Below are 57,671 nucleotides of genomic sequence, written 5' to 3' on the forward strand. Positions count from 1 at the left end.
TACCTAAGCGAAGAGAGAATTGGTGGAGCTACGCGGGATCGAACCGCGGACCTCTTGCATGCCATGCAAGCGCTCTCCCAGCTGAGCTATAGCCCCACAACCTTTGCTCTTTCAGGGAGCATCCCCGTCAGTGCGAGGCGCATTTTAGGGACCCCCCCCAAATGAGTCAATAGCGTTTTTTAGGAATTCGCTCTGTTTGCTACAAATTCCACCGCCTTGTTGATCCTTTCGACGGAACGCGCCTGTCCAATCAACAAAAGCGTCAGATCCAGGCTTGGAGACTGGCCTGCACCGGTGACCGCCACACGCAATGGCATACCCACCTTACCCATACCCACTTCAAGTTCTTCAGCCGTTTGCTTGAGGCACTCCTGGATTGCCTCGGCATTCCACTCGGTCAAGGCTGCCAGCTTTTCACCCACTCGCTGCAAAGGTGCCTGGGCAACCGGGCGCAGGTGCTTTTTCGCAGCGGCTTCATCAAACTGCTCAAAGTCTTCGTAGTAGTAGCGGCTGGAGGCAGCCAGTTCCTTCAGGGTCTGGCAGCGCTCCGCCATCACAGGAAGCAACTCTTCCAGGGACGGGCCTTTAGCCACATCGATCTGCTGATCGGCAAAGTGCCATGCCAAATGCTTGGCCACCTCGGCCGCTGGCTCACTCTTCATATAGTGCTGGTTCAACCAAAGCAACTTATCGGTGTTAAAAGCCGACGCAGATTTGTTGATCGCCTTAAGAGAAAACAGCTGGATCATCTCCTCCATGGAGAAGATCTCCTGATCACCGTGGGACCAGCCCAAACGCACCAGGTAGTTCAACAGGGCTTGTGGCAGAAAACCATCATCCCGGTACTGCATCACGCTCACCGCACCGTGGCGCTTGGACAGCTTGGCACCGTCATCCCCCAGAATCATGGATACGTGGGCAAACTCAGGAACCGGTGCGCCCAACGCGTTATAGATGTTAATTTGGCGAGGTGTATTGTTGATGTGATCTTCACCCCGTACGACCTGGGTGATCCCCATATCCCAGTCATCCACAACCACGCAGAAGTTATAGGTCGGAGAGCCATCGGTGCGGCGAATGATCAGATCATCCAACTCGCTGTTACCGATCTCAATACGGCCACGCACGTGGTCATCAAAGGCGACACTGCCCTCGGCCGGGTTACGGAAGCGGATCACATAAGGAGCATCTTCATCATGCTCACCGTGAGCATCGCGGCAATGGCCGTCATAACGGGCCTTTTCCCCGTTAGCCATCTGCTGTTCACGCAGGGCATCGACACGCTCCTTAGAGCAGTAACACTTATAGGCTTTGCCTTCCGCCAACAGTTGGTCGACCAGTTGGTTATAACGATCGAAACGTTTAGTCTGGAAGTAGGGACCCTCTTCCCAGTTCAAGCCCAGCCACTCCATCCCTTCCAGGATCGCGTCGATCGCTTCCTGAGTGGAGCGTTCCAGATCCGTATCTTCGATACGCAGGACAAATTCACCACCTTGATTACGGGCATAGAGCCAGGAGTACAGAGCAGTGCGGGCGCCGCCGACGTGCAAAAAGCCGGTCGGGCTCGGGGCGAAACGGGTTTTTACGGTCATATCCTTCTCGATATACAGAAACTTGTACGTATGGCCTTGGCCAGTTAAGCACGCTAGTTTAGCAGCCAACGCCGCCACGACCAAAAGCAATCCACATTCGCGCCTTTCCTCTATCGGCGGGTGTTCTACGCTAATGGAAGTTACACCACATTTGGAAGCTTCCCCATGCCAACCCACATCTCACAATCTGCGCCGATGGAAAGCATTGCCTCCTATCTCAAGCGCGTGCATGGCTACGACCAAGCCCGGGCAGAGCGCGAAGCGCGGCAAGTTCTCAATGACTTCGAAGCGATGCGTCGTAAAGGTTACATCAGTGGCTGGTACTTTGATGATCAGGGCCATCTTGAACTGATCCCATCAGAGGACGTCCTGGGAAGACTGAATGAGAACTAGCCTTGGACAACTCAGAGTGCTTCCTAAACGCGCATTGACTGAAGCTAAGCCCCTCACAAACCACTAAGGCGATAAAGTGATATACGATTCCTTACTTGTGGGATTCAAATAAGCTGGCATAGTAGAGAGAGTCCCGCAGTTTAAAAGTCGACTCAAGCACCTATGGATCTCCGTCAGCTACGTAATTTTGTCATGGTGGCCGAACACGCCAGTTTCACGCGTGCCGCCAAAGTGTTGGGTGTAGCCCAACCCGCCGTCAGTACCGCTATTAAGAAATTGGAAAATGATCTGGGCTTAGTCTTGCTGCATCGCCAAGACAAACGGGTGCAGCTTACTGCTGAGGGTAAAGAACTTTTGCCGCACGCCCAAGCCATTCTGCAACGCGTTGAGCAAGCGACTCAGGCAATGGCACGACTTCGAGATCTCGACCGAGGAGAGGTCAGAATCGCACTGCCGGGCATGGTCGGATCCTACTATTTTCCAGCCCTCTTGATGGCGTTCCATCATCGCTATCCGGACCTGAAACTCTCCCTTTGCGAAGCGGGAACCCAGGAGATCCGAGGCATGCTGGAACGGGATGAAGTCGATATCGGTATTATCATCGACCCGGGAGAGCAAACCGGGTTGGATACCCTGCCACTCACCCGCCCCGAAATGATCGCGGCCGTCGGGCTTGAGCACCCCTTGGCTCAACAAGACACCATCGACTGGGATGAGTTTTTCCAGCATGAACTGGTCATGTTCAAGAGTGGCTACTACCACAGAGAGATCGTCAATGATTTAGCTCAGGCCAGGGGCTTTAAACCGGACATCGCCTTTGAAACCAACCTGATTGAACTGATCCGCAGTATCGTTCGCCAAGGGTTTGCCATCACCACTGTTTTGGATATGGTGGTCGAAGGTGATCCGGAGATCAAAGCCCTGCACTTCAGCGAGCCGTTATTCCTCGACCTCCATGTTGGCTGGAAGAGTGGCCGTGCTCTGACCCAGGCCGATAGAACCTTCCTGGACTTCCTGCTGGAACAAAATCCCTAGCCTAACGCTGCGCTGGATAGCAAAAAGCCTTCACATCCTGTGAAGGCTTTTTGTCTTTCTCAGGAGTCAAACCCCGAAGAAATTCAGCATCAACTGGAGGATCACCGCATTAGAAATATCGACAAAGAAGGCATTGGCTAATGGGATCACCATAAAGGCCATCGGAGCCGCACCATAGCGCCCTACCACGGCATTCATATTAGCCATCGCATTGGGCAACGCCCCCAATCCCATTCCAAGATAGCCCGCACAGATCACCGCACTGTCGTAGCTACGCCCCAACATGGGAAACATCACCAACACCACCAACAACACCATCACGGTGACCTGTACTAAGACCGTCAGCAACATGGGCAAAGCCAAATCAACCAGGCTCCAAAGCTGCATCCCCATGAGCGACATCGCCAGAAACAGACCCAAGGTGATCTCCCCCATCAGAGAGAGAGACTGGCCCTCGGTAGGCGCCTCCAGCCTGGGTAGCAATCGCGGCAAAACGTTGGTCAAGACCAAACCGGATAACATGCAGGCAAGGAATTCAGGAACCATCACCCCCTGACTTTCCGCCCAGCCCGACACATGGGTTCCCAGGATCATCCCTGCACTGATGTACATCAACACGACAAACATTCCCTGGCTGTCGATTTGACGGCCGCCTCGCCCCTCTCCCTGGGTCCTAAGAATGGGTTCACCAGCCTCTAAGCCATTCTTCTCAATAAGCCGTTGTGCAAGCGGGCCTCCTACGAGCCCACCCAGTATGAGCCCCATGGTGGCACTGCCAATACCAATCTCCAGCGCATTACTGATCCCCGCTTGCTCTTCAAACACCGACGACCAGGCTACCGAAGTACCATGGCCACCAAACAGTGAGACAGAGCCAAGCAGTAACCCATTGATCGTGGGCAAGCCAGTGACCTTGGCCATTACCAGACCCGTCACGTTTTGCAGCAGCACGCCGGCAACACAGATGAACATCAAAACCAGAAGAGGTCGCCCGCCTTTCGCCAACATCTCCAGGCGAGCGGACAAGCCCACAGACGTGAAGAACGCCAGTAACAGGACATCCCGCAGCGCCATATCGAACTGAACTTCAAAGCCCCACACCTGATAAGCCAGGAGCGATAAGAGGGAGGCGGTGATCCCACCGGTCACAGGCTGTGGGATGTTGTAACGCCGCAGCACCCCGATGTAACTGTTGAGAAAACGGCCAATAAGGAGCACCAGGATGGCGGCCAAAACCGTCTCTCGTAACGACAATTCCATAGTAAGAACCTTTTTTGTCCACCGTTACCACAACACGCGAGGTGATAGGGCAAAACAAGGTGGAAGGGAGGAACCAACAACCGGGCAACTAACAACGCCCTATGGATGCATTCTAGTGCAAGAACCCAAAGGGGCCGGTCGGAAGCTCATAAAGGACACGAAAGGAACTGCCTAATGATTTGTTTTGCCCAATAAAAGACCTAAAAACACCCGTCCACCGCTTTAACCGATGGAGGTATCTGTCTGTCATCACAAAAAAACTAACGGGCTTACACCGCATCGGGTTGGAACTGAGGAGCCGCCAGGGTAAAAGCTTCCAATTGCCGGCAATGCCCAACAATGGCACCGATACGCACATAATCGTCGAGATCAATGCCGTGCATCTGCGCCTGGTCATATTCCGGCACCAAGCACAGATCCGCCAGCGTCAGACGGTCACCAAAGCAATAGCGTCCTCCCGTCTGTTCTAGCTGTACCTCCAGACTATCAAACACTCGGCGCAACCAATGCTGATACCAATGCCGTCGAGCAGAGCCTCCTTGCTGCATACGCTGTTCAAGGTAACGCATCACCCGCATGTTATGCAGGGGTTGGCATTCACAGGCGAGGCTTTGTGCCAGGGCACGTACCTTGGCCCTATCCACTGCACCTTCGGGCAATAAAGGAGACTCGGGGTAAGCCTCGTCGAGATATTCGATGATCGCCAGGGATTGGTTGAGTACCAGATCCCCGTCCACCAGAGTCGGCACCAATTGATTCGGACTGAGTACGCCATAACCCGGCAGTTGGTGATCACCACCATCACGCTCCAGATTGACAGCGACATACTCGAATGGCAGCCGCTTGTGGTGACACGCGATGCGCACCCGAAAAGCCGACGTGGAGCGCCAATATCCGTACAATTTGAGCATGTTTCAAAGGGTCCCAACAGTGGCCTGTCTTAACATCCCAATATAGACCCCTAACGACAAAGCATTATTAATTCAATACGCTTAACGAACAAAAATCAACAATAAAGAGAAAGGGGCCTGCTACGCGCCCAATATTAAGCATATCTCTCTAGTTAAATCACCCCTCGTCGGATCTGATCCTCCTCAATTGATTCAAACAGAGCTTTGAAGTTGCCCTCACCGAAGCCCTCATTACCTTTGCGCTGGATGATCTCGAAAAACACCGGCCCAATGACTGTTTGAGTAAAAATCTGCAGCAGAATACCATCCTTACCTGGGGCGCCATCCACCAGGATCCTCAACTCTCGCATCGCTTCAAGATCTTCACCATGACCTGGCACCCGGCTATCAACCTTGTCGTAGTAGGTGTCTGGTGTTGGCATAAACGCCACCCCTCCCTGACGCAGCGCCCTTACTGTCCGATAGATATCATCGGTGGCCAGTGCGATATGCTGGATCCCTTCACCTCGGTATGCCCTCAGGTACTCCTCAATCTGGCTCTTATCGTCAGAGGACTCATTGATCGGGATGCGGATCTTACCGCAAGGGCCTGTCATCGCACGGCTCACCAGCCCAGTTAATTTCCCTTCAATATCGAAATAACGGATCTCGCGAAAATTGCCTATTCGCTCATAAAACCCGGCCCACTTATCCATATTTCCCTGAAATACATTGTGAGTGAGATGATCTATTTCATAGAGCCCAATATTGGCATCAGTCAAACGTTGGTCGGCATCGGGATAGAAGTTGAAATCAACATCATAGATGGAACGCTCATCATAACGGTCAACAAAATACAAAGCTGAGTCACCTATCCCCTTGATAGCCGGGATATTCAACTCCATTGGGCCAATCTTACCCTCAAACGCCTCCGCACCATTTGCCAAGGCATGCGCTATCGCCAGCCCAGCATCTTTGACCCGCCATGCCATACCACACACGCTGGGGCCGTGCTCTCGGGCAAACGCCGCAGCCTGGGAATGAGGCTCGGCATTCACGATGAAGTTGATCTCCCCCTGGCGGAATAACCAGGCAACCTTGCTACGATGCCTGGCGATCTCGGCAAACCCAAGCGCTCGAAACAGGTGTTTCAGCGCCTGGATCCCGGCGTCATCCGGTGCCGCATACTCGACAAACTCGAATCCATCCGTCCCCAGGGGGTTCCAACTCTCTGTGATATTGCTCTGCGCCGCCATATGATCTCCCAGCCTCCAAGCTTTCGCCATCAAGTAACATTCTGTTTACCTTAGTAGGGGGGAGCCGATAAAGGTGTAAAGGGCAATCAAGCAGGGGGAATGGATGTCAGACTGCCTTTACAGCCTGACACATACAGTTTTAAATCATAAAGTTAAGCTCGCTGCTTACCAATGCGGTATTCCCGCAACTTGTTGGCAATGGCCGTATGGGACACACCCAGTTTGCGAGCCAGTTGACGGGTCGAGGGGTAGGCGGGATAGAGGCGACGCAGCAGGCCAGCCTCAAACTGCTTCACCGCAGCGTCCAGGGTGCCCTCGAACTCCTGATCAAAGTAGCCGAAGCTTTCACTCCAGGCGGGCAGGTTAAGCTGTTCCGGGGTCAATTCCCCTCGCTCTTCGGCCATGGATACGGCCCGAAAGATCGCATTCTTTAGCTGACGAACATTACCCGGCCAGGCATAGTTTCGAATCACATCACGAGTAGCAGCCCCCAGTTGTCGCGCCGGGCTGCCCAACTGCTGACTGTAGTGTTCCAAGAACAACTCGGCCAAAGGAATGATATCCGCCTTGCGCTCACGCAACGGCGGCAAGATCAGATTCAACACATTGATGCGGTAATAGAGATCCTCACGAAACCCGCCTTTCTGACACAGCTCAGACAGGTCCTTCTGGCTGGCACAAATGATCCGAAGATCCACCTTGATCTCGGTATCATCCCCAACGCGGCGAAAACACCCGTCCTGGATCAGCCTCAACAATTTCACCTGTAATGTCGGCGACATGTCTGCCACCTCATCGAGGAATACGGTACCGCCATTGGCCTGTTCAATAACGCCCCGTTTCACCACATCACCAGGACTGGCTGCCAGACCAAACAGCTCACTTTCTGCCACGGCATCAGGCAGTGACGCACAGTTAATCACCACAAAGGCTTTGTCGTGCCTCAAACTGGCATCGTGGCACGCCCGAGCCAACTGCTCTTTCCCTGTCCCCGTCTCCCCTAAAATCAATAAAGGTGCCTCGAGTTGGGCCATCCGCTGGGCATCCGCCAACAGCGCCTTCATTCTGCTGCTCTCGGCAATCAGGGTATCAAAGCCGCTGCGTTGCTCGCGCAGTGCGTTGAACTGCTTGCCGACTCGGGCAGGAGACTTAAGCTGCACCATGGCACCGGCCAGGATCTTCGTGCCCTCTTCATCGGGCAGATCGATGGGCAGCATCTCAGCCAGGTACTGATTGTCCCCAATGGTGATGCGGGTCGCCTGAGGCAACACCTCATCACCCGCCAGCCACCGGGTAAAGGAGAAACCGTGAATATAGTTGGCCGCGGGATGATCTTGAACTTCATCCAGACTGGCACCCAATACCGCCAGGGTCGAGTCATTCGCCGTGGATATGTGTCCCTTGAGATCCACCGAGAAAACCGGATCCGGCAGAGTACGCAGCAAAGCCTCCAAAGCATAGTGCTCACGCTCTGAGGGCATATAGGGAACGGTACGTACATCGGTGACATTGGGGATCTTACGCAGCGTCGGCATCAGCGCCTGCAGCTGTTCAAACCCCGGCGCCGGGATCTGCAGGTACACGAAACCTTCGCTCGCAGCGTCGATGGCGTTAATATTAATTTCAAATTTTTCGAGGACTTCGAGGATCTCGCGGGCAAGCCCCATCCTGTCCTGGCAACTGACTCGGATACGCATCAGCCCTCCCTGTTGTAATAGGCGTGTCATCCAGGCGTTCCCACCAGTCAATCGCCCTGGCAGCCCGGAGTCTTACGGGAATGGTTAGCATGATCATACTGTAAAAGAAGCTGTACGTTATAGTCCCTTGCGAGAAAAAACCCACCGTTGCGGGTGGGTTTTCATTCAGGAAAAATTCGGACAGGGCTAGCGCTGCAAAGCATCCGTTCTGGCGGCCATGATCAGATCGTTCTTATGTAACCCTCCGATAGCATGGGTCCACCAGGTAACGGTGACCTTTCCCCATTCCAGCAAAATCGACGGGTGGTGAAACTCGGCTTCCGCCAACTCAGCCACCCTATCGGCAAAGGCCCAGGCCAGCTTGAAGTTTCTGAAACGGTATTGCCGCTCCAACTGCATCACGCCATCCCGAACCGGCAGGGACCAATCCGGTAACTGAGTCATCAAGGAAGCCAACGCCTCCTCGCTGATCTTCGGTACTCCTGCCTGGCAGGCCTCGCAATGTTGCTGTTTCAAGTCACTCATGGCAATCCGTTCCTCCTCAACTCGCATCTTGCTTGGGTGAAAACTTGGGCTCAAACAACCCAAGCCGACGAGCCTTATGAGCCAATGCCAGCAGATCCTGTTCCGCCAACTCATAGAGTTGGTCGATCGCCTCTAAGACATAATAGATCGGCTGCATGATATCGATACGATAGGGCGTGCGCATGGCATCCAGGAGATCCATTGGGCGCAACTCCGGTTGCTCGGACAGGGCATATCGAGTTTCCCCGGGACTCGACAAGATCCCACCACCGTAGATCCGCACGCCATCAACGCTGGAAACCAGACCGAACTCAACGGTAAACCAGTACAGGCGGGCCAAAAAGACCCGCTCCCAGGGCAAGGCGGTTAGCCCCAATTTGCCGTAGGTGTGGGTAAAATGCGCAAATGCAGGGTTGGTCAGCAGGGGACAATGACCGAATATCTCATGGAAGAGATCGGGCTCCTGAAGGTAATCAAACTCCTCCTGGCGCCTGATAAAGGTGGCGACCGGAAATCGCCGACTCGCCAACAGTTCAAAGAAACGTTCGAACGAGATCAGGGCTGGTACTTGAGCCGTCTGCCAGCCGGTGCTGTCAACCAGGATCGCATCCACTTCAGCCAATTGTGGGATCCGATCTGCCGGCAGCCCCAGCCTATCCAGTCCGGCCAGGTACTCATCACAAGCCTTACCCTGAATGCAGGCGCGCTGCCTAGCGCAAAGCGCCGCCCAGATCTTATGCTCCTGCTCGGAGTAGCTGATCACTCCGCCAGGCCCCGGCATACGAGCGGTATAATGACTCTCTTTCATTCTGCCCCCTCATCGCCCCGCTGGCCTACTGCGAGTCATTCATCGAGCGCCGCCCGTCACCCAGCGAAGCCAAAACGGCCATAGTCGCACCGCAATGCCCCTTGTCTCGACATGCCCTCCAAGCGAATGGGCTCGCTAAAGCACCAGCCGAAAACTCAAATCGCCGCTCACCCCTGAATGAGCTGCAGCGCGGAGTGCCCAGGTGGTTCCCACGGTTTGCCAGCTGCCCAAGGCTCAAGAACTGGCGCCCGACACCCTGTGGCCTCCTTCACACATAAAGCCTCTCGCTTTACCTTATCTCCGAACCGAACCAGAGGGGGGACCTCGACACCAATCCACTAACGATTGCGTGTAAATTCCTCGTTACGAGATCTGACTTCACGGGCATAACGTAAGGCATCCGCCGATACCCGGGTTAACTGTGCCAACAGTTTGCCCTGCACTTTCACCAGAGAGGGGCGGTGACGGGCCTGGTACGGCAATGGACGACATTCGGCACAGGCCGCATAGCCCAATCGGGCGGTTAGCAGGCCCGCTCCCAACCCCTGAGCGACTCGAGCCGATAGCTTGCCGGTCAGCTCGGCCGATAACATCTGGGTACCCAGATCCACGGCCAACTCACTGCCCCCGGCATAGAGGAGATTCACCAGGATCCCCCGTACCAAACGGATCCGGCCCCAGTAGCCCGGCTCAATGCCGTAGATCCGAGCCACTTCATCCAACATCGCCTGATTGCGCCACAGCATCAGAGCCATATCCAGCACTGCCATGGGGCTCGCTGCCAGCAGCAGGCTGGCTTGACCTGCGTAACGATAGATGCAGGCCTCGGCGGCCCGGTCCTGCTCACCGAGCACGAGCCGCTCGTACAGGAGCAACAACTCACCGTCATTATGAAACGCCTGACGGCGTTGCTGCCACGAGGCAAAAGCCTCGCGGTACGCCTCGGGCAACTCCCTGCCCAGGGCTTCAATCAACGGCTGGGCTTCGCCTCGCTGACTGCCCAGCTCCATGCGCCGGGCCTTTTGCCGCCGCAGCCCGGCCCGTTTGAGCTGACCCAGACGACGCCACTCCCGCCAGCCCAACCGACCCAGCAGTAATAGGCCGCCCCCCAGCACCAAAAGATAGAGGGCAAACAGTGCGCTGCTCCGCTGCCAGGCTTCCCAAAGGGTCCAGCCGGCTTCAACCAGGATCAGGGCAAACACACCCGCTAGTACCAACCGCGCGAGGCGGCTGTAACGAGCTCTCGAAGAAGACTCAGGCTTCGCCGCCTGCCAATCCTCCGGCGCAATCGATTGTGTTGGATCCAGCTCCTGTGGCGGAGCAACCGAGTACTCCTCCGGCTCTGGCTGCTCAGCAAACTGTTGCGATGGTTTAATCGGCTTCATGCGGTTTTATCTCCCAACAGCCACTCCAACAGGTGGTCCATACGCATATGGGGCAAGGCTCCATGGGGATCCTTCAATTGGGGTGGTGCCAACTGACCAAAATCGAATCCCTGCTGCTGCCAAAAATCCGCCGAAGGCAACTGCCTGGGCACCTCGCCGGGAAACCGTACCAGGGGCTGGTGATCCTTTGACTGTCCCCGGATCACGCTGATGGGTTGGCCCTGGTGCTGTACCTGACCCTGATGGCTGGCCCGAATGGCACTGAGCACCATGGTTTCCACCCGGCCTCCAAGGAAACGGGCCCGGCGACCACTCTCCCCCACCAACTGGTCGGTCAATGCCAACAGGTTGGCATGTTGGTCGGCGGTGATGTGATCCGCCTTGGTGGCAACAAACAACAGCTTGTCGATCTGTGGCTTAAACAGGCGTCTCAGCATGGAGCCTGGCCCATAATGGAAGCTCTGCATGATGGCGCGGATGGATGCGGCCATCTGATCGATCTGGGCATGTCCCTGATCCAGGGCTCCCAGGGTATCCAACAGCACGATCTGCCGATCGAACTTGGCAAAATAGCTACGATAGAAGGGCTTCACCACCTGCTGGCAGTACGCATCGAAGCGAGCCGCCAAGCGGGCATGCAAGGGGTGCTCCTTCACCGGTGGCAGAGGGAAAAACGCCAAAATAGGCGTCCCGGCCAGTTCGCCGGGCAACAGCGCTCGCCCCGGCTGCAAGAAGGTGGCATTGAGGCTATGGCGCAGGGTCGCCAGCAGGCCCCCATACTCCTCGGCGATCTCCGCCAGCTCCGCATCGGAAACCCTGGCCTGCTCAAACAGTGCCTCCACTCGGCTCAGCCAGGGCTTCGCCTGTTCACGCCAAGGGGTCCTATTGAGCATTTGCCATTGCTGTTCACTCCAACCAGCAAAATCCTGCTCCAACATCGGCAGATCCAGCAGCCACTCGCCCGGATAATCCACCAGATCCAGGTACAGGGTGAGGGTATCGGCCAACTGGCGTTTGAGCCCCCGTCCCGGAGCAAAACGCAACGCCAGACGGATCTCCGAGATCCCCCGGGTAGACGGGGGCCACTGGGGGTGCGCCTGACATAACCCCTCAATGGCGGCATCGTAATCGAAGGGCAACAGGGTCAAACTGGGCTGCAACTGACGCTCGGCGCCCAGCAAACGCCCCTCAGACACCAGTTGCCACATGGGTAACTGCTGACTGTCGGCATGCAACAACTGATGCACTAAAGAGGTCACGAAGGCGGTTTTGCCCGCCCCGGACAGACCGGTGATCCCCACTCGAAGGTGTTGATCCAGTCCGCGATAGGCCATTTGCTCCATCTGACGACCCAGGCGGCCCAAGCGGGCCTTAAGATGATGTTGAGCTTTGATGGGATCCATACATAGTATCGGCGGAAGCCTAGGGCTCCCGCCAGAAAGGGGCTTATTTCAGATTATCGATCTCCCGACGCAAGCTGTAGGCGTCGGAAGTCACATGGCGTTCGAGTTGCTGCAGACGCAGTTCCAAAGAGCGAAAGCGGGTGTTCACATCCCGAAATGCAACTCGAGGCGACTCACCGGCCTGCCACACCTTGGTTTTCACTTCAGGGCGCGCCAGGGGCTGCTCCCTGGGTTTCTTATCCAGCAGCACCCAGGCCACCACGTAAAGCAGAAAGGCGATACCAAAGAACCAGCCTGTCAAGATAAACGCCGAGAAGGCGATGATCCGCACCAGCCAGATCTCCAGGCCAAAGCGCTCCGCCAGCCCGGCACAAACGCCGGCCACCTTACCCTGCTCGGGGATCCGGTACAGCGGGGCTTGTTCATTCATCGTCATGTTTCCTCCGCCATTGGGGTGACTCCGCATCGAGGATCCGCTCCAGCGTTTCGATCCGATCGGCCATTTTATCGGCCCGGTGCAACAGATCGCTGAGCTGTTGATACTCCTCGTCCGTCAGTCCCTGGCTGATCTGCTTCTTACTGCGATAGTGCAAGACCAGCCAGATGGGCGCCACGAAGATCATAAACAGGACCAGGGGCGCAATCAGTAAACCTATCATCTCTTCCATGCATCACTCCTTATTGCACACCGATTACGATTTCTTCTTGGCCAGCTTCTTCTTCATGGCTTCCAGCTCCTGGTTGACCTTGTCTTCCGCCTCCAGCGCGGCAAACTCCTCCTCCAGGCTGCGAGGCTGACCCATCTCGTAGGCTTCCACCTCAGACTCGATCCCCTCGACACGCCGTTCATACTGCTCAAATCGGCTCATCGCCTTGTCGATCTTGGCCGGATCCAGCTGACGCTTCACATCCAGGCGGGAGGTGGCCGTCTGCTTGCGCATGATGATGGTCTTCTGACGGGCACGGGCATCATTGAGTTTCTCCTGCAGCGCCGTGATCTCCTCTTTGAGGCGCACGATCTGCTCCTCGATCACGATCAGCTCATCCTTGAGGGCATCCACCAGTTCGGCGGCTTTCTGCTTCTCAACCAGGGCTGCCCTGGCCAGATCTTCCCGCTCTTTAGAGAGGGCCAGCTCCGCCTTAGCCTGCCATTCACCCACCTGACTCTCGGCACGCTCTACGCGCCGAACAGCCTCTTTCTTCTCTGCCAGCACCTTGGCCGAGGTAGAGCGCACCTCGACCAGGGTGTCTTCCATCTCCTGAATGATCATCCGTACCATTTTCTCCGGATCCTCGGCCTTATCCAGCAAGGCGCTGAGGTTCGAATTCACGATATCGGCGAAACGCGTGAAAATACCCATAATCTATTCCTCATAATCTGTATTGCCCTCAAGAGCAACTATACAGATCTCGTGCCAACTCCACCTTCGTCATATAACACCTTGTTTAATAAAGAGTATATTCCAAGGGTTTCTTTTTCGCTCTGGGCTTCCTATCATGGAACTCGCCAACTGTTGGCTAAATTTACCAACCTAACCATTGAGTCGGAATCGGATGCCATCACCTCGCCAAACCGAGAGCTTACTCGGTCAATCCACCGCCTTCCATCAGGTGCTGGACCATGTTTCCCAGGTTGCCCCCCTGAGCAAGCCAGTGCTGATCATCGGCGAGCGGGGCACGGGCAAGGAGCTGATCGCCGAACGACTGCACTTCCTCTCCCGTCGTTGGGAGCAGCCCTATATCAAGCTTAACTGCGCCGCGCTCAATGAAAACCTACTGGAAAGTGAGCTCTTTGGCCATGAATCCGGCGCTTTTACCGGCGCCGGTAAGCGTCATGAAGGACGCTTCGAGCGAGCCGACAAGGGAACCCTGTTCCTCGATGAGTTGGCCAACACCTCCGGGCTGATCCAGGAAAAACTACTGAGGGTGATCGAATACGGAGAGTTTGAACGGGTTGGCGGTAACCGCACCCTGCGCAGTGACGTTCGCCTGATCTGTGCCACCAATGAAGATCTGCCCCGTCTGGCACAACAGGGCGAGTTCCGGGCCGATCTGCTCGATCGCCTCGCCTTCGACGTCATCACCCTGCCGCCGCTGCGCTCACGGCCGGACGACATCCTGCTGCTGGCGGAACACTTTGCCATCGCCATGGCCCGCCAGCTCGAGATGGAGTTGTTCGCCGGCTTCACCGAGCGCGCCCGCAAGACCCTGTTGGGCTACCATTGGCCCGGTAATGTCCGTGAACTCAAGAACGTGGTCGAGCGCAGCGTCTATCGCCATGGCAATGCCCAGCTGCCGGTTCACGAGATCGTCATCGATCCCTTCGACTCCCCCTGGCGCCCCAATGACACGATCCGCACCGAGGACCGTCCACGTCCCCAAGAAACGCAGTCCGCTTCGGCAAGCGAGCCAACGGCCCCCATTGCCACGGCGGTTCAGGGCTTCCCACTGGATTTCAAACAGACCTGTCAGGAGCATGAGGTGCAGTTGCTGAAACAAGCCCTGGTACACAGCCAGTACAACCAGAAAAAGTGCGCCGAGATACTGGGACTCACCTACCACCAGCTACGCGGGATCCTGAAGAAATACGATTTGCTCGGGCAGGACAATTGAGGCGCAGGGCGGGCCTTGCTAGACTACGGCGATCAACGAGTTGCTAAATCTCATCATGGCCAGAACCCGAATTTTATCCAGCCTCGCCACACTGACAGCGACGCTGTTCACCCTGCTAATCGGGGGCTGCAGCGGCGATAAAGCCCACCATGCCCCCGGCCTGGTGTACTGCTCCGAAGGGAACCCGGAAACCTTCAATCCGCAGCTGACAACCTCGGGTACGGCCATCGATGCCACCTCTAAGCAACTCTATAACCGGTTGCTGTCGATCGATCCCCAGAGTGGACAACTGATCCCAGAGCTCGCCGAAGACTGGAGCGTCAGCGATGATGGGCTGGAATACCAGTTTTACCTGCGGGATGACGCCCACTTTCACCTCACCGAGGGGTTTACCCCAAGCCGCCTTTTCAACGCCGACGACGTCCTGTTCAGCTTCAACCGCGTGCTGGATCCCAGCCATCCGTATCACAAGATCTCTGGCGGTCGTTATCCCTTCTTCCAGAGCGTCGGCCTCGCCGACAACCTGGCTGCCCTGACGAAGATCTCGGATCAACAGATCACCTTCGTACTCAAGCATCCCGATGCCAGCTTCCTGGCCGATCTGGCCACCGATTTTGCCGTGATCCTCTCCGCCGAATACGCCGAGAAGCTGCTCGAAGCTGGAACCCCGGAATTGATCGACAGCCAGCCCGTCGGCACCGGCCCCTACGTCCTGGCCGACTACCTGCGTAATCGCTATATCCGCTATCGTCGCCATCCCGATTACTGGGGACCCCAGGTGATCCTTGAGCAGTTGGTGTTTGATATCACCCCCTCGAGTACCACCCGGGTGGTGAAGCTGATTGGTGGCGACTGTGATGTCGCAGCCCTACCCCAGATCAGCGAACTGTCGGTGATCCAGCGGTACGATGACCTGGCGGTAGACACCCGCCCCGGCCTCAATGTCGCCTTCTGGGCCTTCAACACCCAGAAGCCGCCGCTGGATGATCCCAGGGTCCGTCGAGCCCTCAGTCTTGCGGTGGACAAACGCCGATTGCTAACCGCCGTCTATCACAATACCGCCGTGATCGGCAAAGGCCTGTTGCCACCGATCTCCTGGGCCTATGACCCGAACCTGCCTGAGCTGCCTCACGATCCCAAGCGAGCGCGCCAACTGCTCGACAGTGCCGGGTTCAGTTCACTGGAGCTGAATGTCTGGGCCATGCCGGTTAGCCGGATCTACAATCCCAATGCGATCAAGACTGCCGAGATCCTGCAGCAAGATCTGGCCGAGATCGGTGTGACTCTGAATATCGTCAGTTACGACTGGGGGGGCTTTATCAACAAGCTTCAGCACGCCGAATATGACTCCGTGCTGATAGGCTGGGCCGCCGACAACCTGGATCCGGACAACTTCTTTACCCCCCTGCTTTCCTGCGATGCCTTGGTGTTTGGCTCCAACCGGGCCCGCTGGTGCGATCCCCAGTTCGATGCGCTGATGGCCACCGCCCGGGCCACCGAGGACAAAGAGGAGCGACGCCGACTCTACAGCCAACTGGAGCACCAGTTGCAACTGCAGCTACCGCTGCTCCCCCTGGCTCACGCCAGCCGTACCCTGGGCCGCCAGCGCCACTGGCAGGGGCCGATCCTGCACACTTCGGGTGGCGCTGACTTTACCCGGATCCGCAAGGAGCCCTGAATGCTGACCTACTTGCTCCGTCGCCTGAATCTGCTGGTCTTGACCGCCCTGGTGCTGTTGGGACTGCTCTATCTCGCCAACCTGAAGATGCCCGGTGGCCCCATTACCAACCTCAGCGGCTTGACCGAACCGACCCTGCAACAGCAGGCCGACGTTCGGGCCCAATACCGCCTCGATACCAACCTGGTCCAGGGCTACCTGGCCTTCGTCGGAGCCCGCCTGGGGGGCGACTTCGGCGTATCCCAAACTTCAGGAGCCCCCATCGTAGAGGAGTTGGTTCAAGTACTGCCCGCCACGATCGAACTGGTGGTGCTCTCCCTGATACTGGCCCTGATGCTGGGGATCCCGCTGGGGGTGCTGGCCGCCGGCCGCCAAGGTCCCCTGCCCAAACTCCTGTGGGCCGGTACCCTGCTGGGTTTCTCGGTGCCGGTATTCTGGCTTGGCCTGTTAATGATGCTGACCTTCGGCCTGGAATGGGATCTGCTTCCTCCCTCCGGCCGGCTCAACCTGCTCTATGATATTCCCCCGATCACAGGTTTTATGCTGATCGACATTCCCCTGTCCGACGCTCAATGGCGCTGGTATGCCTTCAGGGACGCGGTCAATCACCTGGTCTTGCCGGTGCTGGTGCTCGCGGCACTCCCCTGCACCATAGTGATCCGCACCATTCGTGCCGCCATGCTGGCGGAGATGGACAAAAACTATATCCGAGCCCTGATGGCCCGGGGAGTGCCCCGCCTTCACCTGGTGGTACGCCATGCCCTGCCCAACTCCCTTCCCCCCATGCTGAGGATCATGAGCCTTCAGCTGGGTCAGTTGGCCTCAGGTGCCATCATCGTCGAGATGATCTTCACCTGGCCGGGGCTGGGCAGTTGGCTGTTGGCGGCCCAATATGAGGGCGACCATACCGCCCTGACCGGTGGGATCCTGATGATCAGCCTGGCCATCGTCGTCTCGGCCATCCTGCTCGATATCGCCCACGCACTGCTTAATCCGGTTACCCGCAAGGAGATCCATGGCTAGTCCACAGCTGTACCATGAGGACAAGATCCCCTCGCCCTGGCACCAGATCTGGCGCCACTTCAAGGCACGCCCGACGGCGGTGATCGGCCTGTGGGGCCTGATCATCATGATCCTGCTCTCCCTGTTTGGGCCGGCCCTGGCCCCCTATACCGCCGAACAACAAGCCACCGATGTCCTGCTGGCGCCCCCTTCCTGGCACAGCGACGGCACCATCGACTACTTCCTGGGGACCGACGCACTTGGCCGGGACATCCTCTCCCGGTTGCTACACGGTGCCCACCAGACCTTCGGCTATGCCGCCCTGATCGTCTGGCTGGCCCTGTGCGTTGGCTTTGTGATCGGTACTCTGTCCGGCTCCAGCCGGGGCCTGCAAGCCTCGGTACTGGGTCACCTGCTCGATGCCCTGCTGTCGCTCCCCTCCATCGTGCTGGCCCTGCTGTTTGCCGCCGTGCTCGGTCCCGGCCTGCAAAACGTGTTCTGGGCCGTCGGCCTGGCCCTGCTCCCCGGCTTTGTCCGCCTGGTGCATAACGCCATCCATGAAGAGATGCAAAAAGAGTACGTCATGGCCGCGCGACTGGATGGGGCAAACCAGTGGCAACTGCTGCGCTACGTGATCTGGCCCAACATCACCGACACCGTCGTGATCCATACGACCCTCGCGTTTTCTACCGCGATCCTGGACATCGCCGCCCTGGGCTTCCTCTCCCTCGGAGCCCAGGCTCCCTCCTCCGAGTGGGGGGCCATGGTCAGCGAAGGGGTGAATAACGTCCTTAGCGCCCCCTGGACCGTAACCATGCCCGGCATGGCGATCCTGCTGGCAGTACTGGCCACCAACTTGGTGGGTGATGGCCTGCGCCATGCCATCAGTGAGGAGCGTGGCTAATGCCTTTATTGCCCCAATACCGACGCAACCTGGTCTTAACAGCAGCCCTTTCCAATACCGCGGAGTCTGAAATGTCTGCACGCCTGCGCGCCCTTCGCGACGAGCACATCAAGGAGCGCGGCTAATGCAGTTATTGGATATCCGCAACCTGACCATCGAATTGGATACCCCCCATGGCCGTTATGTCGCCCTGGAGCGTTTCAGCCTGAAACTCAGTGAAGGTGAGATCCACGGCCTGGTGGGCGAATCCGGCTCCGGCAAGAGCCTGCTGGGCAAAGCCATCTTGGGGATCACGGATCGCCGCACCCATGTCCGGGCCGACCGCCTGAGCTGGAATGGGCAGAATATGCTCAACATGACTGCCGCCGAGCGCCGCGTCCTGATGGCCAAGGAGATCGCCATGATCTTCCAGGAAGCCGCCAGTTGCCTGGATCCCGGAGCCCGGATCGGTACCCAGATGCTGGAGGCGATGCCAAAGTTCTCCGAAGTATCCTGGTGGCAACGCAAGGCTAAGCGTCGTGCCCTGGCCATCAAGTTGCTGCACAAGGTGGGGCTCAAGGATCACACCAGCATCCTGCGGACCTTCCCCTGGGATCTGACCGATGGGGAGGCTCACAAGGTGATGCTGGCCATGGCGTTGGCGCACAAGCCCAAGCTGATCATCGCCGATGAACCCACCACTGGGCTGGAGAGTTCGGATCAGGCCAAGATCTTCCGCCTGCTGGACAAGATGAACAAGCTGGGCAATGTCGCCATCCTCTTTATCAGCCATGATCTTAAATCCGTCGCCAAATGGGCGGACAAGGTTACCGTGCTCTACTGTGGCCACCTGATGGAATCCGGCCGCAGCAAGCAGCTGCTCAACGAACCTATGCACCCCTACACCGAAGCCCTGCTGCAAAGTGCCCTGACCCCGGGCTCGGCCAGGGAGCGTAAGAGCGACCTGCCCGCCCTGCGCGGTGCCATTCCCCCACTGCAACACCTGCCGGTAGGCTGTCGTCTGGGCCCCCGTTGCCCCTATGCCCGGCGCGAATGCGTTAAGACCCCGACCATCCGCAGTCAGGGCGGACACGGCTATCGCTGCCACTTCCCGCTCATCGAAAAGGACAAAGCGTCATGACGCCGTTGCTGCAGGTGCGAGAACTGCACAAACATTATCGAAAAAGCACCTCCTGGCTGAACCGGGAATACAAGCAGGCGCTGGCCCCCATCTCCTTCGATCTCTATAAGGGGGAAACCCTGGCCTTCGTTGGCGAAGCCGGCTCTGGTCGTAGCTCACTGGCCCAGATCCTGGCCGGGGCGCGTCCCCGCAGCGGAGGACAGATCCTGCTGGAGGGTGAAGAGCTGCTCAGCCGGGATATCCGTCGACGCAGCCAGGAGATCCGCATGATCTTCCAAGACCCCAGCACCTCTTTGAACCCCAAGCTGCGGATCGGGGAGCAGTTGGAAGAGCCTTTGCTGTTCAATACCAAGCTGGACAAAGAGCAGCGGATGATTCTGGTGGCCAAGGGTCTGCTGCAAGTGGGCCTGCTGCAGGAGCACGCCGACTTCTACCCCCAGATGCTCGCCCACGGTCAGCGCCAGCGTGTCGCCATCGCCCGAGCCCTGATGCTCGAACCTAAGATCCTGGTGGCCGACGAAGCCTTTGCCGGCCTCGATACTTCACTGCGCGCCCAGTGCGTCAACCTGATGCTGCAGGTCCAGCGGGAGCTCGGGCTGTCCTACATCCTGATGTCCCACGATCTGGGCCTGGTCCGCCATATGAGTGATCGGGTGATCGTAATGAAACGAGGCAAAGTCGTTGAGCAGGGCGATACGGAATCCGTGTTTGAAAACCCCCAGCACGACTACACCAAGCGCCTGCTCGACGAGCAGTTCCTGCAATTTCGCCGGGGCAAATAAACGCCGCCTTCAACCGCTTCGTAGCTTGAGTTGAGCGCAGTCGGTTGAGTTGAGCGCAGCGAAGCTCAACACCGATTCGTACGGTTGAGTTGAGCGCAGCGAAGCTCAACACCGCCCCAACCACCCCGGCTCCGGGCCTTTCCGGGCCAGCAGCCCTGCTGCCGAACTTGAACCCCAAGGGCAGATCCGCTAACCTCGCCGACCCTTTTACAGCGAGGAAGTAGTGAATGCGTTCGATAGCGGGTTTTGATTTTGGTACCTCCAACTGTGCCATCGGCGTGATGCAGGGCCAGACGCCGACCTTGGTCCCCCTGCCAGAACATGGCCACTACATGCCTTCCACCCTGTTTGCACCGCGTTCCGAGATGATCTGCGGCTGGCTCTATCAACAGCTTCAGGGCCGCGATCTGGGCCAGGGCTACAAACAGGCCCGCGGCATGCAACTGGCGGCCAGCCAGCATGCCCTGCGAGAAGCCAAACTCGATGGCTATGGGGATCAGCTCGCCTTCGGGCGTCACGCCCTGGCGCACTACCTAGAGGATCCCGCTGACTGTTACTACGTGCGCAGCCCAAAATCCTTCCTCGGTGCCAGCGGCATTGCCCCCCGCCAGCAACAGTTGTTTGAAGACATTGCCGCCAGCATGATGTGGCACCTGGTCGAGCAAAGCCGCCAGGCCGGACAGGATCCCATCAAAAAGGTGGTGATCGGACGGCCGGTCAACTTCCAGGGACTCAACAGCGAGCAAAGCAACCGCCAGGCGATCGCCATCCTCACCCACGCCGCCCAATTCGTCGGCTTTGAGCAGGTCGAGTTTCTCTATGAGCCCATGGCCGCTGGCCTTGCCTATCAGCAACAGCTCACCGAAGAGCAAAAGGTACTGGTGATCGACATCGGCGGCGGTACCAGCGACGTCTCCCTGCTCACCATGGGACCGGGCTACCTGGACAGTGGCGATCACGCCAAACGCGTGCTGGGTTACAGCGGCGAGCGGATCGGCGGCAACGACTTTGATATAGCCCTCAACTTCCATGCCCTGATGCCTGTACTGGGAGCCACCCTCTCCCTGCCCGGCGGGCGTAGCGTGCCGGTGAAACCCTTTAAGGATGCTGCTGCGGTCAATGATCTGCCGGCCCAGACCCGCTTCTTCGAACGCGACACCCGCACCCTGCTTGAGCGTCTGCAACGGGAGCCGGGTATGGCCCCCCTGGCGCGGCTGCATACCCTGCACGCCCAGCGAATGACCTATCAGCTCAGCGCCACGGCCGAGCAAGCCAAGATCGCCCTGAGTCAGAGTGAACGCACCGACGTCGATCTGACCTTCCTCGAAGAGGCCCTAAGCGACGAGATCAGCCGGGATCAACTGCAACAAGCCAGCCAGCGCCTGCTGGATCATATTGCCCGCCTCACCGACGAAGTGATCCGCCAGGCGGGCTGCCAACCCGATACCCTCTTCCTCACCGGAGGCAGTGCCAACTCGCCTCTGATCCGGGAATTCCTGGCCCGGCGTTATCAAGTCCCCATGATCTGCGGCGACAACTTCGGCAGTGTCACCACAGGACTGACCCTATGGGCCGATAAGATCTTTGACTGATCAGCCATCGTGATCCCAAAGGCCCCTCTTCACCTGAAGCGAAGAGGGGCCTTTTTCTTCCTGGCTCAAAGGCGGCAAGCTTAGAGCTTGATCACCACCCGTCCTGTGATCTGGCCATTGGTGATCGCCTCGGCGTGCTCAGGCACCTGCTCCAGGGTGATCTCCCGACACGCCTGCTGATAAAAGGTCTCCGGCAACAGTTCGACCAGACGCTGCCAGGCTGCCTGGCGCTTGGCAAAGGGACACATTACCGAGTCTACGCCCAACAGTTTGACGTTACGCAGGATAAAGGGCATCACTGTGGTGGGCAGATCAAAGCCACCGGCCAAACCACAGGCAGCCACCGCCCCATCATAGTGGGTTTGGGCCAGCACATTGGCCAGCAGGGTGCTGCCCACGGTATCCACTGCCCCCGCCCACAGCTGCTTGTCCAGCGGGCGCCCCGGCTCGGACAGGGTGCTGCGCTCGACGATCTCACTGGCCCCCAGGGCCTTGAGCATGGCACCATTTTGCTCGGCACGACCGGTCACCGCCGCCACCTTGTAGCCCAGTTGGGCCAGCAGGGTAACCGCCACCGAGCCCACACCACCACTGGCACCGGTCACCAGGACCGTCCCCCTATCCGGCGTCACGCCCGCATCCTGCAGCGCCTGCACGCAGAGCATGGCGGTCAGACCGGCGGTGCCGATCATCATCGCCTGCTTGGCAGACAGCCCCTGGGCCAGAGGCACCAGATGATCCGCCTTAAGTCGGGCCTTCTCGGCCATACCGCCCCAGTGGTTCTCGCCCACGCCCCAGCCGGTCAGGACCACCGCATCGCCTGGCTGATAGCGGTCATCGCTGGACTCGGCGACCGTGCCAACCAGATCGATCCCTGGAACCATGGGAAAATTCCTAATGATCCGCCCCTTGCCGGTGATCGCCAGCCCGTCCTTGTAGTTCAACGAGGAATAATCCACATCGATCAACACCTCGCCCTCGGGCAACATGGACTCGTCGATCGTCTCGACCCCAGCCAGGGTTTTCTTATCCTCTTGGTTGAGGATCAGTGCCTTAAACATCAGTTTGACTCCATTTATGGGAAAGCGGATGACCGCCGTTACTGAGGAAGAAGTCTAGTCTGCCCTAAGTCATGAACCTAGTGAAACCTAATCATTAAGCGCATGACTCAGATGCATTCGTGAACCGGTACGGTGATTGGAATCGGTTCCAGACTGCCATGCATAGAATTCATGTGGCCTCTGACTTATTGTCATTTGAATCATTTCATGGCCGCCGGTACCCTTGCGCCCTCTTTTTGAACCGGAAGCCGCCGTGTATACCCAAACCCTCTCCGCGCAGCTGCTGCGTTGGCTGCTTTTACTGCTGCTGACACTGATGGCCGTTCACCACTGCCAGCCCCTGCTTGACGCCCTGGCCCGTGATGCCGTCAATGCAGGCTGCCACGCCATGGATCACCACGGCGAACACCACAACGAACCCCACGCTTCCGCATCGAACCCCCATCAAGGACACCACTGAACATGAGCATTTTCCGTTTTCCCCTTCTGGTTTGGATGGGGATCGCCATCCTGATCGTCAGCCTGGGCATTCGCCAGTCCTTTGGGATCTTTATGATGCCCATCAGCGACACGTTCGGCAGTGGTCGTGAGCTGTTCAGCCTGGCCATCGCCGTGCAAAACCTGCTGTTCGGTGCCTTCCAGCCCTTCGTCGGCATGGCCGCCGACCGCTATGGCGCCCGCCGAGTGATCACTCTTGGCGCCCTGGCCTATGGGGCTGGCCTGGCGCTGACCGCGCTGACCACCCACACCGGCGTGCTGTTTATCAGCCTGGGCGCCCTGGTGGGCCTGGGCCTCTCCTGCACCAGCTATGTCATCGTACTGGGCGCCGTCGCCAAGGCCGTCCCCGCCGAGCACACCGCCAAAGCCTTTGGCCTGACCACCGCCGCCGGCTCCTTCGGCATGTTTGCCGTGATCCCCGGTGCCCAGGCGCTGCTGGGCAACTTCGACTGGCAAACCGCCTTCCTGGTATTTGCTGCCCTCTGTACCCTGATGATCGCCTTTGCCGCCTTTATCCGTACCGCACACAGCACCCCAGCCACATCGGCCACCACCATCCAGCCAGAGCAGACCCTGCGCCAGGCGCTGGGCGAAGCCTTTTCCCATAAGGGCTACTGGCTGATCCACGCCGGCTTCTTCGTCTGTGGTTTCCACGTGATGTTCATCGCCACCCACCTGCCCAGCTACCTGGCAGACAAAGGGATGTCTGGCTCCACCGCCGCCCTGGCCCTGGCCTACGTGGGGATCTTCAACATCTTTGGCTCCTACTTCTGGGGCCTGATGGGCGATCGCTTCGACAAACGCCACGTGATGGCCGCGCTCTACCTGCTTCGTGCGATGGTGATCGCCGCCTTCGTGCTGCTGCCGGTCAATGAGACGACCGCCGCCGCCTTCGGCGGGGCCATCGGCTTTGTCTGGCTGGGTACCGTCCCCCTGACCTCGGGTCTGGTACGCCAGATCTTCGGGGCCCGCTACCTCTCCACCCTCTACGGCCTGGTGTTCTTCACCCACCAGTTGGGCTCTTTTATCGGCGCCTGGGTTGGCGGCCGGGTGTTTGACTACTACGGCAGCTACGAGCCGATCTGGTGGGCCACCGTCCTCCTCGCCACCGCCGCCGCCCTGCTGCACCTGCCCATCAACGCCAAGCCGGTGGCACGGCTGCAACCGGCATAAACACGCCACCAGATCGCAGGGTGTCCCAGCGGGCACAGTTTCTTCATCGAGTAGGTTGACGTCGAGCGCAGCGAGGCTCAACGAGTTGGAATATGCCCGCAGCACGTCCATGTCAGGGTTCACCAAGCGTTGTAGCCTCGCAGACTCAAGCCGGATCGCTCAATGATGCAGAGTGAGAGTCCTCCCAGGCAAACATTGTTCTGCGCGTCGATCGACTGATACCATACGGCCACCGGCGCTGATGCCGGTGCTCTTTCAAAACTTAAAGGGAAAACTGCGATGTCAAAAACCATCGATCATGGGCGCGGTGCGATCACCGATAATGCCCACGCAGCACTTGTCACCTCAAAGATCTTTAGGAGTCAGCAACAACGTCCGAAAAAGGGCAAGGGCGCCTACCTGCGGAAAGACAAACATGGCAAGCGGTACGGGCAAGAGCCCTATCATACGCACACCCCAAGTGGTGTCCGTATGATAGGGCTCTTTGCTTTTCAGAGCATGGCGTCATCCAATCGCGTCGCCTAGCCCAAAGACTCCTCTGGCCTTTTGCCTTCCCCAATCCTAACTTGTGTTCCCATTAAAGATTGGCTCCTCTGTGGCAGTCAGGGTTAACTAGGCTTTATGCCCATAGCCCTATTATTGAAGACTGTCCCGGCAGGGACAGTGCCCCGTACCGATCCACAGATGCTACTGGCGCTCAACGCAACACCGCCCGAATTTGAGCACGAACCTGGCTCTCGAACTTGCCCATTCTTGGGGCTTTGCCACACGCCGAACCCAGCCACAACAGCGACCAGGCCCCCATCCCTGAAAACCGCCATTGCCACGGCCTCGGTTGGCCGCTAGGTTGTGAGGGACACCATCGAAGGAGTGGCAATGGAACCGACTATTCACCGCCATGCCGTGATGCTGGGCGCAATCGGGCTGCTGCCTTTTGTCGGCCTGGCGGGTGCGGGCCATCTGGGGCTCATGCCACTTTCACTGGCGCTGCCTGCCTTCTTACAGTACAGCGCGGTGATCCTCTCGTTTCTCGGTGGAATACACTGGTATCAGGGGGTGATCGCCAATCGGGATGTGGGCCAAACCTATTTGGCGATGCTGCCCAGCATCCTGGGGTGGCTGGCGCTGGTGGCACTGCCGGGGGATTGGGCGCTGGGACTGCTGGCGTTGGCTTACCTATGGCTGCTCTATTACGACCACCAGAAGCTGATGCCACCGGCGGGCTATCACGCCATGCGGATCGCCCTCACCGCCATCGTCCTGCTCTGCCACGCCCTTTGGTTTGTCCCAAACGGCTGACGCCATTTGCTAACCGCTAACGACTAACGGCTAACGGCTGCCCTCACTTCAATAGATCTTCCACCTGGTTCATGTCCAGGTGGCGCACATCCTTGCCCTTGACGTAATAGATCACGTACTCGCAGATGTTCTGACAGCGATCCCCAACCCGCTCCAGGGCGCGGGCGGCCCACAGCACATCGAGAATATTAGGGATGGAGCGGGGATCTTCCATCATAAAGGTCATCAACTGGCGCACGACACCCTCGTAGGCCTCATCCACCTTCTTGTCCTCCTTGTGGATCCGCATGGCTGCGTCCACGTCCATGCGGGCAAAGGCATCCAAGACGTCGTGCAGCATACGCTGGGCCTGACGCCCCATGGCATCCATGGTCATGATCATGCCGCGATGGCGTTTGCCGGTACTCTCCGACGCCATTCGGGCGATCCGTTCGGCGCTGTCACCGATCCGCTCCAAGTCCGTCACCGCCTTGGAGATCGCCAGCACCAGGCGCAGATCCGAGGCCGCCGGCTGTCGCTTGGCGATGATCCGGGTGCACTCCTCGTCGATGGTGACCTCCATGGTGTTGACCTTGCGATCCCGCGCTATCACCTTACCTGCCAGGGTCTCGTCACCGCTTTGCAACACCTCCAGCGCATCCGCCAGTTGCTGCTCTACCAGGCCCCCCATGGCCATGACCCGGTTACGGACGTCCTCCAGCTCGGCGTTGAACGCGCCGGAGATGTGTTTGCTCAGATTAAAATTGTCCATCTGTCCTGTCTCTCGCCGTTAGCCGTAACGGCCGGTAATGTAATCTTCGGTCTGCTTCTTCGCCGGGGTGGTAAACAGAGTATTGGTATCGCTGTACTCGATCAGCTCTCCCTGGTGCATAAAGGCGGTGTGATCCGATACACGAGCGGCCTGCTGCATATTGTGGGTCACGATCACCACGGTGTACTTTTGCTTAAGCTCGGTGATCAGCTCTTCGATGGTCAGGGTCGAGATGGGATCGAGCGCCGAGGTGGGCTCATCCAGTAACAACACTTGAGGCTCGATGGCGATGGCCCGGGCGATCACCAGACGCTGCTGCTGCCCGCCCGAAAGGCCATAGGCGTTGTCACCGAGGCGATCCTTTACCTCATCCCACAGCGCCGCATCCTTCAGTGCCTTTTCCGCCGCCTCATCGAGATCACGTCGGTTCTTCACCCCCTGCAGCCTAAGCCCATACACCACGTTCTCATAAATGGATTTGGGAAAGGGATTGGGCCGCTGAAACACCATGCCCACATTGCGCCTGAGGGCCGCCACATCGATGCGTCGATCATGAATGTCGTCACCATCCAGGCGAATGGTGCCCTGAAGATGGCAATCATCGATCAGATCATTCATTCGGTTGAGGCAGCGCAGCAAGGTGGACTTGCCACAGCCTGAAGGGCCGATAAAGGCGGTGATCTGGTGTTTGGGGATCTTCATGTCGATCCCGGACAGGGCGACCTTGTCGCCATAGCGCAGGGTCAGCTCCTGGATCTCGAAGGCGGTCTGCTCCGGCGTCAGGGCGGTCAGATCCAGCCCAGATTGGGAAAGCGCGTCGGTGTCGATAGACAGCATGATATCGTCCTGGGATCAGTGTTCAAAACTGCGGAACTTGTGCCGCAGGTGGTTGCGTACGCCGATGGCCGTCAAGTTCAGCGCGACAATCACGCTAACCAGCAGGAAAGAGGTCGCATACACCAGCGGCCGCGCCGCCTCGACGTTGGGGCTTTGAAAGCCAACATCATAAATATGAAAGCCCAGATGCATGAATTTACGATCCAGGTGCACAAAGGGGAAGTTGCCGTCCACCGGCAGCTGAGGCGCCAGTTTGACCACTCCCACCAACATCAGCGGGGCCACCTCGCCGGCGGCTCGTGCCACGGCCAGGATCAGCCCGGTCATGATTGCAGGACTGGCCATGGGCAGCACGATGCGCCATAGGGTCTCGGCCTGGGTCGCCCCCAAGGCCAGGCTGCCCTGGCGCACCGATGCCGGGATCCGTGACAAACCCTCCTCGGTGGAGACAATCACCACGGGCAGGGTCAGGATCGCCAGGGTCAACGAAGCCCACAGGACGCCGGGCGTGCCAAAGGTGGGGGATGGCAGGGCCTCACGGTAAAACAGCTCATCGATGGAGCCGCCCAGCATATAGACAAAAAAGCCCAGACCAAAGACGCCGTAAACGATGGAGGGCACCCCCGCCAGGTTGATCACGGCGATGCGGATAAAACGAGTCAGGGCATTATTCTTGGCGTATTCATGCAGGTAAACCGCCGCCATGACACCAAAGGGCGTGACGATCACCGCCATCAGCAGCACCATAAACACAGTACCGAAGATGGCCGGGAACACCCCGCCCTCGGTATTGGCTTCCCGTGGCTCCTGGGTCAGAAACTTGCCCACTTGGCCCAGCCAGTGGCTGATCTTGTCCGTCAGGCTCATGGCATTGGGAAAGCTGACCGCCAGCACCTGATCCATCGGTAACCGGACAGTCTTGCCGCGCATGTCGGAGATCTCCAGCCAGTCATCGGCAAGTCGGCGACGCAGATCAAACAGCTGATTTTCCAGTTGCTGATACTCGGCCTGTAATGCATGTTGCTCCATGCGGATAGGAGCCAGCGCGGCCTCGCTATCCAGGCCTGCCAGGGTCAGCTTGCGCGCCTGCAAGCGCAATTGCTCAAGCTGATGGTTAACCCGACCTATCTGCTGAGACTGCAACACCCGGGCCTGCTCTGACAAGGCATTGGACTGAGCAACCGCGTCGTCCAGCCGGCCCGTCAAGGCATCACCTTCATAGCGCTGGCCGCCTATCACCAGGGCCTGGGGATAGCCGTAAAAGTTGCCATTACGGCTGCGCTCAACCACCGCCAGTTCCCTTGGAACCCGCTCCTCGCTCACCGTCGGCAGCCAGATCCAGCGAAAATCCAGGGGCACATATTCCCGGTTACCGGTTTTGACCAGGAAACGCTCGACAAACTCCTGCTCAACCCCCAGATCAATACCGGCATCCTCGAGCCGCTCCATGGGTACCCGTTCCCGCTCATAGCGCTCACCAATCACCACCTCCTGACTGCCATCGAGGTTGACCAGTTCCCATTGATACAGGGTCGAAGGCCAAAAGTAGACCAGGCCACGGCTGGCGATCAGCAGCAACAGACCGAGGACGGCGATCAAGCTAAGGCTGACGGCACCACCCGTCATCCAGATCCAGGGAGAGCCGGATCTCATCCAGTTTCTCATCCAGCCTCCTAGAGCATCGAATAGTTACGGCGCAGGCGCTGACGCACTGACTCCGCCACGGTATTAAACAGAAAAGTAAAGATAAACAGCACAAAAGCCGTCAAAAACAGCACGCGATAATGGGTACTGTCGACGGCCGACTCCGGCATCTCCACCGCAATATTGGCCGCCAGGGTGCGCATCCCTTCAAAGATGTTCCACTCCATCAGCGGCGTATTACCCGTGGCCATCAACACAATCATGGTTTCCCCCACCGCTCGGCCAAAGCCCATCATCACGGCAGAGAAGATCCCCGGACTGGCGGTCAGCAACACCACTCGAGTCAGGGTTTGCCACTGGGTCGCCCCGAGGGCCAGGGAGCCGTTGATCAATTGGCGAGGCACAGAGTAAATGGCATCCTCGGCAATGGAGAAGATGGTCGGGATCACGGCAAACCCCATGGCCAACCCCACCACCAGGGCATTACGTTGGTCAAAGGGGATCCCCAGGGTGTTGGTGACAAAACCACGGGCATCTCCCCCCATCATCACCAGCTCAATCCAGGGACTCACTGCCAGGCACAGCCAGCCCGCCAGCACCAGTACAGGCAGCAGCACCAACTCCTTGTAATGGCCCAGAGTGCTGTTGCGCCAGTGCTCGGGCAGCTTGTGCCAGCCCCAGGCCGTCGCCAACATGGCGCTTGGCAGCACCAGCATCATTAATAGGATCCCAGGCAGTTGGCTCTCCACCAGGGGGGCCAGCCAGAGCCCGGCCAAAAAACCCAGGATCACCGTTGGCAACGCCTCCATGATCTCCACCGTAGGTTTAACCAGGTTTCGAACCCGGCCCGACATGAAATAGGCGGTATAGATCGCACCGGCCACCGCCAGGGGAACGGCGAAGAGCATGGCGTAGAGGGCGGCCTTAAAGGTACCAAAGATCAGGGGGACCAAACTTAACTTGGACTCAAAGTCATTGGAGCCCGAAGTGGACTGCCAGACATAATCCGGCTCGGGGTAGCCTTCATACCAGATCTTTTGCCACAAGGCATGCCAGGAGATCTCTGGATGGGGATTGTCCAGTTCATATATTGAAAGTCGTCCACCGGTCTCGGCGATAAAACCGTCCCCGCCGGGTGCAAACGCGGCATGATTGACCTCACCCGATCCCATGAATTGGCGAAGCAGGTGGCGTTGGGCGGTGGTGTGGTACAGCTCGAAACCGCCACCAGCATCACCCACCGCGAAACTCTTACGGTAATACTCAGTGGTCACCGAACGGATCGGAGCCGAATGGGTGAAATCGCGGACCCGCTGGAAACGCCGCTGACCGTCCAACCTGGCCTCAAACCACTGGGAAATGACGCCACTCTCATTGGCCACCAGCAATGAACTGGCTCCGGCCAACAGCGCAATATCGGTGATCCGATCGCCCGGCTGTGCCGCATCGAGCACTTGATAAAGCGCCACCTTATCAATGTCGTCCACCGACCACACCTCGATGCGATTCTGCGCCAGCACAAACAATTGACCCTGGTCGGGCGACAGCAGGAGTTTATCTATCTGCTCGGGCAGATCTGGCAAGGCAACATCCTGGCGATGTCGCACCCTCTCATCGCTGAGAAAATCCACTTCGCTGCGCAACTGAGTCAGGCGTAAAGGACCGGTTCCCGCCTGCCAGACCAGAGTACTTCTCGTCTCGTCCAGCTCGAATGCCAACCGATTGATGGGTTCATCAGCAAGGTTCAGCGTCGCTTCACCCAAGGGATACTTGATCCCAGGATGGAGGGTACGCCGATCATTGGGATAGGTGATCTCGAATGCAGCCTCGGCCACCAGCAGATCCCCGTTATCCAGGCCCAAGGCGACGGCCTCTCCCCGGGGGTGACTCAAGGCGAAAGCGCTGATCCGGGCCGACGCCGGCAACGCCAGGGTCCGCGCGGTGTGCTCCCCATTGGCCTGGAAGAACTCCACCGTGCCCATGTCGGTAAATCGATAACCATAGGAACGGGACTCATCCATTCCCAATTTGAGACTTTGGGCTGGCGACAGGGGAGCTGCTTCAAAGTCCAGGGTCACGCTGGCCCCCCGGAACATTGGTGCAACCACATAGAGCAGATACAGGAAGATCAACAATAGCGCCAGCAGCACTATAGTACCGCTCGCGACAATGCCCATTCGGGTCAACCTATCTTTAAGCAGCCTCCGCTGACTGCTCCTGTAGCGCTCGAGTCTCGCCGCTTCCATCTCTCTCCTGCGGTTGCCGATTAAGGGCCCATTGATCCGGCAGGGATTATATGTCGTTTATATGACAGTAAGGTTACACCGGCCTCGCCGTTGACCGGGATCACGAGTGACTGTTAAATTGAAAGTGATAGTGTTACCAAACAGTGTGTTAGTTTAGTTTTCTACCTTTTATTGGCCATACTCAATCATACGGATCAGTGATGTATCGCCCTAATGGATGTCATTAGGATGACATCTCTATGATGCAGGATGAGGGGGCTGCTCACTCCGCTCGTGCCTGTGTTGCTGTAAGGAAAACTGCCTGTGCAAACCACATTCCCCTATCTGGACAAAGAACTCAGTTGGCTCAGTTTCAATGAGCGCGTTTTACAGGAAGCCGCCGATCAGGAAAATCCAGTGATCGAACGCGTTCGCTTCCTGGGGATCTTCTCCAACAATCTGGACGAGTTTTTCCGAGTCCGGGTCGCTGGCGTGAAACGCCAGATCCTGATCGATGAATCCCGAGGAGGGGGGGAAAAAGCCCGCACCCTGATGGCCGAGATCAACAACAAGGTGATGGCACAGCAGAGCCGCTTCGATGAGATCTATCATCAACTGCTGCTGGATCTGGCCCGCCGTAACATCTTCCTGGTGAGCGAGACTCAATTGTCGGAACGTCAGGACGCCTGGCTTAAGCAACATTTTCGCGACAAGATCCGTCGCCACATCATCCCCATATTGTTGAGCACTGGCTCTCATCTGGATCTGAGCCTGGAGGATGGACTTACCTACCTGGTGGCCGAGCTGAGTAAGGATGGTCAGATCCAGTATGCCTTCATTCCCGTCCCCTCCCACAAGACCGCCCGCTTCACCCAGCTGCCAGCCGAGGGGTCAAAGCAGCGCAAGACACTCATCCTTTTGGATAACATCATCCGGCACTGCCTCGACGAGCTGTTCGATGGCATCATCGAATATGACGCCATCCGCTGCTACTCCATGAAGCTGACCCGGGACGCGGAGTATGGCCTGTCCAACGAGATAGATGAAAGTCTGCTTGAGCAGATGTCGGAAGGGCTTAAGCAGCGCCTGACCGCCGAACCCGTTCGCCTGGTGTACGACAGGGAGATGCCACAAAGCATGCTGGAGATGCTGATGGAACAGCTTCGGCACACCAACTACGACAGCCTCAACCCCGGCGGCCGCTACCACAACTTCCGCGATTTTATGGCCTTTCCCAACCCGGGTCGAAAATACCTGGAACACCCCAAACTGCCGGCGCTCTCCAGCAATCAGTTTACCCGTTACCGTACCGCTTTCGAGGCGATCAGCGCCGGAGATATCCTGCTCAACTACCCCTTCCACAAGTTCTCTCACATGACCGAACTGCTGCGCCAGGCGGCCTACGATCCGGCCGTGCGATCCATCAAGATCAATATCTACCGGGTGGCCAAGAACAGCCAGGTGATTAACGCACTGACCGAGGCGATCAAAAACGGCAAAGACGTCACCGTGGTGGTAGAGCTGCGCGCCCGCTTCGATGAAGAGGCCAACATCGAATGGGCGAGGCGACTGACCGATGCCGGGGTCCGGGTCAGCTTCGGGATCCCCTCACTGAAGATCCACTCCAAGCTGTGCCTCATTGGCCGTATCGAGCAGGGTGAACTGGTGCAGTATGCCCATATCGGTACCGGCAACTTCCACGAGAAGACCGCCAAGATCTACACCGATTATGCCCTGTTTACCAAGCACCCGGAGATCACTCGGGAAGTGGACAGCGTGTTTGACTTTATTGCCCACCCCTATCGCCGCATCAAGCTGCAGCACTTGCTCTTGTCGCCGGTGGATGCCCGCCGCAAGTTGTACAGCCTGATCGATCGAGAGATCCAGAACAAGCTGGCTGGCAAACCTGCCGGGATCACGCTGAAGGTCAATAACCTGGTCGATCAGAGCCTGATCAAGCGGCTCTATGATGCGTCTCGCAATGGCGTCGAGATCCGCCTGATCATTCGAGGCATGTGTTCATTGGTGACCGAAGTTCCCGGCATCTCCGATAATATTCGGGCGCTCTCCGTGGTCGACCGCTTCCTCGAGCACCCCAGGGTGATGGTGTTTGAAAACGGCGGCGACAGCCGGGTGTTCATCACCAGCGCCGACTGGATGGGCCGCAATATCGATGCCCGCATCGAAGTGGGTTGCCCCATCTATGACCCGCGCCTCAAACGCATCATCCTCGATACCCTGGAGATCCAGTGGAGCGATACGCAAAAAGCGCGGGTGCTCAACCGGGTCCAGGACAACCCCTATGTTAAGCGCGGCAACCGCAGAAAACTGCGCAGCCAGATCGCCATTTATGAATACCTGGTGGCAATGGAGCAGGCGCTTTTGCCCAAATAGCCCCAAACTTTAACCACCCTACACGGCCTGATATTGACCATGACAAAGGAACAAGCCCGGATCGGTGACACCATTGCCGCCATCGATCTCGGCTCCAACAGCTTCCACCTGGCGATCGCCCGGGTACTGGAAAACCGGGTGCAGATCCTGCACCGCATCAAACAGCGGGTTCAGCTTGCCGAAGGCATGGATGCCCAGGGCAATCTGGACGAGGATGCGATGGCACGGGGCCTGGCCTGCCTGGGCCAATTCGCCCAGCAGCTGCAATTAAGCCAGATCAGCCAGGTACGGGTCGTGGCAACCTATGCCTTGCGGCGTGCCCCGAATCGCCGCCAGTTCGTTAAACCCGCCCGGGCCCTCCTGGACACTGCCATCGAGGTGATCCCAGGCACCGAAGAAGCCCGACTGATCTACCGGGGGGTTGCCCAGCACAGAGAGCTGAGCGACGGCAACCTGGTGATCGACATCGGCGGTGGCAGTACCGAGTTGATCCTCGGCCGGGGGACGACGCCCGTCCTGCTGGAGAGCCTGAATATGGGCTGTGTCAGCTACCAGGACCGCTTCTTCGCCGATGGCAAACTCAGTAACAAGCGCTTTGAGAAAGCGATCCTGGCGGTGCAGCAACAACTGGAACCCCTGCTCGAGCGCTACCTCGGTCTGGGCTGGCAAAACAGCATTGGTTGCTCCGGCACCATCAAAGCCCTCACCAGCCTGTGCCAAAGTGACGAAGAACCCAGCATCCTAAAGCTCACGGAGCTGGAAAAGCTCAAAAAGTTTGTCGTCGAACATGGCCTGAGCCACGAACGCTTTGCCAACTTGTCCGAAGCCCGCCTTCGTGTCCTGCCCGCTGGCCTGGCAGTGCTGCTCGGGTGTTTTCGAAGCCTTGAGATCGAGCGGATGAGTTTCTGCGATGCGGCCCTGCGGGAGGGGGTCATCGTCGAGATGAGCGGTGAACAGCCCCACGACTCGGTATGCAGCGAAACCGTTGCGGCCATGGAGCGTCTGCACCATATCGACACCAACCATGGCCAGACCGTGGCACAAACGGCGATGGCCGCCTTCGCTCAGGGTGGCATCCAGGGAGAGGCACTGACGAGGCTGCTGGGTTGGGCTGGCCGTCTTCACGAAGTGGGATTGTCATTGAACTTTCGCGGCATGCACCGCCACACCGGCTATATTCTGGCCCACAGTAACCTGCCCGGTTTCACCGTCGAACAGCAGCAGTTGCTGGCCCTGCTGGGGCGTTTTCAACGCAAGCGACTGGATGAGTTTGAGCCACTGGATCTTCAGTTGGCCACAGCCAAGCAACAACAGCGTATGCTGATGGCCCTGCGCCTGGGAGTGCTCTGGCACCTGGGTCGGCGTCATGAACTGCCCCAACCCAATGTTCAATGGCAGGGACTCAAGCTGATCATTACCCTATCGAAATCGGCATCGAAAGATCCCCTGTTACAGGCCGATCTGATGCAGGAACAACAATATCTGGCGAAAAACGGCTGGACGCTGATCATACAAGATCACCGTCAGCAAGCTGTGCAACCGGAATGACCTCCCTTCAATGATGGAACCGGGAGCCCCCCAACAAGGCGTTTGGCAGCCCGCATTAAACCGGCTGTTACCTAGTCAATAAGGCCAAGTTTTTTCAGATCCTTGCTGATCACCGCCTTGGGCACAGGTACATAGCCATCTTTTTCAACAATCGCCTGTCCTTGACGGGACAGGGCGAACCTCACAAACTCCGCGACCATTGGCTCCAGTGGCTGATTCGGGTGCTTGTTGACGTAAAGATACAGGTAGCGGGCCAGTGGGTAGCGACCCGTCGCGGCGTTGAGCGCTGTCGCCTCGATCTGCTCCCCTTCCCGAGTTAGCGGCACCGCCCTAACTCCGGCGGTCAAATAGCCAACGCCGGAGTAACCAACGGCACCGAGGGAGGTGGAGATCGACTGAACCACGGAGGCCGAACCCGGCTGTTCATTGACGCTGGCCTTGAAATCCCCATGACACAACGCCCGCTTCTTAAAATAACCGTACGTACCCGACACTGAGTTGCGACCATAGCGCTGAATGTCCCGGGAGGCCCAGCCGCCCCCCAACCCCAGATCACCCCAGCGCCGTACCGGCTCGCCACCACATCGTTGCGTGGCCGAAAACAGGGCATCCACCTGCTCGATGGTTAACCCCTGGATCGGATTATCCTTATGGACAAATACCGCCAGCGCATCAATGGCAACTCGGATCGCCGTCGGCTTGTAGCCATATCGCCGAACGAACGCCTCCTCCTCCGAGGGTTTCATCTTGCGGCTCATGGGGCCGAATTGGGTGGTTCCCTCCGTTAAGGCTGGTGGGGCGGTAGAGGAACCTGCCGCCTGGATCTGCGGATTGCTCCCGGGATAGATCAGGCGAAACTGCTCGGCCCACAGGGTCATTAAATTCGCCAGGGTATCCGAGCCGACCGAGGAAAGGTTACCGGAGATCCCACTGACCTTCTGGTAATCGGCCAAGGCCGGATCCAGCGCGGCATTGGCCGTACTTCCGAGCAAACCCATGATCAGGCACAGCCGCCGCATCATCGTTCTCATCAACCTATCCCCACCCTGGTTCAACCTCTTCAATTGAGTCTCGACGCCTTTCACGACGCTTAACGGATCCTACCCTGCTCGGGCAGAGTGGCCCTTGGCACCATCAGGCTGACGGGAAGCTCAAAGGCAAAACGGCTTCCCTCTCCGGCCCGGGAACTGATCTGCAACTGGCTGTTGTGGTGACTCAACGCATGTTTGACGATGGCCAATCCCAGACCGCTGCCACCGGTATCACGAGAGCGAGCCTTATCCACCCGGTAAAAACGCTCCGTCAGCCTGGGCAGGTGCTCCGGGGCGATCCCCTCACCCTGATCCTGGACCTCAAAACGGCCCCGGCCATCGCGTTCATACCAACGCACCGTCACGGTACCGCCTTCGGGACTGTAGTGAATGGCATTCTGCACCAGGTTGGCGCAGGCGCTGTGCAACTGCATCTCGTCGCCGTAGGCAAACAGCGCCGAGTCAATCTGGAACTCGAGTCGATGACGCCCCGCCGAAAGTTCCTCCGCCTCCTGCTTCACCGTCTGCAGCAACGCCGGGATCGCCACCGGGTGCTCATGGTCAATATCCGCTGCCGACTCGATGCGGGACAGGGTCAGCAATCGCTCAACCAGTGCCTTCATACGCTGGGACTGATCCTCCATCGCCTGATACTGCTTGGCCTGCATGCTATCGGGCTCACAGGTCATCTGCATGATCTCCACATACCCCTGAAGCACCGTCAGTGGCGTCTTCAGCTCATGGGACACATTGGCGACAAAGTCCCGTCGCATCTGCTCCAATTGACGTACCCGGGTGACATCCCGGGCAATCAACAGCCTCTGATTGTCCCCATAGGGGATGATCCGGATCTCCAGGACCCGGGCCTCGTTCACCGGAGAATCCAGCTCCAGGGGCTCGTTAAACTGACGACGCTGCCAGTAGGTCACAAACCTGGGGTGGCGCAGCAGGTTGTGGATCCGGTTGCCTGCGTCCTTGGGCCAACGGATCCCCAGCAGGTGCTCCGCCAGACGGTTACTCCAGAGGATCTGGCCCTCGGGCCCCAGCACCAGCGTCGCATCGGGCAGGGCTTCCGCCCCCTCGCGAAAACGCGACAACATGCGGGCCAATTGGGCCCGGCGACGGCGATTCTTACCCTGCAGACGGTAGATCCCGTTGAAGATGGGCTCCCAACTGCCGCTGCCATGGGGAGGCGTCAGACTGCGTTCATGCCAGAGCCAGTGAGCCAAACGGATAAGGTGACGATAATGCCAAAACATCAGCAGCCAGCTGCCAGCCAACAAAGACCAGGCCAGCAGATCAAACACGACCCCCAGCACGGCAAAGGGCAAAAACCAAAAGAGCACTCGGCTAAACAAGCGGGGACTGGAGTAATCTTCAAACATGATCAGGCTCTGGCACACGAAAAACCACGCCGACAGCCGAAAAAACCGGGCCGAAAAGCGTGGTCGAAAATTGAGTAACGGTAGGGACCATTTAAGTCTTGGTGGAGAAACGGTATCCGGCACCCCGAACGGTCTGGATCAAGCGATCATGGCCCTGCGCCTGGATCGCCTTGCGCAAACGACGGATATGCACATCCACCGTACGATCTTCCACGTAGACATTGGTGCCCCACACATTGTCCAGTAACTGTTCTCGGCTGTAAACCCGCTCCGGATGTGTCATAAAGAAGTGCAACAATCGGAATTCGGTCGGCCCCATCTCCAGGCTCTCCTCATTCACGGTCACCCTGTGGGAGACGGGATCCAGGCGCAGGCCCTGAACTTCCACCGCCTCCTCCAGCCGGGTCGGCGCCGCTCGACGCAACACCGCCTTGATCCGAGCGACCAACTCCTTGGGCGAAAAAGGCTTGGTGATGTAATCATCAGCCCCCACTTCCAGGCCCCGCACGCGGTCCTCCTCCTCACCCCGAGCCGTCAACATGATGATCGGGATCTGGCGCGTATGCTCCTGGGCGCGCAGGCTCTTCGCCAACTGGATCCCGCTGCCACCGGGCAACATCCAGTCGAGCAGGATCAGATCCGGATAGGGCTCATTGATCGCTTGCAGGCCCTGATCATAGTCGGCGGCACTGGTAGTACGAAAACCGTGCTGATCCAGCACAAAGCTCAGCATTTCACGGATGGCAGATTCGTCTTCAACAATCAGGATATTGGCAGTCATAGCGTCTATTAAGATCCACGGATAACAGTACAGCGGGGATTATCTGTCAGTTAAATGACAGAAATATGACTTGGGTGCAAGATAAGGGCAAAAAGAGGGCCATAAGGCCCTCTTTTTAAAAGTAATATTTATTCCCGCACAGGGCTTAGAAATCGTAGCGCAGGCCCAGGGCAAACACGCTGTCGTCATCTTGTGTGTCGTAACTGGTGCCTGTGTAGTAGGCGTTGGCACGCAACTGCTTGGACAGCTTGTGCTCGGCACCGATAGAGTAAACAGCGCCAGAGTCGGCAAACTTGTTGGCCATCTCCGCATCCTGGTACTGAGCCTTGAGCTTGGTGGCACCAAAAGCGTAGGCCGCAGAGACCATAAAGCCATCGACCGAGTTGCCGCTGTCCAGCTTCTCCTGATCCTGGTAGATGGCACCCAGCTCGACACCCGCCAGCTTGGCGCCAGCAGTGACACGCAGGACATCGTAACCGGCCACCTTGCTGTCATAGGCCACGGCACCATAAAAAGGCTGCTTCTTGTAACCAGCATCACCAACCATGGCCGCCACGGAGAAGCCATTCTCATCCGCCTGCTTTTCCGCCGCTTCCGGCACAAAGGTCGCTTCCACTTTCACCAGGCCGGCCAGGGTCGGCGTGGCATAGGAGACCTGTTGGGCTGCACGGTTTTCACCGCGGAACAGGGCGTTAATATCCCCTTCGAAGTCGCTGAACTGATCCACCTTACCCTGGGAGCGCTTAAGGGCGGTATCACGACGACCGACGGTGGCAGTACCCAAGCTACCCTTCAGGCCAACAAACTGATTACGGTTGGAAAAAACACCGTCTTCATTGTCTTTTACGACATTTACGCCAAACTCCGCCTGAAAGATCGCTTCCAATCCCTCAGAGATCTCATGGCTGCCCTTCACCCCGAAACGCGAGGAGTGGGAAGCGATACGGGTTTCACTTTCACTGCCATCACCACCCAGATCGGCAGATTGCAGGGTCAGATTCAATCGACCGTAAACGTCAACGTCGTTGGCAGATACCGCGGCAGGCAGGATGGCAGCGGCAACGGCAGCAGCCAGAACAGTACGTTTGATAGACATGGTTCTTGTATTCCTTGTTTATGGAAGAAGCTTTCCGGGTTCAGTAGAAAACGAAGCGAAGTGTGCCCGCTCTATGTGACAGTTCCATTTCACAGACCCATGACATTTTTATTACAGCCCGAATGTGAGTTCAACTGGTAACGTTCTGTTTACTCGCCTTTTATTTAAGCTGCCTGTTTGACACCGACTCCTTACCCCAGCCCAAGCCCCCCGTGACAGCGCCGAATACCCGGCCCTGCCTTGCTCCGCCTCTTGACGCAAGCCGAGCTTCGCTTCTGCTTTCATTGCCCCATTCCCCAGTTTTCCCTACACTGCCGAGCCATTGACTCACAACTTCCCACCGGTGACCCAAATGTGGTTTAAAAACATCCAGCCCTACCGGCTGACCAAACCCCTCGAACTGCAAACCAATGATCTGGAACAGCAGTTGGAAGCCCTGAGCTTCACGCCGGCAGGCAGCCAGGAGATCAGCAAGCTGGGCTTTGTTCCCGCACTGGGCGCCAAGGCTGGCCATGCCCTGATCCATGAAGCCGATGGCAACCTGCTTATCGCCATGGAGAAGGAGGAGAAGATGTTGCCCGCCTCGGTGATCCGCGAAGAACTCGAAGAGCGGATCGCCCAGCTGGAAACCGAAGAGGGCCGCCCGGCCCGCAAGGCAGAAAAAGAAGCGATGAAAGAGGACATCATTGCCGTCCTGTTGCCCCGGGCCTTCAGCCGTCGCAAACAAGTTCGTGCCTTGCTGATGCCAAAACAGCAACTGGTGCTGGTCGACAGCTCCAGTGCCGCCCGGGCCGAAGAGCTGCTGTCTCTGCTGCGTCAGGCCATCGGCTCCCTGCCCGTCGCCCCCCTGATGCCCAATACCCTGCCAGAAGAAGCGATGGCCGACTGGGTACGTACCGGTAATGTCGGCAACCATTTCAATGTTCTGGAAGAGGCCGAGCTCAAAAGCCTGGCGGAGGCCGGTGGCAGCATCAAGCTCAAAGATCTGCCTCTGGACAGCGATGAAGTGCGCGCCTATCTGGATTCTGGCCTGCTGGTCTCCAAGCTGGGTCTGGACTGGGCCGATAGCCTGAGCTTTGTGCTCAATGCCGACATGTCCCTCAAGCGCATCAAGTTTGCCGATGTCCTGCAGGAGCAGAACGATGACATCGATAAAGAAGATCTGATCGCCCGACTGGACGCCGACTTTGCCCTGATGTGTGGTGAATTCGCTCGCCTATGGCCGGATCTACTCGATGCCATGGGCGGTATCGACGATACCCTCTAGCTTGTTGCCCCGCACAGGAACAGCAGAACAGCGCCGCCCCAATTGGGCGGCGCTTTTTTTAGGCTGTGCCTTAAGACGCTGTTGAACGTACCCAATAGGTTGTTTCACAAAATAAGTTTGGTACACCATCAGTTCTTCACGAACTTCGCCGTTTCGGCGCATCCCTGCACGCTCGGCATTGAAGCACCATGCCAGATCACCCGAAGGAAGGGGGTTGAGGCCGGGATGAAAGCGAAAGGCTTGAATGCACAGCTGGGGATGCCGAAGCCAGACATTGACGCGCAGCAGGCTGGACGCACCCTTAATTGATATACCACCCTTTTTTACCCACAAACTCTACTCAATCATAAACGGGAGGAGGCAGGTCCCCGACAAGCCCTAGCTTTCATGCGCAGGAAGTTCACCGGAATCAAGTCAGCCTTTTCCATGCTACTATTATAAATTCCTTTATTTAACGAGTTGTTATGTTAATTATTGGCGGGCACTATAGGCGAGATGATTCAACGACAGGGAGGCGTGATGATCCGACTCATGTGCATTTGGCTCCTGCTGGCTTCCGCATCCTGCTGGTCCATGACACAAGCGGAACTGACCTCCGCCCGCAACCTGCTCAACAGCTCGCCACAAAGTGTGCTCGATACCCTGAGCACACCGGCACAGCCTCCCTTGATGGAAAACGAGCGCCTGTTGCTATTGGGCTTTGCCCACTTCGAGCTGGCCAACGTCGGTGACACCCAAGAGCTGATTGACCACCTTCGACAACGAGAGCTTAACCGGCTTCAACAGGGTCGGCTGCGTTTGCTCGAAGGCAATGTCGCCGGCGCCATGCACAGCAATTTCGATCGTGCCATCGAGTTGTACAACGACGCCGCACAGCATCTGACCGGCCTGACTCAACCCGAAGCGCTGAAGCTCCACATCGATATCTTGCTAAAAACAGGCTCGCTGCTCCGTTACCTTCGCCGAACCGAGGAATCCATAGAGTCCCTGCTTCAGGCCCGCAAACGGGCCCTCTCTGTGAATGATACAGAGCGACTGGCCAAGATCGAGCACCACCTGGGGCGCACCTACCGGATCGCCCGAGAACCCGAGACGGCCATCAGCTACTATCGCTCCGCCATGACCTTGGCCGAATCGGTGTCGGATCCCCGCTTTGCCATCAGCGTCAGCATGGAGACCGCTCGAGTCCTTCGTGATGAAGGTGATCATCCGGCGGCACTGGAATACGCCCACCAGGCCGTAACCCTGGCGGAGCAAAGAGCAGAAAAGCACCTGATGGCCAATGCCTTATCGGAAGTCGGCTACACCCACGAAGCCCAAGGCGACTACTCCCAGGCCCTGCATTATCTGCTCCTGGCCCTAGACAATCTGCTCCAGCTCAACACTCGATTGGGGAGTGCGGCCACCCGACATGATATCGGCCGGGTTTACCTGTTAGCCAAACAACCAGAAAAGGCCCTTGCATACCTGCGGCAGGCCCACCAGGTATTTACCGAACGCGCCCACAAGCGATACCTCTTCAGCAACACCTTGCGCCGGGCCCAGGCTCATCTCCAACTTGGCGAGTACGTCAAAGCCCGGGAGATCGCCTCTCCCCTAACCAGCAGCCTGCAAAAGGGTACCCCATTAAAGGAGCAGTATGAGCTATGGGATCTCCTCGCCACGGCGAACAAAGAACTGGACGAGCATGAACTTGCTTGGCAACAGCTACAGCAAGCCATGCTTGCACTGATACAGCTTACTTCAACGCCCAGCGCCAACAGCCGCAGCCTGACGGAAAAACAGCTCAAAGACAGACTGAAGAGCCAGTCCGCTGAACTAATGGGGCAAGCCGATCAGCTCAGGCAACTGCAGACACAGCAATACGGCGCCCTGGCTACCCTGGCATTGTGTCTTTTGGGGCTGATTGGCCTATGGCGTTACGCCGCACAAGGTCAACGGCGAATAGGCCAATTGAAAGCCTCGTTGGAGCTGGAACCCATCAGCCAGGTCCGCAACCGAGCTGCCCTGATGCAACACCTGGCCGATCAACCCAACGGCACCCTGGTTCTGCTTGAACTGGGCGATCTGGCCAAGTGTGAGCTGCAGCTTGGGCAGCATGCCCACGCCCAAGCCCGTCGCGAATTGGCCCAGCGACTCGGCTACCAGGATGGGGTACAGCTCTTAGCCGAAATTGCCCCGGGTCAATTCGCCCTCATTCTTGAACCCGCCGCCAAAGAGAGCAGATTCAATGTGCTGTTCCGTCGCATTCGGGAGTGGCCAGAGACTCGCTCCTTCCTCGGCTCCCCACTGGCCATGGGGGTGATTGCCCTGCCCTTCCAGCCAGGTTCCATGCTGCACCTCGCCCCCGCTCAATCCCTGGAGTTGGCTCAATTGGCGCTGCTGTGTGCCAGCACCGCCGGTCGTGAAGCAAATGCTGACCGGTATGTTCAATTCCAACCTGTGGCCCTTAATGCGCCGCTGCTCAATCCGAATCAGCTCTACCAGAGCGCCTCCAAGTGCATCGACACGGGGATCATCCGCTGCATCAGTAACCATGGATCCGCGATTCCACTGCCAACTGGGCTCTCGGATAATAATATGATCTCTCTCACAAATACGCTGGACGACAACATCAAACAAGCGGCACCGTTTTAAGATATAGGCGAACGATTCACGCTGTGATATAACCAAAACCCTATGTATTTGAATTCGTTTTTTTGCCTGGGCAGAAGAAGCCTTACATCTGCTCAAGCAACCCGGGCCGATCGAACACGTGAGGGAGCACGCCGCAGATGCATGACGCAGCCGATCCGATGATCAGCCAACCCATGTTGGAACAACAGCTAAAAAAAGCCCAACTGGCTCAGCAGAAACTGCTAGAACTGAGCGAGACTCACCAGCGACAGATCCGCGGCCTGGTTGAGTGTGTCCACCATTTGAGCATCAGCTGCAAAGGACAAAACCTAGAACTGGACAACCGACTCGCCAAGCTCCGCGCACGACTGTCTAGCGAAAAGAACGTTGATGCCCTCCTGCCTGAACTCGCTGCCTTGTGCCGCACCCTGCAGAATCAATCCCAGCAATCACAGCGGGAGATCAAGTCTACCCAGCAGAGCATGGCCGACCTGGCAAAGCGCCTGGGGCAATTAAGTGAGCTGCCGGAAACCACCAGTCGTGAACTGTTCTTCTTCCAACAGGAGATGCATAAACCGGTTTACAGCATCTGGGAGCACCTTCCCCAACTGCGGCGCCTGGTGAGTTACTACGAATCCGCCTTGGTGGATCGTTTAGCCAGCCCTGAGCCCCTGCCCATCACGCCCAAGCACCAGCAGATGTGCCATGAGTTGGCCCAGTTGCTCACAGAGCTGGACTTTCGGCCAGAACAACGTGACACCATCGCGGCGCTCAAGGCCGAGTTATCTGGCGAGATCAGCGGCGATCAGTTACTGGAAGCCTATCAACAGGTGATGAACCTGCTTTTGGCAGAAATCGTCCGGGAAAAGAATGCCTCCCAGGCCTTCCTCTTTGCCATCAATGATGCACTGAGCGTGGTACGGGAAGCGGTTGCCGACAACTGGAACCTGACCATCCGCAATTTCGGCAACCAGAGAGAACTCAACCGCAAGCTGTCGAGCCAATGCCAGGAGATCGGGGCATCGGTGGCCAACGCCACCGAGCTGGAACAACTCAAGCAGCACGTTAGCCGTGAGCTTGGTTTACTGCGCCAGCTTATTCGGCGACGAGAGGACGAGGAACAGAAAGAGTTTTCTAAGCTCAAAGCGTCCATGGAAAGCATGCGCAAAGAGCTGGCCAGCCTCAGCAGCGAAGCCAGTGGTTACAAAGAGCGCCTGGTCGAACAGCAGCGACTCAATATGATCGATACCCTGACCCAGTTGCCCAACAGGGCGGCCCTGGATGATCGATTAAAGCGGGAGTACCGCAACGTCCGCCGCTACGGCAGTAAACTCTGGGTCGCCGTGGTCGACATCGATCACTTCAAGGGGATCAACGACAATTTCGGCCACACCACCGGCGACAAAACCCTCCAGGTGATCGCCATGGCACTGAAAAATGCCCTGCGCAAAGAGGAGTTCGTCGCCCGCTATGGGGGAGAGGAGTTTGTCCTATTATTGCCAGAGGTGGGAGAGGAACAAGTCGCTCAGATCCTCAACCGGATCCGGGAGCGTATCAAAGCCATCCCGTTTAAGTTTCAGCAAGACCGTCTGACCGTCACCGTGTCCATCGGTACCGCACAGATCACCGGCTCGGAAACCATCCAGGAGACCTTCGAGCGTGCCGATGCGGCCCTGTATAGGGCCAAGCGACAGGGTCGGGACCGGGTCGAAATCGATCAATAAGCGAGGAAGCATGCAGATCCAGGTGCGTCCCCGGGGCAGTCTGGATCAGCTGTCTCAATTGGAAGTGGAGCGACTGCGTGACAGCGCAGCATCCGATCTCTATCAACTGTTTCGCAACTGCTCCCTGGCCGTACTCGCCGCGGGGATCGAAACCGACAACAGCGAAACCCTGTTCCAACGCTTTGCCGACTTCCAGATCCGGGTGCTACGCCAGGAACGCGGTGTCATGCTGGAGCTCACCAACCCGCCCCCGGACGCCCTGGTTGACGGCAAATTGATGCGCAGCATTCAGGAGCACCTGTTTGCCGTGCTGCGGGATGTACTCTACATCAATGATCGCTTTGAAAACCTCAGGCATATCAACCTGAGTAACGCCACTCACATCACCAATGTCGTGTTTGAGATCCTGCGTAACGCCAAGGCGATCCCAACCGGCGGCAAAACCAATATGGTGGTGTGCTGGGGTGGACACAGCATTCAATCGGCCGAATATCAGTACACTCGGGAAGTGGGCTTCCAGATGGGATTGCGAGATCTCAATATCTGCACCGGTTGCGGCCCGGGAGCCATGGAGGGGCCCATGAAGGGTGCCGCCATCGCCCATGCCAAACAGCGCAACAAGGAAGGTCGCTTCCTCGGACTGACCGAGCCCTCCATCATCGCCGCCGAGCCCCCCAATCAAATTGTCAGTGAGCTGGTGATCCTGCCGGATATCGAGAAACGTCTCGAAGGCTTCGTCCGCCTGGCCCACGGCATCGTGATCTTCCCGGGTGGCGTCGGCACGGCCGAGGAACTCTTGTATCTGCTGGGGATCCTGCTCAGTCAAGACAATACCGCCGAGCCCCTGCCCGTGATCCTGACCGGACCCGAAGAGAGCCGGACCTACTTTGATGAGATCAACGACTTCATCGGTGCCACCCTGGGCCCCAAGGCCCAGGCCCGTTATCACATCATCATCGACGACCCGGTCGCCGTCGCCCGCTGTCTCAAGCAACAGATCCCCAATGTAAAGGCCTACCGAATTCAAACCAACGACGCCTTTGCCTATAACTGGCGTTTGAAGATCGAACCGGAGTTTCAATTGCCCTTTGAACCCAATCACGACGCCATGGCTAACCTGGCCCTGCAACCCCAGGTCAATGTGGCCCAACTGGCTGGTACACTCCGCAAAGCCTTCTCCGGCATTGTGGCGGGTAACGTCAAGGCAGAGGGGATCCGAGCCATCGCCCGACACGGCCCCTTCCAGCTCCGTGGCGATCCCGAGTTGATGAAACGCATGGATACCCTGTTAACCGCCTTCATCGATCAGGGGCGAATGAAACTGCCCGGCAGTACCTATCACCCTTGCTACGAGATCCATCACGGATGACCGCTCAACTGTTATTGATCGATGCACTGAATCTGATCCGACGGATCCATGCCACGGTTCCAGACAACCGTGAGGCCCTGTTTGAACGCTGCGCAATGGGCGTTAAGAAGGCCCTGCGTCAGCACCGCCCCAGCCATGCCATGCTGGTATGGGATGGTGGCTACCAGAACAGCTGGCGGCGACAGCTCTATCCAGAGTACAAGGCAGATCGTAAGCCCATGCCCGACGACCTCGCTTCGGTGCTTCCCCAGCTACGCCAGCATCTGGAAGCCCTCGGCGTCGGTTCCGTTCAGCAAGACGACGTCGAAGCGGACGATCTGATCGCCAGCATCGCCGTTAAACTGGCCAAACATGGGGGCCAGGCCCTGATCCTCTCCACCGACAAGGGATTTGGTCAATTGCACGGCCCCAGCATCGCCCAATGGGATCATTTCGACAACCATGCCATCGATCCCCAATGGCTGGAGCAAAAAATAGGGGTGCCCCAATACCAGCTGCTGGACTTCTGGGCCATCGCCGGAGACAGCGGTAACGGCATTCCCGGCGTACCCGGCATCGGCAAGAAAACCGCACAAAAATTGCTGGCCGAGCACGGTAGCCTGGCCCAGATCTTCACCCCGGGAACCGTGGAGGGCAAATTGGGCGAAAAACTCAAGACCCACAGATACCAGGCCCGGCTCAGTTATGCCCTGGTCCGGCTACGCCAGGATCTGGCACTGGATCTCAATCTCAATCAATTCCGCCTCAAGGAGAACGCATGAACCCGACCCTATTGATCACCGGTGCCAACCGGGGCATCGGCCTGGAATTTACTCGCCAATATCTCGGCGACGGTGCCACCGTTATCGCCTGCTGCCGGGAACCGGAACAGGCCGAAGAGTTGCAACAGCTGGCCCAGCGATACCCCAGCCAGCTGGAGCTGGTGGGACTGGATCTCAGCCACAATGGGGAGATCCCCGCATTGTCTGACTACCTGGGCAGCCGAAAGCTGGATCTGCTGATCAGCAATGCCGGCGTCTACGGCCCAAAGGGGCTGCCCCTGGGTGATTACGACGCCGAACCCTTCGCCGACATTATGCAGGTGAATGTACTGGCGCCGCTGCTGCTGGTCCAGGCACTGCAACCCCACCTGGCTGACGGTGCCAAGGTGGCGCTGATGAGCTCCAAGATGGGCTCCATGGCCGACAACGGCAGCGGCGGCAGCTACTTCTACCGCGCCTCCAAGGCCGCCCTCAACGCCATCGGCAAGAGCCTGGCGATCGATCTGGCAGAGCGCGGCCACCCGCTCGCCCTGCTGCACCCCGGCTGGGTGTTGACCGACATGGGCGGCCCCAATGCCTGGATCGACGCCACCACCTCGGTCAGCGGCATGCGCCAGGTGATCGCCGATCTCACCCCCGCCACCAGCGGCCAGTTCTTCAACTACGACGGCAGCCCCATCCCCTGGTAACGCCTCGGTTTGTCCCAGCCCGTGAGCTGGGACGATGCCAGGCCAAGGTGGGTGAGCCGCCAACACCAAAGTGGTTGGATTAAGATCCAAACTTCGGTCACCGGGATAAAGCAGATGTTGAACGCGCTGTCTGGGGACCGAAATGACACCTTCGTCAAGGATAACGGCACCGAGATCCCATGGTAAAACCCCTCCAAGGCGAACGGTCCATAATTTCGCTCCATGGCTGAGGGATACGGTGGCTGCTTTAACCCTGAAGACATCATACAAGCGAGACGCGCAGATTGGCGTAGCGGCAAAGCAGCGTAAGCTGACGGCCTCTCCAGACTATGCAGGGGCCGGATTAAAGGCACTTAAGTACCAAAAGCTGCCAAATGAAAACTTGCTCAATATGACAAACTTTGAGCATGTCACCCGGGGCTCTGATCAATACCGGCCTCTTTCCATCGCTGTCGACTCCCTTGCCCCCCTATAGCCGTTCAGTGTTTGATCTTCCCAGAATCTAACAGCGAAGCAGTCCTAGAGCCTAGCGACGTTAGCATTACGCAAATTCGCTTTTGCACCGGGCTTCTAGCCATTGCACCACCGCAACACTTTGTTAACCTATGGACAGTCTGAACTGCCAAAGTGAGCCTTCGATGTCCAATCCCGCCCCCCGTGCCGAGCGCAAGAGCCGTGTCCTGCCCATCACCCTGAGTTTGCTGGGTGCCTACCTGGTGTTTGTGCTCCTGGTGGTGCTGCTCTGGGACGGTGAGCCCGCGGGACCGGATGAGATGGACTGGGACGACCGCCAACTCCATAACGTCGCCACCATTGCCACGCTGGAACTCGACATGACCCAGGAGCAGATCATCGCACTGATGGGCTCGCCCGACTTCAATGAAGCCTACCGGGCATCCGACGGCGTACAGGTTAAGATCCTGCGTTACCGTACCCACAGGCTGAAGGGTGATGGCATGACCACGGAAGATGAAACCACCGCCCTGATCTTTCGCGATGGCAAGCTGTCCGCCTGGGGGGATACCGCCCTGGAACAGCTGCAAAACGGATCTTGAGCAACCCAGCCCCGCCACTTAGTGCGGGGCTATCGCATCAAATCGACGCGATCACTCCTTGGGATCCGGCTTGGTAAAGGGCTGACCATAGAGCCACCAGCCAGGGGCGGGATCACCTTTGAGGGTATGGTTGAAAAAAGCCATCATCTTTAGGCTGTAGTCCAGCCGATTGGCGTATTCCTTCAGGTGATGGGGTTCATCCTGATACTGCAACATCACCACCTCCTTACCCAGCCTCCGCATCGCCAGATATAACTCGATCCCCTGCTCCCAGGGGACCGCATCATCTTTGTCACCAAACATGATCAACATTGGGGTCTGGATCTTGTCGGCATGGAATACCGGGCTGTTTTCAATATACGCCTGTGGCGCCTGATACAGGCTTTTACCGATCCGGCTTTGTCCCGCCTCGTACTGAAACTGTCGACTCAGACCACTGCCCAGGCGGATCCCGGCATAGGCCGAGGTCATATTGGCTACCGGCGCACCGGCCACCACCCCTTTGAACAGGTCGGTCTGGGTCACCAGTTGGACGCCCTGGTAACCGGCCCAGGAGTGCCCCTGCAGACCCACCGCATCGGGATCGGTGATCCCCATGCTCACCAGGGTCTCGACTCCTGGGATCAGGGCATCGGCGGTCGATCGTCCAGGGTGACCGATCTCGAAGCGAATATCCGGCAAAAACAGGGCGTAACCCTCACTGGCATACCAGGGGAAACTGGGCCTGTGATTGAGGGCCATCTGGGGAAACTGGTGCAGACGATCACTCATAAACCGGTAGAAGTAGACCAGGGTCGGCAGTGCCGTCTTGCCATCGTAGCCAGGTGGCGTGATCACTACGCCACTGAGTGGCTCACCGGTACGTGAACGCCAACTGACACGTTGAGCCTTGCCCCAATCGAGTTCCTCGAGTTGATCCCCCAGATCGCTGATCCGCTCCAGTTCCCCTTGCCAACCTTGGCTGCGTTGCAGATCCGGAAAGCGATCGTAACGCTCCTGAGTAAACAGGGCGGCGTCCCCCCGCTTTGCCTTGGCAACAAACCGCTGTCGCATCGACCCCCGCAACCAGGGCTCAATCGCTTTCGACGCCACCAGCAGCCGCTTGAGACCCTCGTCCCGGCTGATCTCATGATGAGTGTGCAACAACAGGGGATCGGCGCTGGCATAGAACAGAAGATCGGGATCCGTCTCAACCACCCTGTGGATCACTCGCTCCTTACGTCCCTGGGTCAAGGGCAGCAATTCGCCCCGGAGAAGCTGGAAGATATCGTACTTGTCGTACACCAACACCCCCTGCCCCGCTTCAAGCCAGGGACCAAAACCGTAACCTGGCGCAGGGCTGGGATAGTCATGATCCTCGTCACTAAAGCCGGTGCCCAGATCTTTGGTGCTGTTGGCCCGAATATCATGCCAGTACAGTTCACCACGAACATGCCATACCACGACATCATCATGGGGAGACAGGCTCGGCGCATCCGCCCCCAGGGCTTGCACCAGCAAACGACGACGCTGACCGGTTTTCAGGTCCACCAGGTACCAGTCCCGGTAAAATCCCGCCCAGGAAGCCATCTTGCGATAGAGCAGATCACTGGATGCCAGCAGGTAGCGAGCATTGTCCGCCAGCAGAAGATCCGGAACCTGGGGATCGCTCAGCTGGATGAAGTTTTCACTGCCTAAGTGCCAAACACCGTAATACTGACGCTTAAATTCATCATCGTAACGCTTCTGCTCCTGGGGCTTGATCCGGGGATCTTCCCCATGCCACAGCACCAGATCACTGTGAGCCAACAACTGCTCCCGGCTACGCAGGGCATCTTGGTCTCCATAGGCTTCGGGTTTTGCGATCTTCGGCTGCCGAGCCTGACGCCCGACAAACAGACGCTTACCATCCCGTGAGAAGCGAAGCTCACTAAAGCCCGACACGATGAAATCGGCGTGATTAAGATCCTGCCAGTGCAATTTGCCATCCTGGTAATGGCCCAACTGGTGCTCGCGCTGGCGCTTGGGACTGGACTGTTCCCCCCAGGTAAAAGCCAACTGCTTGCCATCCCGGCTAAAGTTCAGTGCCCCGTTCACATGCCCCGCTTCCTGCCAGATTGGCACTGAACTTAGATCGTCCGACAGCAAATACACCCCGGCGCCCTCCGCCTCCAAGGCACGGCTATAGGCAAGGCCAAAGCCCTCTTCGGCAATCGCCACCTGCACCACATCGGACACCACTTGGCGCCGATTCTGCTTAAGATCCAGTACCTCAAGCCGAGTTCCCACGGGAACGTTTTCCCCCTCCCCGGCCTCGGGCGCAGCGTGCAACACCAGAAGATAGCGACCATCGTGGCTGAACTGGGCCTCTTTCACCCGCTCGAATCGTTCCTGTTTACCTGTCCGGGCATGCACCAGCAGGCGTCCCCCTTTCAACGCTTTGCGCTCCTTCGCCGTAGCATTCTCCCGCTCAAGCAGCGGGACGGGTGTACTGAACAGGACATGCTGAGCATCGGCAGCGATCACTGGGTCTTCCGCTTGTGGAAGGCGAAACAGGTGACCGTCCGGACGACGCAGGTAGCCGATGGGATCGCCCCGATCAGGGCGACCCACATAGGCAACCACACTGCCATCGTCACTGATCACGGGCGAGCCCAAGGTTTGGAACGCCATCAACACCTCGGGCGTTACCGGTGCCGCAAAAGGCAGCGATACAGGAGCACACAAGGCCAACAGAGTGCCCAGAACAACGAATAGATTTTTCACTTAGTTTCCTCGCAGATCTTCCCTATCTTGCGCTACGACTTTCCGCCAACTGGTAAGTAACCTATGAAAAGCGGTAGACTTTCTGCCGCATCATGCTAACAAAGCCCCCATTCCCTGTCACAGGAACATCACACCTGTCCTAGGGATCTGCGGGCGGTAAAACACAACAATAGGGAAGGATGCGTACATGTCCACTACGACCATTACTGTGATCCCTGGGGATGGAATTGGCCCCGATATCGTCGAAGCTACCCTGAAAGTCCTAGACAAGGCGGGCTGTCCATTCAAGTACGAATTTGCCGATGCCGGATTGGCCGCCCTGGAAAAACACGGCGAACTGGTGCCCCAGCAGACACTGGATCTGATCGCCAAGAACAAGATCGCCCTCAAGGGTCCCCTGACCACCCCCATAGGCGAAGGCTTCACCTCCATCAACGTCAGCCTGCGCAAAACCTTCAATCTCTACGCCAATGTCCGTCCAGTGCTCTCCCTCAAGGGTACCCGGGCGCGCTATGAAAACGTCGATATCATCACCATTCGGGAAAATACCGAGGGCATGTACTCAGGCGCCGGTCAAAAGGTATCCGAAGATGGCCAGACCGCCGAAGCGATGAGCATCATCACCCGGGAGGGTGCCGAACAGATCTGTGAATTTGCCTTTGAACTGGCCCGCAAAGAGGGTCGGAAGAAAGTCACCGCGGTGCACAAGGCCAACATCCTCAAATCCACCTCGGGCCTGTTCTTAAAGACCGCTCGCGAGGTAGCCAAACGCTACGATGACATCGAGTTTGAAGAGATGATCGTCGATGCCACCTGCATGAAACTGGTGATGGATCCCAGCCAGTTCGACGTCATCGTCACCACCAACCTGTTTGGTGACATCCTCTCCGATCTCTGCGCCGGGCTGATCGGCGGCCTGGGCCTGGCCCCCGGTGCCAATATCGGCCAGGATGCCGCCATCTTCGAAGCGGTTCACGGCAGTGCCCCGGATATCGCCGGTCAGGATCTCGCCAACCCGACGGCGTTGATCCTCGCCGCAATACAGATGCTCGAATACCTGGAGATGCCCGAACAGGCCGCCCGGATCCGAGACGCCGTCCGTGACACCATCGCCGCAGGCGAATGCGTCACCCGGGATCTCGGCGGCAATGCCGGCACCCGAGCCTTTACCGACGCCATCCTCACCCGCCTCTGATCCTCGCCTGCGACAATATGCCTCACCCTCGGGTGGGGCTTTTTTGTGTCTTTTTCTCCATCATGCGATGGAGCAATGCTCGCCCTTTCGGTGAGCTAAAATAAATTAGAAGAAACTAATGCTTGTAAATTAGCAAAAGCTAATTTACCCTGAGCACATTAGAAGTCTCTTATGTTATGGAGTCGATATGAGATCGTCTTTTGTCCGCTTTGCCATACACCATCCCCGTAAGGTGTATGCCCTGATCCTGGCCATGGTGGTCGCCACCGCCGCCCTGATCCCCAATATCCAGATCGATACCGACCCGGAAAACATGCTATCGGCGGAGGATCCCGCCCGCACCTTCCACAATCAGGTCAAAGCCGACTTCGCCATGCACGACAACATCGTGGTCGGCGCGGTGGCCGAACAAGGGATCTTTACCCCCCGGTCCCTCGCCGCCATGCACAGCCTGACGGAGCAGATCCTCACCCTCGACGGCGTCGTTCGCAGCGAAACCCTGGCCCTGTCCACCTCGGACAACATCACCCAGGCCGAGCCCGGCACCATCCGCTTCGAATACATGATGAAGCAGGCACCCCAGACGCAGGAGGCCGCCCAGGCCATCGGTGACGCGGTCAAGCGCCTGCCCATGCTGAATAACACCCTGGTCTCCGGCGACGGCATGGCCGCCGCCATCTATGTTCCCCTGCAACGCAAGGACGACAGCTTCGCCGTGGCCGAGCAGATCCGCGGGATCATCCAGACCCTGGACAGCGACGACCAATATCACATCACCGGCCTGCCCGTGGCGGAGAACCAGTTTGGCGTGGAGATGTTCATCCAGATGGCGATCTCCGCTCCCCTGGCCGGGGCCATGATCTTCGCCCTGATGTGGTTCTTCTTCCGCAGCCTGCCACTGGTGGTAGCCCCCATGCTGGTCGCCATGGCCACGGTGATCGCCACCATGGGCAGCCTGATCGGCATGGGCTACACCGTCCACATCATGTCCTCGATGATCGCCATCTTCCTGATGCCCATCGCCGTGGTGGACAGCGTCCACATCATGTCCGACTTCACCGATCGCTACCGCGCAGGGCAGGATCCCAAAACGGTGATCCGCGAGGTGATGGAAGATCTGTTCAACCCCATGTTGTTCACCTCGGTGACCTCGGCCGTGGGCTTCTACTCCCTGCTGCTGACTCCCATCCCACCGGTGCAGATCTTCGGTTTCTTCGTCGGCAGCGGCATTCTCTTGGCCTTCCTGATCAGCATCCTGCTGGTGCCGGCCTACATAGTGCGGATGAAGCCCGCCACCCTGGACGCCATGCAGGCCAAACTGCACGGCAGTGCCAACAGCGAGCACAGCGGCATGCTGGCCCGTTGGCTGCCGCGGCTCGGCCGCTTCGCCCTGGCGCGCAACAAGGCCCTGCTCATTGCCGCCACCGCCCTACTGGCCTTCTCTGCCGTGGGGATCAGCCAGATCAGCATCAACGACAACCCGGTGCGCTGGTTCAAGGCCGATCATGAGATCCGCATCGCCGATGACGCCCTCAACCACCACTTCGCCGGCACCTACGACGCCTGGCTGGTACTGCAGGACACCCAGCCCCTGCTCACCAAGACTCAGCAAGTCGCCCTGACGCCGCTGCTGCGTCAGGCAGGCCTTGCACCGAATGAGGTGGCTCGGCTTGAGAATGGACTGACGCCTCAGGGGATCAATGACCTGATCCGCACCCTGGACGACAAGGCCTTCGATGCCAGCGACGATGCCACTTTGGACGCCATCGACGCCGCCATGGTCCAGCTCGAGCAACTGGCCGAGCAAAGCCGTCGCTTCCTCCAGCCCAAAGTGCTGGCGTGGATGGATGGCCTCAAGGCCGATCTGGAAGAGAGTGGCCTGGTAGGCAAATCCAACGGCCTGACCGACATCGTTAAGACGGTCAACCGTGAGCTGCGCTCCGGCGACGACGCCGACTTCGCCCTGCCCGCCAGCGCCGCCGGCGTGGCCCAGACCCTGCTGCAGTTCCAGTCCTCCCACCGACCGGACGATCTCTGGCACTTCGTCAGCCGTGACTACCGCCAGAGCCTGCTGTGGCTGCAGCTGACCTCCGGCGATAACCAGCACATGAACCAGGTGATCGAGCGGGTCGCCGACTACATCGACGCCCATCCCCTGCCCGATGGCATCGAAGCCAACTGGGCGGGTAAGGCCTACATCAATGTGATCTGGCAGGACGCCATGGTCAGCGGCATGGCTGGCAGCCTGCTGTCCGCCTTCGTCATCGTCTTCGTGATGATGTCCCTGCTGTTCCGCTCGGCGCTGTTTGGCCTGATCGCCATGCTGCCGCTCACCCTGACCATCGCCTTCATCTACGGCCTGGTGGGCTGGCTGGGCAAGGATTACGACATGCCCATCGCCGTCCTGTCGGCCCTGGCCCTGGGCCTGTCGGTGGACTTTGCCATCCACTTCCTGGAGCGCACCCGGGCCATCCATCGGGAGACCGGATCCCTGGCACAGACCTTCGAGCTGATGTTTGAAGAGCCCGCCCGGGCCATCAGTCGCAATGCCATCGTCATCGCCCTGGGCTTCACGCCCCTGCTGCTGGCGCCTCTGGTGCCCTACATCACGGTTGGCGTGTTGATGGCCTCCATCATGGCGGTCTCCGCCAGCGTCACCCTGCTGCTGTTACCTGCGGCCCTGAAGTTGGTGGCCCGCCGGGCCCTGCCCGACCAATCAGAATCGAAAGCGGCCTGAAGAACGCCGAGGAGAACGAAATGAAAACTTTATTACTGAGCAGCATACTGGCCATCACCGCCTTCGGCGCCCAGGCCGCCCAATACAGTGCCGAACAGATCATCGACAAGGCGAACCTGGCGTCCTTCTACGCCGGGGATGACGGTCGCAGCCAGGCCCGAATGAAGATTGTCGACGAGCAGGGCCGTGAGCAGCTGCGCCAGTTCACCATACTGCGCCGCACCAAGGAAGCCGGCGGCGATCAGCAGATGCTGGTGTTCTTCTCCCGTCCGTCGGACGTGCGCGGCACCGTGTTCCGGGTTGAGAAGCAGGTCAAGAGTGACGACGACCGCTGGCTCTACCTGCCGGGGCTGGATCTGCTGCGCCGGATCAGCGCCGGGGATAAGCGCACCTCCTTCGTCGGCAGCCACTTCTTCTACGAAGACGTCTCCGGCCGTAACCCTAAGGAGGACAACTTCACCCTGGTGGAGGAGACCGCCGAGCATTATGTGATCAGCGGGCAACCCAAGGATCCCGCCAGCGTCGAGTTTGCCGGTTACAGGGTATGGATCGACAAGACCCACTTCCTGCCCATGAAAGCCGAGTACCAGGACAAACAGGGCGAGGTGTATCGCCGCGTCTCCGTGGTCCAGGTAGAGGAGATCCAGGGTCACGCCACCGTAATGCGCTCACGCATCGATGACTTGCGCAGTGGCGGCCACACCCTGATGGAGTTCCGCGGCGTCCAATACGACATCGGGCTGCCGGAGAACATCTTCGGCGAGCGCAGCATGCGCACCCCGCCGAGCCAGTATTTACGTTGATCTGTGATCGCCTGTAGGGAAAAAAGACCATGGAAAAGACCCTGTACACTTTAGCCCCCCGGCTCTTGGCCACCACGGCCCTGGCGGTCACGCTGTCCGCTAACGCCGCCGAGGATGACTGGGGCGACAACAGCTGGGGCGATGACTGGGGGGAGGAGACCGTCTCCCCCTGGCAACCTGTCTCCGGCTTTGTTGAACTGGGCGCAGGCTACCGGCTGCAGCGTGACGGCGCGGCCCTGCCCCGCCAGACTCTGGGCGAAGCCCGTGGCCGGATCGAGAGTGGCTATCATGGTGACCGGCTGCGGGGCGATCTGCGCGCCGATCTGCGCTACGACGACGTGGTGGAAGGCTGGCAAGTCGATGTGCGGGAGCTGACCCTGGCCTTTGCCCTGGGTCAGCACACCGACATCAAGCTGGGGCGCCAGGTACTGACCTGGGGCACCGGCGACTTCCTGTTTCTCAACGATCTCTTCCCCAAGGACTGGCAAGCCTTCTTCTCGGGACTGGACGACGAGTACCTCAAAGCCCCCACCAACGCGGTGAAAGTCAGCTATTTCGGCCTGTCGGAATATGCCAGCCTGGATCTGGCCTGGATCCCCCGCTTCGAGAGCGACAACTACCTCAGTGGGGATCGCTTCAGCTTCTTCAATCCCCAGGCCGGGGGGCCGGTGGCTCCCGGGATCGATCCCGACGAGCCCAGCGACGATGCCCTGGCGGCGCGCCTGTTCGGCACCGCCGGAAAAGTCGAGTGGGCCCTGTACGGGTATTGGGGTTACAGCGGCCAGCCCGAGGCTGTTAACGCCCAGGGCCAGCCCGACTTTACCCGCCTGCACACCTATGGTGCCAGCCTGCTGATGCCCCTGGGCAGTGGCCTGTTCAACCTGGAAGGGGCCTGGCACGACTACCGGGATCAGGACGGCGGCAATTCGGCCGTCCCGGCGGATCAACTCATGCTGCTGGCAGGCTATCAGCAGGAGCTGGTCGCCAACCTCACCCTGGGGCTGCAATACCAGCTGGAGCACCTGCGTGACTACAGCGACTGGCTGGCCGTC

Annotated in this window: 49 protein-coding genes and 1 tRNA gene (1 of these 50 running past the window's edge); 26 read left to right on the forward strand and 24 right to left on the reverse strand. The window is 58.3% G+C overall.

Going from position 1 to position 57,671, the window contains the following annotated elements; translation table 11 throughout:
• Window positions 1-20: 20 nt before the first annotated feature.
• Together AC2D8U_RS07205 and gltX are read right to left on the reverse strand one after the other, a co-directional pair.
• Window positions 21-96: transfer RNA gene (locus tag AC2D8U_RS07205), tRNA-Ala, on the reverse strand.
• A gap of 83 nt (window positions 97-179) precedes the next feature.
• A complete protein-coding gene (gene gltX, locus AC2D8U_RS07210; RefSeq protein ID WP_484618388.1) occupies window positions 180-1,592 on the reverse strand; it encodes a glutamate--tRNA ligase in 1,413 nt (470 codons plus the stop codon).
• Between the two features lie 165 nt (window positions 1,593-1,757).
• Here gltX and AC2D8U_RS07215 point away from each other — a divergent pair, with 165 nt between their 5' ends.
• Window positions 1,758-1,985: a hypothetical protein gene (locus AC2D8U_RS07215; RefSeq protein WP_484618389.1), complete on the forward strand. Its 228-nt coding sequence runs from the start codon at window positions 1,758-1,760 to the stop codon at window positions 1,983-1,985.
• Between the two features lie 162 nt (window positions 1,986-2,147).
• A complete protein-coding gene (locus AC2D8U_RS07220; protein WP_484618390.1) occupies window positions 2,148-3,020 on the forward strand; it encodes a LysR family transcriptional regulator in 873 nt (290 codons plus the stop codon).
• Window positions 3,021-3,086: 66 nt separating this feature from the next.
• On the opposite strand, the gene gltS is transcribed toward AC2D8U_RS07220, so the two are convergent.
• The 11 genes from gltS to pspA all read right to left on the reverse strand — a co-directional run bounded on the left by gltS (window position 3,087) and on the right by pspA (window position 13,605).
• Window positions 3,087-4,280, reverse strand: coding sequence for a sodium/glutamate symporter (gltS, locus tag AC2D8U_RS07225; RefSeq protein ID WP_484618391.1), 1,194 nt, complete (start codon window positions 4,278-4,280; stop codon window positions 3,087-3,089).
• Window positions 4,281-4,549: 269 nt separating this feature from the next.
• The gene (gene maiA / locus AC2D8U_RS07230) at window positions 4,550-5,191 is read right to left on the reverse strand and encodes a maleylacetoacetate isomerase (RefSeq protein ID WP_484618392.1); all 642 of its coding nucleotides are present in this window, start codon (window positions 5,189-5,191) and stop codon (window positions 4,550-4,552) included.
• Window positions 5,192-5,343: 152 nt separating this feature from the next.
• Entirely contained in the window at window positions 5,344-6,426 is a 1,083-nt protein-coding gene (gene hppD, locus AC2D8U_RS07235; RefSeq protein WP_484618980.1) for a 4-hydroxyphenylpyruvate dioxygenase, read from the reverse strand.
• A 152-nt stretch (window positions 6,427-6,578) separates the two neighbouring features.
• The gene (gene tyrR / locus AC2D8U_RS07240) at window positions 6,579-8,123 is read right to left on the reverse strand and encodes a transcriptional regulator TyrR (protein WP_484618981.1); all 1,545 of its coding nucleotides are present in this window, start codon (window positions 8,121-8,123) and stop codon (window positions 6,579-6,581) included.
• Between the two features lie 186 nt (window positions 8,124-8,309).
• Window positions 8,310-8,648, reverse strand: a complete 339-nt coding sequence (locus AC2D8U_RS07245) for a 4a-hydroxytetrahydrobiopterin dehydratase (protein WP_484618393.1) — start codon at window positions 8,646-8,648, stop codon at window positions 8,310-8,312.
• A 16-nt stretch (window positions 8,649-8,664) separates the two neighbouring features.
• Window positions 8,665-9,456, reverse strand: coding sequence for a phenylalanine 4-monooxygenase (gene phhA / locus AC2D8U_RS07250; protein WP_484618394.1), 792 nt, complete (start codon window positions 9,454-9,456; stop codon window positions 8,665-8,667).
• Window positions 9,457-9,794: 338 nt separating this feature from the next.
• Window positions 9,795-10,841, reverse strand: a complete 1,047-nt coding sequence (locus AC2D8U_RS07255) for a TIGR01620 family protein (protein ID WP_484618395.1) — start codon at window positions 10,839-10,841, stop codon at window positions 9,795-9,797.
• A complete protein-coding gene (locus AC2D8U_RS07260; protein WP_484618396.1) occupies window positions 10,838-12,244 on the reverse strand; it encodes a YcjX family GTP-binding protein in 1,407 nt (468 codons plus the stop codon). The genes AC2D8U_RS07255 and AC2D8U_RS07260 overlap by 4 nt, the downstream gene beginning before the upstream one ends.
• A 43-nt stretch (window positions 12,245-12,287) precedes the next feature.
• A complete protein-coding gene (gene pspC / locus AC2D8U_RS07265) occupies window positions 12,288-12,680 on the reverse strand; it encodes an envelope stress response membrane protein PspC (RefSeq protein ID WP_484618397.1) in 393 nt (130 codons plus the stop codon).
• Window positions 12,667-12,912: an envelope stress response membrane protein PspB gene (gene pspB, locus AC2D8U_RS07270; RefSeq protein ID WP_484618398.1), complete on the reverse strand. Its 246-nt coding sequence runs from the start codon at window positions 12,910-12,912 to the stop codon at window positions 12,667-12,669. Before pspB ends, pspC begins: the two co-directional genes overlap by 14 nt.
• A 24-nt stretch (window positions 12,913-12,936) precedes the next feature.
• Window positions 12,937-13,605: a phage shock protein PspA gene (gene pspA / locus AC2D8U_RS07275; RefSeq protein WP_484618399.1), complete on the reverse strand. Its 669-nt coding sequence runs from the start codon at window positions 13,603-13,605 to the stop codon at window positions 12,937-12,939.
• 193 nt (window positions 13,606-13,798) lie between these two features.
• On the opposite strand from pspA, the gene pspF reads away from it, so the two are divergent.
• The 7 genes from pspF (at window position 13,799) to yegD (ending at window position 21,935) form a co-directional block, all read left to right on the forward strand.
• Entirely contained in the window at window positions 13,799-14,857 is a 1,059-nt protein-coding gene (gene pspF, locus AC2D8U_RS07280; RefSeq protein WP_484618400.1) for a phage shock protein operon transcriptional activator, read from the forward strand.
• 55 nt (window positions 14,858-14,912) lie between these two features.
• Window positions 14,913-16,535 (forward strand): ABC transporter substrate-binding protein, encoded by a 1,623-nt coding sequence (locus AC2D8U_RS07285; protein ID WP_484618401.1) that lies wholly within the window; start codon window positions 14,913-14,915, stop codon window positions 16,533-16,535.
• Entirely contained in the window at window positions 16,536-17,558 is a 1,023-nt protein-coding gene (locus AC2D8U_RS07290; protein WP_484618402.1) for an ABC transporter permease subunit, read from the forward strand.
• Window positions 17,551-18,441, forward strand: a complete 891-nt coding sequence (locus AC2D8U_RS07295) for an ABC transporter permease subunit (protein ID WP_484618403.1) — start codon at window positions 17,551-17,553, stop codon at window positions 18,439-18,441. Before AC2D8U_RS07290 ends, AC2D8U_RS07295 begins: the two co-directional genes overlap by 8 nt.
• A gap of 124 nt (window positions 18,442-18,565) precedes the next feature.
• Window positions 18,566-19,561, forward strand: a complete 996-nt coding sequence (locus AC2D8U_RS07300; RefSeq protein ID WP_484618404.1) for an oligopeptide/dipeptide ABC transporter ATP-binding protein — start codon at window positions 18,566-18,568, stop codon at window positions 19,559-19,561.
• On the forward strand, window positions 19,558-20,343 hold the full coding sequence (locus AC2D8U_RS07305; protein ID WP_484618405.1) for an ATP-binding cassette domain-containing protein: 786 nt from the start codon (window positions 19,558-19,560) through the stop codon (window positions 20,341-20,343). Before AC2D8U_RS07300 ends, AC2D8U_RS07305 begins: the two co-directional genes overlap by 4 nt.
• A 227-nt stretch (window positions 20,344-20,570) precedes the next feature.
• Window positions 20,571-21,935 (forward strand): molecular chaperone, encoded by a 1,365-nt coding sequence (yegD, locus tag AC2D8U_RS07310; protein WP_484618406.1) that lies wholly within the window; start codon window positions 20,571-20,573, stop codon window positions 21,933-21,935.
• Window positions 21,936-22,015: 80 nt separating this feature from the next.
• On the opposite strand, the gene acuI is transcribed toward yegD, so the two are convergent.
• On the reverse strand, window positions 22,016-22,996 hold the full coding sequence (gene acuI, locus AC2D8U_RS07315; protein ID WP_484618407.1) for an acrylyl-CoA reductase (NADPH): 981 nt from the start codon (window positions 22,994-22,996) through the stop codon (window positions 22,016-22,018).
• A gap of 253 nt (window positions 22,997-23,249) precedes the next feature.
• Here acuI and AC2D8U_RS07320 point away from each other — a divergent pair, with 253 nt between their 5' ends.
• From AC2D8U_RS07320 to AC2D8U_RS07335, 4 genes are all read left to right on the forward strand, one after another.
• Entirely contained in the window at window positions 23,250-23,456 is a 207-nt protein-coding gene (locus tag AC2D8U_RS07320) for a hypothetical protein (RefSeq protein WP_484618408.1), read from the forward strand.
• 2 nt (window positions 23,457-23,458) lie between these two features.
• Window positions 23,459-24,667 (forward strand): MFS transporter, encoded by a 1,209-nt coding sequence (locus AC2D8U_RS07325; RefSeq protein WP_484618409.1) that lies wholly within the window; start codon window positions 23,459-23,461, stop codon window positions 24,665-24,667.
• 279 nt (window positions 24,668-24,946) lie between these two features.
• Complete coding sequence (gene arfA, locus AC2D8U_RS07330) at window positions 24,947-25,192, forward strand: alternative ribosome rescue factor ArfA (RefSeq protein ID WP_484618410.1); 246 nt, start codon at window positions 24,947-24,949, stop codon at window positions 25,190-25,192.
• Between the two features lie 351 nt (window positions 25,193-25,543).
• Window positions 25,544-25,966, forward strand: coding sequence for a DUF3429 domain-containing protein (locus AC2D8U_RS07335; RefSeq protein ID WP_484618411.1), 423 nt, complete (start codon window positions 25,544-25,546; stop codon window positions 25,964-25,966).
• A 43-nt stretch (window positions 25,967-26,009) separates the two neighbouring features.
• On the opposite strand, the gene phoU is transcribed toward AC2D8U_RS07335, so the two are convergent.
• The 4 genes from phoU to AC2D8U_RS07355 are packed head-to-tail and all read right to left on the reverse strand — an operon-like array spanning window position 26,010 to window position 31,444.
• A complete protein-coding gene (gene phoU / locus AC2D8U_RS07340) occupies window positions 26,010-26,717 on the reverse strand; it encodes a phosphate signaling complex protein PhoU (RefSeq protein WP_484618412.1) in 708 nt (235 codons plus the stop codon).
• Window positions 26,718-26,735: 18 nt separating this feature from the next.
• Window positions 26,736-27,554 carry a phosphate ABC transporter ATP-binding protein PstB gene (pstB, locus tag AC2D8U_RS07345; protein ID WP_484618413.1) on the reverse strand — a complete coding sequence of 273 codons (819 nt, stop codon included), beginning with the start codon at window positions 27,552-27,554 and terminating at the stop codon, window positions 26,736-26,738.
• A 15-nt stretch (window positions 27,555-27,569) separates the two neighbouring features.
• Entirely contained in the window at window positions 27,570-29,219 is a 1,650-nt protein-coding gene (gene pstA / locus AC2D8U_RS07350) for a phosphate ABC transporter permease PstA (RefSeq protein WP_484618414.1), read from the reverse strand.
• 8 nt (window positions 29,220-29,227) lie between these two features.
• Window positions 29,228-31,444 carry an ABC transporter permease subunit gene (locus tag AC2D8U_RS07355; protein WP_484618415.1) on the reverse strand — a complete coding sequence of 739 codons (2,217 nt, stop codon included), beginning with the start codon at window positions 31,442-31,444 and terminating at the stop codon, window positions 29,228-29,230.
• A 303-nt stretch (window positions 31,445-31,747) separates the two neighbouring features.
• Between AC2D8U_RS07355 and ppk1 the strand changes: the two genes are divergently transcribed.
• Window positions 31,748-33,817, forward strand: a complete 2,070-nt coding sequence (gene ppk1 / locus AC2D8U_RS07360; protein ID WP_484618416.1) for a polyphosphate kinase 1 — start codon at window positions 31,748-31,750, stop codon at window positions 33,815-33,817.
• Between the two features lie 39 nt (window positions 33,818-33,856).
• Window positions 33,857-35,365, forward strand: coding sequence for a Ppx/GppA phosphatase family protein (locus tag AC2D8U_RS07365; protein ID WP_484618417.1), 1,509 nt, complete (start codon window positions 33,857-33,859; stop codon window positions 35,363-35,365).
• 71 nt (window positions 35,366-35,436) lie between these two features.
• On the opposite strand, the gene AC2D8U_RS07370 is transcribed toward AC2D8U_RS07365, so the two are convergent.
• The 4 genes from AC2D8U_RS07370 to AC2D8U_RS07385 all read right to left on the reverse strand — a co-directional run bounded on the left by AC2D8U_RS07370 (window position 35,437) and on the right by AC2D8U_RS07385 (window position 39,658).
• The gene (locus AC2D8U_RS07370) at window positions 35,437-36,387 is read right to left on the reverse strand and encodes a PstS family phosphate ABC transporter substrate-binding protein (protein ID WP_484618982.1); all 951 of its coding nucleotides are present in this window, start codon (window positions 36,385-36,387) and stop codon (window positions 35,437-35,439) included.
• A gap of 68 nt (window positions 36,388-36,455) precedes the next feature.
• A complete protein-coding gene (phoR, locus tag AC2D8U_RS07375) occupies window positions 36,456-37,781 on the reverse strand; it encodes a phosphate regulon sensor histidine kinase PhoR (protein WP_484618418.1) in 1,326 nt (441 codons plus the stop codon).
• Between the two features lie 91 nt (window positions 37,782-37,872).
• Window positions 37,873-38,562, reverse strand: coding sequence for a phosphate regulon transcriptional regulator PhoB (phoB, locus tag AC2D8U_RS07380; protein WP_484618419.1), 690 nt, complete (start codon window positions 38,560-38,562; stop codon window positions 37,873-37,875).
• 145 nt (window positions 38,563-38,707) lie between these two features.
• Entirely contained in the window at window positions 38,708-39,658 is a 951-nt protein-coding gene (locus AC2D8U_RS07385) for a porin (RefSeq protein WP_484618420.1), read from the reverse strand.
• Window positions 39,659-40,010: 352 nt separating this feature from the next.
• Here AC2D8U_RS07385 and rdgC point away from each other — a divergent pair, with 352 nt between their 5' ends.
• Window positions 40,011-40,925 (forward strand): recombination-associated protein RdgC, encoded by a 915-nt coding sequence (rdgC, locus tag AC2D8U_RS07390; protein ID WP_484618421.1) that lies wholly within the window; start codon window positions 40,011-40,013, stop codon window positions 40,923-40,925.
• Here rdgC and AC2D8U_RS07395 read toward each other — a convergent pair.
• Window positions 40,887-41,258, reverse strand: coding sequence for a hypothetical protein (locus tag AC2D8U_RS07395; protein ID WP_484618422.1), 372 nt, complete (start codon window positions 41,256-41,258; stop codon window positions 40,887-40,889). The genes rdgC and AC2D8U_RS07395 overlap by 39 nt on opposite strands.
• Window positions 41,259-41,444: 186 nt before the next feature.
• Here AC2D8U_RS07395 and AC2D8U_RS07400 point away from each other — a divergent pair, with 186 nt between their 5' ends.
• The 6 genes from AC2D8U_RS07400 to AC2D8U_RS07425 all read left to right on the forward strand — a co-directional run bounded on the left by AC2D8U_RS07400 (window position 41,445) and on the right by AC2D8U_RS07425 (window position 49,139).
• Window positions 41,445-43,562, forward strand: a complete 2,118-nt coding sequence (locus tag AC2D8U_RS07400; protein ID WP_484618423.1) for a tetratricopeptide repeat protein — start codon at window positions 41,445-41,447, stop codon at window positions 43,560-43,562.
• 137 nt (window positions 43,563-43,699) lie between these two features.
• Window positions 43,700-45,265, forward strand: coding sequence for a GGDEF domain-containing protein (locus tag AC2D8U_RS07405; protein ID WP_484618424.1), 1,566 nt, complete (start codon window positions 43,700-43,702; stop codon window positions 45,263-45,265).
• A 10-nt stretch (window positions 45,266-45,275) separates the two neighbouring features.
• The gene (ppnN, locus tag AC2D8U_RS07410; RefSeq protein ID WP_484618425.1) at window positions 45,276-46,634 is read left to right on the forward strand and encodes a nucleotide 5'-monophosphate nucleosidase PpnN; all 1,359 of its coding nucleotides are present in this window, start codon (window positions 45,276-45,278) and stop codon (window positions 46,632-46,634) included.
• Window positions 46,631-47,395, forward strand: a complete 765-nt coding sequence (xni, locus tag AC2D8U_RS07415; protein WP_484618426.1) for a flap endonuclease Xni — start codon at window positions 46,631-46,633, stop codon at window positions 47,393-47,395. Before ppnN ends, xni begins: the two co-directional genes overlap by 4 nt.
• Window positions 47,392-48,084 carry an SDR family oxidoreductase gene (locus tag AC2D8U_RS07420; protein WP_484618427.1) on the forward strand — a complete coding sequence of 231 codons (693 nt, stop codon included), beginning with the start codon at window positions 47,392-47,394 and terminating at the stop codon, window positions 48,082-48,084. Before xni ends, AC2D8U_RS07420 begins: the two co-directional genes overlap by 4 nt.
• A 638-nt stretch (window positions 48,085-48,722) precedes the next feature.
• Complete coding sequence (locus AC2D8U_RS07425; protein WP_484618428.1) at window positions 48,723-49,139, forward strand: DUF3192 domain-containing protein; 417 nt, start codon at window positions 48,723-48,725, stop codon at window positions 49,137-49,139.
• 51 nt (window positions 49,140-49,190) lie between these two features.
• On the opposite strand, the gene AC2D8U_RS07430 is transcribed toward AC2D8U_RS07425, so the two are convergent.
• Window positions 49,191-51,884 (reverse strand): alpha/beta hydrolase family protein, encoded by a 2,694-nt coding sequence (locus AC2D8U_RS07430; RefSeq protein ID WP_484618429.1) that lies wholly within the window; start codon window positions 51,882-51,884, stop codon window positions 49,191-49,193.
• 187 nt (window positions 51,885-52,071) lie between these two features.
• Between AC2D8U_RS07430 and AC2D8U_RS07435 the strand changes: the two genes are divergently transcribed.
• From AC2D8U_RS07435 to AC2D8U_RS07450, 4 genes are all read left to right on the forward strand, one after another.
• The gene (locus AC2D8U_RS07435; RefSeq protein WP_484618430.1) at window positions 52,072-53,079 is read left to right on the forward strand and encodes an isocitrate dehydrogenase; all 1,008 of its coding nucleotides are present in this window, start codon (window positions 52,072-52,074) and stop codon (window positions 53,077-53,079) included.
• A gap of 187 nt (window positions 53,080-53,266) precedes the next feature.
• The gene (locus tag AC2D8U_RS07440) at window positions 53,267-55,816 is read left to right on the forward strand and encodes an efflux RND transporter permease subunit (protein WP_484618431.1); all 2,550 of its coding nucleotides are present in this window, start codon (window positions 53,267-53,269) and stop codon (window positions 55,814-55,816) included.
• A gap of 20 nt (window positions 55,817-55,836) precedes the next feature.
• On the forward strand, window positions 55,837-56,619 hold the full coding sequence (locus AC2D8U_RS07445) for an outer membrane lipoprotein-sorting protein (RefSeq protein WP_484618432.1): 783 nt from the start codon (window positions 55,837-55,839) through the stop codon (window positions 56,617-56,619).
• Between the two features lie 29 nt (window positions 56,620-56,648).
• On the forward strand, window positions 56,649-57,671 hold the 5' portion of the coding sequence (locus AC2D8U_RS07450; protein WP_484618433.1) for a hypothetical protein. It continues 279 nt past the right edge of the window; 1,023 of the gene's 1,302 nt are visible here — the first part of the coding sequence; it begins with the start codon at window positions 56,649-56,651; its stop codon lies off the right edge, out of view.

The sequence above is a fragment of the Ferrimonas sp. YIN67 genome (assembly GCF_057219095.1).

Excerpts from the sequence above, each read along its gene's own strand:
- gltX (WP_484618388.1), bottom strand. The coding sequence starts at position 1,592 with ATGACCGTAAAAACCCGTTTCGCCCCGAGCCCGACCGGCTTTTTGCAC.
- AC2D8U_RS07215 (WP_484618389.1), top strand. The coding sequence starts at position 1,758 with ATGCCAACCCACATCTCACAATCTGCGCCGATGGAAAGCATTGCCTCC.
- AC2D8U_RS07220 (WP_484618390.1), top strand. The coding sequence starts at position 2,148 with ATGGATCTCCGTCAGCTACGTAATTTTGTCATGGTGGCCGAACACGCC.
- gltS (WP_484618391.1), bottom strand. The coding sequence starts at position 4,280 with ATGGAATTGTCGTTACGAGAGACGGTTTTGGCCGCCATCCTGGTGCTC.
- maiA (WP_484618392.1), bottom strand. The coding sequence starts at position 5,191 with ATGCTCAAATTGTACGGATATTGGCGCTCCACGTCGGCTTTTCGGGTG.
- hppD (WP_484618980.1), bottom strand. The coding sequence starts at position 6,426 with ATGGCGGCGCAGAGCAATATCACAGAGAGTTGGAACCCCCTGGGGACG.
- tyrR (WP_484618981.1), bottom strand. The coding sequence starts at position 8,123 with ATGCGTATCCGAGTCAGTTGCCAGGACAGGATGGGGCTTGCCCGCGAG.
- AC2D8U_RS07245 (WP_484618393.1), bottom strand. The coding sequence starts at position 8,648 with ATGAGTGACTTGAAACAGCAACATTGCGAGGCCTGCCAGGCAGGAGTA.
- phhA (WP_484618394.1), bottom strand. The coding sequence starts at position 9,456 with ATGAAAGAGAGTCATTATACCGCTCGTATGCCGGGGCCTGGCGGAGTG.
- AC2D8U_RS07255 (WP_484618395.1), bottom strand. The coding sequence starts at position 10,841 with ATGAAGCCGATTAAACCATCGCAACAGTTTGCTGAGCAGCCAGAGCCG.
- AC2D8U_RS07260 (WP_484618396.1), bottom strand. The coding sequence starts at position 12,244 with ATGGATCCCATCAAAGCTCAACATCATCTTAAGGCCCGCTTGGGCCGC.
- pspC (WP_484618397.1), bottom strand. The coding sequence starts at position 12,680 with ATGACGATGAATGAACAAGCCCCGCTGTACCGGATCCCCGAGCAGGGT.
- pspB (WP_484618398.1), bottom strand. The coding sequence starts at position 12,912 with ATGGAAGAGATGATAGGTTTACTGATTGCGCCCCTGGTCCTGTTTATG.
- pspA (WP_484618399.1), bottom strand. The coding sequence starts at position 13,605 with ATGGGTATTTTCACGCGTTTCGCCGATATCGTGAATTCGAACCTCAGC.
- pspF (WP_484618400.1), top strand. The coding sequence starts at position 13,799 with ATGCCATCACCTCGCCAAACCGAGAGCTTACTCGGTCAATCCACCGCC.
- AC2D8U_RS07285 (WP_484618401.1), top strand. The coding sequence starts at position 14,913 with ATGGCCAGAACCCGAATTTTATCCAGCCTCGCCACACTGACAGCGACG.
- AC2D8U_RS07290 (WP_484618402.1), top strand. The coding sequence starts at position 16,536 with ATGCTGACCTACTTGCTCCGTCGCCTGAATCTGCTGGTCTTGACCGCC.
- AC2D8U_RS07295 (WP_484618403.1), top strand. The coding sequence starts at position 17,551 with ATGGCTAGTCCACAGCTGTACCATGAGGACAAGATCCCCTCGCCCTGG.
- AC2D8U_RS07300 (WP_484618404.1), top strand. The coding sequence starts at position 18,566 with ATGCAGTTATTGGATATCCGCAACCTGACCATCGAATTGGATACCCCC.
- AC2D8U_RS07305 (WP_484618405.1), top strand. The coding sequence starts at position 19,558 with ATGACGCCGTTGCTGCAGGTGCGAGAACTGCACAAACATTATCGAAAA.
- yegD (WP_484618406.1), top strand. The coding sequence starts at position 20,571 with ATGCGTTCGATAGCGGGTTTTGATTTTGGTACCTCCAACTGTGCCATC.
- acuI (WP_484618407.1), bottom strand. The coding sequence starts at position 22,996 with ATGTTTAAGGCACTGATCCTCAACCAAGAGGATAAGAAAACCCTGGCT.
- AC2D8U_RS07325 (WP_484618409.1), top strand. The coding sequence starts at position 23,459 with ATGAGCATTTTCCGTTTTCCCCTTCTGGTTTGGATGGGGATCGCCATC.
- arfA (WP_484618410.1), top strand. The coding sequence starts at position 24,947 with ATGTCAAAAACCATCGATCATGGGCGCGGTGCGATCACCGATAATGCC.
- AC2D8U_RS07335 (WP_484618411.1), top strand. The coding sequence starts at position 25,544 with ATGGAACCGACTATTCACCGCCATGCCGTGATGCTGGGCGCAATCGGG.
- phoU (WP_484618412.1), bottom strand. The coding sequence starts at position 26,717 with ATGGACAATTTTAATCTGAGCAAACACATCTCCGGCGCGTTCAACGCC.
- pstB (WP_484618413.1), bottom strand. The coding sequence starts at position 27,554 with ATGCTGTCTATCGACACCGACGCGCTTTCCCAATCTGGGCTGGATCTG.
- pstA (WP_484618414.1), bottom strand. The coding sequence starts at position 29,219 with ATGAGAAACTGGATGAGATCCGGCTCTCCCTGGATCTGGATGACGGGT.
- AC2D8U_RS07355 (WP_484618415.1), bottom strand. The coding sequence starts at position 31,444 with ATGGAAGCGGCGAGACTCGAGCGCTACAGGAGCAGTCAGCGGAGGCTG.
- AC2D8U_RS07365 (WP_484618417.1), top strand. The coding sequence starts at position 33,857 with ATGACAAAGGAACAAGCCCGGATCGGTGACACCATTGCCGCCATCGAT.
- AC2D8U_RS07370 (WP_484618982.1), bottom strand. The coding sequence starts at position 36,387 with ATGATGCGGCGGCTGTGCCTGATCATGGGTTTGCTCGGAAGTACGGCC.
- phoR (WP_484618418.1), bottom strand. The coding sequence starts at position 37,781 with ATGTTTGAAGATTACTCCAGTCCCCGCTTGTTTAGCCGAGTGCTCTTT.
- phoB (WP_484618419.1), bottom strand. The coding sequence starts at position 38,562 with ATGACTGCCAATATCCTGATTGTTGAAGACGAATCTGCCATCCGTGAA.
- AC2D8U_RS07385 (WP_484618420.1), bottom strand. The coding sequence starts at position 39,658 with ATGTCTATCAAACGTACTGTTCTGGCTGCTGCCGTTGCCGCTGCCATC.
- rdgC (WP_484618421.1), top strand. The coding sequence starts at position 40,011 with ATGTGGTTTAAAAACATCCAGCCCTACCGGCTGACCAAACCCCTCGAA.
- AC2D8U_RS07400 (WP_484618423.1), top strand. The coding sequence starts at position 41,445 with ATGATCCGACTCATGTGCATTTGGCTCCTGCTGGCTTCCGCATCCTGC.
- AC2D8U_RS07405 (WP_484618424.1), top strand. The coding sequence starts at position 43,700 with ATGCATGACGCAGCCGATCCGATGATCAGCCAACCCATGTTGGAACAA.
- ppnN (WP_484618425.1), top strand. The coding sequence starts at position 45,276 with ATGCAGATCCAGGTGCGTCCCCGGGGCAGTCTGGATCAGCTGTCTCAA.
- xni (WP_484618426.1), top strand. The coding sequence starts at position 46,631 with ATGACCGCTCAACTGTTATTGATCGATGCACTGAATCTGATCCGACGG.
- AC2D8U_RS07420 (WP_484618427.1), top strand. The coding sequence starts at position 47,392 with ATGAACCCGACCCTATTGATCACCGGTGCCAACCGGGGCATCGGCCTG.
- AC2D8U_RS07425 (WP_484618428.1), top strand. The coding sequence starts at position 48,723 with ATGTCCAATCCCGCCCCCCGTGCCGAGCGCAAGAGCCGTGTCCTGCCC.
- AC2D8U_RS07435 (WP_484618430.1), top strand. The coding sequence starts at position 52,072 with ATGTCCACTACGACCATTACTGTGATCCCTGGGGATGGAATTGGCCCC.
- AC2D8U_RS07440 (WP_484618431.1), top strand. The coding sequence starts at position 53,267 with ATGAGATCGTCTTTTGTCCGCTTTGCCATACACCATCCCCGTAAGGTG.
- AC2D8U_RS07445 (WP_484618432.1), top strand. The coding sequence starts at position 55,837 with ATGAAAACTTTATTACTGAGCAGCATACTGGCCATCACCGCCTTCGGC.